Source organism: Roseomonas nitratireducens (genome assembly GCF_017813355.1).
GTDB lineage: Bacteria > Pseudomonadota > Alphaproteobacteria > Acetobacterales > Acetobacteraceae > Neoroseomonas > Neoroseomonas nitratireducens.
Window position 1 is genome coordinate 1 of the sequence record NZ_JAGIYZ010000024.1, and the last position, 53,768, is coordinate 53,768.

Annotated in this window: 60 protein-coding genes and 1 tRNA gene (1 of these 61 running past the window's edge); 14 read left to right on the top strand and 47 right to left on the bottom strand. The window is 72.3% G+C overall.

Translation table 11 applies throughout. The features are described from left to right. The 21 genes from J5Y09_RS19815 to rplU form a co-directional block, all read right to left on the bottom strand. The coding region (locus J5Y09_RS19815; protein ID WP_209353571.1) for a hypothetical protein at positions 1-186 on the bottom strand (186 nt) is incomplete at its 3' end. A 22-nt stretch (positions 187-208) separates the two neighbouring features. Continuing rightward, positions 209-1,603: a S41 family peptidase gene (locus J5Y09_RS19820; RefSeq protein WP_209353572.1), complete on the bottom strand. Its 1,395-nt coding sequence runs from the start codon at positions 1,601-1,603 to the stop codon at positions 209-211. A 121-nt stretch (positions 1,604-1,724) separates the two neighbouring features. Continuing rightward, a complete protein-coding gene (locus J5Y09_RS19825) occupies positions 1,725-2,948 on the bottom strand; it encodes a murein hydrolase activator EnvC family protein (RefSeq protein ID WP_209353573.1) in 1,224 nt (407 codons plus the stop codon). 118 nt (positions 2,949-3,066) lie between these two features. Then, positions 3,067-4,035, bottom strand: coding sequence for a Bug family tripartite tricarboxylate transporter substrate binding protein (locus J5Y09_RS19830; protein ID WP_209353574.1), 969 nt, complete (start codon positions 4,033-4,035; stop codon positions 3,067-3,069). A 35-nt stretch (positions 4,036-4,070) separates the two neighbouring features. After that, positions 4,071-5,627, bottom strand: a complete 1,557-nt coding sequence (gene gpmI, locus J5Y09_RS19835) for a 2,3-bisphosphoglycerate-independent phosphoglycerate mutase (RefSeq protein WP_209353575.1) — start codon at positions 5,625-5,627, stop codon at positions 4,071-4,073. Between the two features lie 29 nt (positions 5,628-5,656). Beyond that, positions 5,657-6,523, bottom strand: a complete 867-nt coding sequence (locus J5Y09_RS19840; protein WP_245217267.1) for an ion transporter — start codon at positions 6,521-6,523, stop codon at positions 5,657-5,659. A gap of 63 nt (positions 6,524-6,586) precedes the next feature. Then, positions 6,587-7,264, bottom strand: a complete 678-nt coding sequence (locus J5Y09_RS19845) for an NnrU family protein (protein ID WP_209353577.1) — start codon at positions 7,262-7,264, stop codon at positions 6,587-6,589. A 13-nt stretch (positions 7,265-7,277) separates the two neighbouring features. Next, positions 7,278-7,727 carry a 23S rRNA (pseudouridine(1915)-N(3))-methyltransferase RlmH gene (locus tag J5Y09_RS19850; protein ID WP_342451516.1) on the bottom strand — a complete coding sequence of 150 codons (450 nt, stop codon included), beginning with the start codon at positions 7,725-7,727 and terminating at the stop codon, positions 7,278-7,280. Between the two features lies 1 nt (position 7,728). Further along, positions 7,729-8,760: a ribosome silencing factor gene (rsfS, locus tag J5Y09_RS24820; RefSeq protein WP_342451512.1), complete on the bottom strand. Its 1,032-nt coding sequence runs from the start codon at positions 8,758-8,760 to the stop codon at positions 7,729-7,731. After that, entirely contained in the window at positions 8,667-9,293 is a 627-nt protein-coding gene (locus J5Y09_RS19860) for a nicotinate-nucleotide adenylyltransferase (protein WP_209353580.1), read from the bottom strand. Before J5Y09_RS19860 ends, rsfS begins: the two co-directional genes overlap by 94 nt. After that, positions 9,290-10,141, bottom strand: coding sequence for a 2-keto-4-pentenoate hydratase (locus J5Y09_RS19865; protein WP_209353581.1), 852 nt, complete (start codon positions 10,139-10,141; stop codon positions 9,290-9,292). Before J5Y09_RS19865 ends, J5Y09_RS19860 begins: the two co-directional genes overlap by 4 nt. Before the next feature lie 94 nt (positions 10,142-10,235). Then, complete coding sequence (locus J5Y09_RS19870; RefSeq protein ID WP_209353582.1) at positions 10,236-10,979, bottom strand: hypothetical protein; 744 nt, start codon at positions 10,977-10,979, stop codon at positions 10,236-10,238. Then, entirely contained in the window at positions 10,976-12,241 is a 1,266-nt protein-coding gene (locus J5Y09_RS19875; RefSeq protein WP_209353583.1) for a glutamate-5-semialdehyde dehydrogenase, read from the bottom strand. Before J5Y09_RS19875 ends, J5Y09_RS19870 begins: the two co-directional genes overlap by 4 nt. 71 nt (positions 12,242-12,312) lie before the next feature. After that, a complete protein-coding gene (locus J5Y09_RS19880) occupies positions 12,313-13,794 on the bottom strand; it encodes an ABC transporter substrate-binding protein (RefSeq protein WP_209353585.1) in 1,482 nt (493 codons plus the stop codon). Between the two features lie 65 nt (positions 13,795-13,859). After that, on the bottom strand, positions 13,860-14,837 hold the full coding sequence (locus J5Y09_RS19885; RefSeq protein ID WP_209353586.1) for a Bug family tripartite tricarboxylate transporter substrate binding protein: 978 nt from the start codon (positions 14,835-14,837) through the stop codon (positions 13,860-13,862). A 117-nt stretch (positions 14,838-14,954) separates the two neighbouring features. Continuing rightward, the gene (gene proB / locus J5Y09_RS19890; protein WP_209353587.1) at positions 14,955-16,091 is read right to left on the bottom strand and encodes a glutamate 5-kinase; all 1,137 of its coding nucleotides are present in this window, start codon (positions 16,089-16,091) and stop codon (positions 14,955-14,957) included. Positions 16,092-16,183: 92 nt separating this feature from the next. Further along, the gene (locus tag J5Y09_RS19895) at positions 16,184-17,386 is read right to left on the bottom strand and encodes a DUF1501 domain-containing protein (protein WP_209353589.1); all 1,203 of its coding nucleotides are present in this window, start codon (positions 17,384-17,386) and stop codon (positions 16,184-16,186) included. Beyond that, entirely contained in the window at positions 17,383-18,924 is a 1,542-nt protein-coding gene (locus J5Y09_RS19900) for a DUF1800 family protein (RefSeq protein WP_209353591.1), read from the bottom strand. The genes J5Y09_RS19895 and J5Y09_RS19900 overlap by 4 nt, the downstream gene beginning before the upstream one ends. Before the next feature lie 63 nt (positions 18,925-18,987). Next, a complete protein-coding gene (obgE, locus tag J5Y09_RS19905) occupies positions 18,988-19,992 on the bottom strand; it encodes a GTPase ObgE (protein WP_209353593.1) in 1,005 nt (334 codons plus the stop codon). A 67-nt stretch (positions 19,993-20,059) separates the two neighbouring features. Then, positions 20,060-20,329: a 50S ribosomal protein L27 gene (gene rpmA / locus J5Y09_RS19910; RefSeq protein WP_209353595.1), complete on the bottom strand. Its 270-nt coding sequence runs from the start codon at positions 20,327-20,329 to the stop codon at positions 20,060-20,062. A 12-nt stretch (positions 20,330-20,341) separates the two neighbouring features. Beyond that, complete coding sequence (rplU, locus tag J5Y09_RS19915) at positions 20,342-20,659, bottom strand: 50S ribosomal protein L21 (RefSeq protein ID WP_209353596.1); 318 nt, start codon at positions 20,657-20,659, stop codon at positions 20,342-20,344. Positions 20,660-21,014: 355 nt separating this feature from the next. Here rplU and J5Y09_RS19920 point away from each other — a divergent pair. Then, positions 21,015-21,104: transfer RNA gene (locus J5Y09_RS19920), tRNA-Ser, on the top strand. A 157-nt stretch (positions 21,105-21,261) separates the two neighbouring features. On the opposite strand, the gene J5Y09_RS19925 is transcribed toward J5Y09_RS19920, so the two are convergent. From J5Y09_RS19925 to J5Y09_RS19980, 12 genes are all read right to left on the bottom strand, one after another. Then, complete coding sequence (locus tag J5Y09_RS19925; RefSeq protein WP_209353598.1) at positions 21,262-21,534, bottom strand: hypothetical protein; 273 nt, start codon at positions 21,532-21,534, stop codon at positions 21,262-21,264. A 386-nt stretch (positions 21,535-21,920) separates the two neighbouring features. Beyond that, positions 21,921-22,169: a hypothetical protein gene (locus J5Y09_RS19930; RefSeq protein ID WP_209353599.1), complete on the bottom strand. Its 249-nt coding sequence runs from the start codon at positions 22,167-22,169 to the stop codon at positions 21,921-21,923. Positions 22,170-22,234: 65 nt separating this feature from the next. After that, positions 22,235-22,603, bottom strand: coding sequence for a hypothetical protein (locus J5Y09_RS19935; RefSeq protein ID WP_209353601.1), 369 nt, complete (start codon positions 22,601-22,603; stop codon positions 22,235-22,237). 160 nt (positions 22,604-22,763) lie between these two features. Continuing rightward, positions 22,764-23,084, bottom strand: coding sequence for a hypothetical protein (locus J5Y09_RS19940; RefSeq protein ID WP_209353603.1), 321 nt, complete (start codon positions 23,082-23,084; stop codon positions 22,764-22,766). Continuing rightward, entirely contained in the window at positions 23,081-23,482 is a 402-nt protein-coding gene (locus J5Y09_RS19945) for a hypothetical protein (protein WP_209353604.1), read from the bottom strand. The genes J5Y09_RS19940 and J5Y09_RS19945 overlap by 4 nt, the downstream gene beginning before the upstream one ends. A 532-nt stretch (positions 23,483-24,014) precedes the next feature. Next, positions 24,015-26,498: a DUF927 domain-containing protein gene (locus J5Y09_RS19950; protein WP_209353606.1), complete on the bottom strand. Its 2,484-nt coding sequence runs from the start codon at positions 26,496-26,498 to the stop codon at positions 24,015-24,017. Then, positions 26,495-26,800: a hypothetical protein gene (locus tag J5Y09_RS19955; protein WP_209353607.1), complete on the bottom strand. Its 306-nt coding sequence runs from the start codon at positions 26,798-26,800 to the stop codon at positions 26,495-26,497. The genes J5Y09_RS19950 and J5Y09_RS19955 overlap by 4 nt, the downstream gene beginning before the upstream one ends. Beyond that, positions 26,797-27,147 carry a hypothetical protein gene (locus J5Y09_RS19960; RefSeq protein WP_209353609.1) on the bottom strand — a complete coding sequence of 117 codons (351 nt, stop codon included), beginning with the start codon at positions 27,145-27,147 and terminating at the stop codon, positions 26,797-26,799. Before J5Y09_RS19960 ends, J5Y09_RS19955 begins: the two co-directional genes overlap by 4 nt. A gap of 107 nt (positions 27,148-27,254) precedes the next feature. Beyond that, complete coding sequence (locus J5Y09_RS19965) at positions 27,255-27,776, bottom strand: hypothetical protein (RefSeq protein WP_209353611.1); 522 nt, start codon at positions 27,774-27,776, stop codon at positions 27,255-27,257. Next, positions 27,773-27,937, bottom strand: coding sequence for a hypothetical protein (locus J5Y09_RS19970; protein ID WP_209353613.1), 165 nt, complete (start codon positions 27,935-27,937; stop codon positions 27,773-27,775). The genes J5Y09_RS19965 and J5Y09_RS19970 overlap by 4 nt, the downstream gene beginning before the upstream one ends. Positions 27,938-28,176: 239 nt before the next feature. Next, positions 28,177-28,413 carry a helix-turn-helix transcriptional regulator gene (locus J5Y09_RS19975; RefSeq protein WP_209353614.1) on the bottom strand — a complete coding sequence of 79 codons (237 nt, stop codon included), beginning with the start codon at positions 28,411-28,413 and terminating at the stop codon, positions 28,177-28,179. 94 nt (positions 28,414-28,507) lie between these two features. Beyond that, positions 28,508-28,930 carry a hypothetical protein gene (locus J5Y09_RS19980; RefSeq protein WP_209353616.1) on the bottom strand — a complete coding sequence of 141 codons (423 nt, stop codon included), beginning with the start codon at positions 28,928-28,930 and terminating at the stop codon, positions 28,508-28,510. 893 nt (positions 28,931-29,823) lie between these two features. Here J5Y09_RS19980 and J5Y09_RS19985 point away from each other — a divergent pair. Then, on the top strand, positions 29,824-31,416 hold the full coding sequence (locus tag J5Y09_RS19985) for a hypothetical protein (RefSeq protein WP_209353617.1): 1,593 nt from the start codon (positions 29,824-29,826) through the stop codon (positions 31,414-31,416). 386 nt (positions 31,417-31,802) lie between these two features. Here J5Y09_RS19985 and J5Y09_RS19990 read toward each other — a convergent pair whose 3' ends face one another. Next, a complete protein-coding gene (locus J5Y09_RS19990) occupies positions 31,803-33,116 on the bottom strand; it encodes a tyrosine-type recombinase/integrase (protein WP_209353618.1) in 1,314 nt (437 codons plus the stop codon). Positions 33,117-34,112: 996 nt separating this feature from the next. On the opposite strand from J5Y09_RS19990, the gene J5Y09_RS19995 reads away from it, so the two are divergent. Continuing rightward, complete coding sequence (locus tag J5Y09_RS19995) at positions 34,113-34,463, top strand: DUF6968 family protein (RefSeq protein ID WP_209353619.1); 351 nt, start codon at positions 34,113-34,115, stop codon at positions 34,461-34,463. A gap of 449 nt (positions 34,464-34,912) precedes the next feature. Continuing rightward, the gene (locus J5Y09_RS24865; RefSeq protein WP_408904072.1) at positions 34,913-35,122 is read left to right on the top strand and encodes a DUF1289 domain-containing protein; all 210 of its coding nucleotides are present in this window, start codon (positions 34,913-34,915) and stop codon (positions 35,120-35,122) included. Positions 35,123-35,207: 85 nt separating this feature from the next. On the opposite strand, the gene J5Y09_RS20005 is transcribed toward J5Y09_RS24865, so the two are convergent. Then, on the bottom strand, positions 35,208-35,624 hold the full coding sequence (locus tag J5Y09_RS20005; RefSeq protein WP_209353622.1) for a winged helix-turn-helix transcriptional regulator: 417 nt from the start codon (positions 35,622-35,624) through the stop codon (positions 35,208-35,210). 109 nt (positions 35,625-35,733) lie between these two features. Here J5Y09_RS20005 and J5Y09_RS20010 point away from each other — a divergent pair, with 109 nt between their 5' ends. The 3 genes from J5Y09_RS20010 (at position 35,734) to J5Y09_RS20020 (ending at position 38,756) form a co-directional block, all read left to right on the top strand. After that, the gene (locus J5Y09_RS20010; protein ID WP_209353623.1) at positions 35,734-36,573 is read left to right on the top strand and encodes an NmrA family NAD(P)-binding protein; all 840 of its coding nucleotides are present in this window, start codon (positions 35,734-35,736) and stop codon (positions 36,571-36,573) included. Between the two features lie 141 nt (positions 36,574-36,714). After that, positions 36,715-37,842: a histone deacetylase family protein gene (locus J5Y09_RS20015; RefSeq protein ID WP_209353625.1), complete on the top strand. Its 1,128-nt coding sequence runs from the start codon at positions 36,715-36,717 to the stop codon at positions 37,840-37,842. Continuing rightward, positions 37,839-38,756 carry an aminotransferase class IV gene (locus J5Y09_RS20020; RefSeq protein ID WP_209353627.1) on the top strand — a complete coding sequence of 306 codons (918 nt, stop codon included), beginning with the start codon at positions 37,839-37,841 and terminating at the stop codon, positions 38,754-38,756. The genes J5Y09_RS20015 and J5Y09_RS20020 overlap by 4 nt, the downstream gene beginning before the upstream one ends. A 16-nt stretch (positions 38,757-38,772) precedes the next feature. Here the strand turns inward: J5Y09_RS20020 and J5Y09_RS20025 are convergent, their stop codons facing one another. From J5Y09_RS20025 to J5Y09_RS20055, 7 genes are all read right to left on the bottom strand, one after another. Continuing rightward, positions 38,773-39,561 (bottom strand): ABC transporter ATP-binding protein, encoded by a 789-nt coding sequence (locus J5Y09_RS20025; protein ID WP_342451513.1) that lies wholly within the window; start codon positions 39,559-39,561, stop codon positions 38,773-38,775. Then, positions 39,558-40,571, bottom strand: a complete 1,014-nt coding sequence (locus J5Y09_RS20030; RefSeq protein ID WP_209353628.1) for a FecCD family ABC transporter permease — start codon at positions 40,569-40,571, stop codon at positions 39,558-39,560. The genes J5Y09_RS20025 and J5Y09_RS20030 overlap by 4 nt, the downstream gene beginning before the upstream one ends. A gap of 55 nt (positions 40,572-40,626) precedes the next feature. Further along, a complete protein-coding gene (locus J5Y09_RS20035; protein ID WP_209353630.1) occupies positions 40,627-41,679 on the bottom strand; it encodes an ABC transporter substrate-binding protein in 1,053 nt (350 codons plus the stop codon). A gap of 26 nt (positions 41,680-41,705) precedes the next feature. Next, positions 41,706-42,509, bottom strand: coding sequence for a molybdate ABC transporter substrate-binding protein (locus J5Y09_RS20040; protein WP_342451514.1), 804 nt, complete (start codon positions 42,507-42,509; stop codon positions 41,706-41,708). Next, on the bottom strand, positions 42,506-43,345 hold the full coding sequence (locus J5Y09_RS20045; protein ID WP_432761241.1) for an ABC transporter substrate-binding protein: 840 nt from the start codon (positions 43,343-43,345) through the stop codon (positions 42,506-42,508). The genes J5Y09_RS20040 and J5Y09_RS20045 overlap by 4 nt, the downstream gene beginning before the upstream one ends. 28 nt (positions 43,346-43,373) lie before the next feature. Beyond that, positions 43,374-44,090, bottom strand: coding sequence for an ATP-binding cassette domain-containing protein (locus tag J5Y09_RS20050; protein ID WP_209353631.1), 717 nt, complete (start codon positions 44,088-44,090; stop codon positions 43,374-43,376). Between the two features lie 135 nt (positions 44,091-44,225). Continuing rightward, the gene (locus J5Y09_RS20055) at positions 44,226-44,930 is read right to left on the bottom strand and encodes an ABC transporter permease (RefSeq protein WP_342451515.1); all 705 of its coding nucleotides are present in this window, start codon (positions 44,928-44,930) and stop codon (positions 44,226-44,228) included. A 101-nt stretch (positions 44,931-45,031) separates the two neighbouring features. On the opposite strand from J5Y09_RS20055, the gene J5Y09_RS20060 reads away from it, so the two are divergent. Both J5Y09_RS20060 and J5Y09_RS20065 read left to right on the top strand, forming a co-directional pair. Continuing rightward, positions 45,032-45,913 (top strand): substrate-binding domain-containing protein, encoded by an 882-nt coding sequence (locus J5Y09_RS20060; RefSeq protein WP_209353633.1) that lies wholly within the window; start codon positions 45,032-45,034, stop codon positions 45,911-45,913. A 61-nt stretch (positions 45,914-45,974) separates the two neighbouring features. After that, positions 45,975-46,964 carry a Bug family tripartite tricarboxylate transporter substrate binding protein gene (locus tag J5Y09_RS20065; RefSeq protein ID WP_245217268.1) on the top strand — a complete coding sequence of 330 codons (990 nt, stop codon included), beginning with the start codon at positions 45,975-45,977 and terminating at the stop codon, positions 46,962-46,964. A gap of 158 nt (positions 46,965-47,122) precedes the next feature. Here J5Y09_RS20065 and J5Y09_RS20070 read toward each other — a convergent pair whose 3' ends face one another. After that, positions 47,123-48,001, bottom strand: coding sequence for a polysaccharide deacetylase family protein (locus J5Y09_RS20070; RefSeq protein WP_209353634.1), 879 nt, complete (start codon positions 47,999-48,001; stop codon positions 47,123-47,125). 167 nt (positions 48,002-48,168) lie between these two features. Between J5Y09_RS20070 and J5Y09_RS20075 the strand changes: the two genes are divergently transcribed. Beyond that, a complete protein-coding gene (locus J5Y09_RS20075; protein WP_209353635.1) occupies positions 48,169-49,506 on the top strand; it encodes a mechanosensitive ion channel family protein in 1,338 nt (445 codons plus the stop codon). A 36-nt stretch (positions 49,507-49,542) separates the two neighbouring features. Here the strand turns inward: J5Y09_RS20075 and J5Y09_RS20080 are convergent, their stop codons facing one another. Genes J5Y09_RS20080 through J5Y09_RS20095 form a run of 4 tightly spaced genes read right to left on the bottom strand, consistent with a single transcriptional unit; the run spans position 49,543 to position 51,011 of the window. Beyond that, positions 49,543-49,902, bottom strand: coding sequence for a DUF2155 domain-containing protein (locus J5Y09_RS20080; protein WP_209353636.1), 360 nt, complete (start codon positions 49,900-49,902; stop codon positions 49,543-49,545). Next, on the bottom strand, positions 49,899-50,111 hold the full coding sequence (locus J5Y09_RS20085) for a hypothetical protein (protein ID WP_209353637.1): 213 nt from the start codon (positions 50,109-50,111) through the stop codon (positions 49,899-49,901). Before J5Y09_RS20085 ends, J5Y09_RS20080 begins: the two co-directional genes overlap by 4 nt. Then, positions 50,108-50,632, bottom strand: coding sequence for an outer membrane lipid asymmetry maintenance protein MlaD (gene mlaD / locus J5Y09_RS20090; protein WP_209353638.1), 525 nt, complete (start codon positions 50,630-50,632; stop codon positions 50,108-50,110). Before mlaD ends, J5Y09_RS20085 begins: the two co-directional genes overlap by 4 nt. 19 nt (positions 50,633-50,651) lie before the next feature. Beyond that, on the bottom strand, positions 50,652-51,011 hold the full coding sequence (locus J5Y09_RS20095) for an NADH-ubiquinone oxidoreductase subunit NDUFA12 family protein (RefSeq protein ID WP_209353639.1): 360 nt from the start codon (positions 51,009-51,011) through the stop codon (positions 50,652-50,654). A gap of 153 nt (positions 51,012-51,164) precedes the next feature. Between J5Y09_RS20095 and J5Y09_RS20100 the strand changes: the two genes are divergently transcribed. The 4 genes from J5Y09_RS20100 to J5Y09_RS20115 all read left to right on the top strand — a co-directional run. After that, on the top strand, positions 51,165-52,670 hold the full coding sequence (locus J5Y09_RS20100; protein WP_209353640.1) for a TSCPD domain-containing protein: 1,506 nt from the start codon (positions 51,165-51,167) through the stop codon (positions 52,668-52,670). 72 nt (positions 52,671-52,742) lie between these two features. Continuing rightward, positions 52,743-53,207, top strand: coding sequence for a RidA family protein (locus J5Y09_RS20105; protein WP_209353641.1), 465 nt, complete (start codon positions 52,743-52,745; stop codon positions 53,205-53,207). Positions 53,208-53,478: 271 nt separating this feature from the next. Next, positions 53,479-53,688, top strand: a complete 210-nt coding sequence (locus J5Y09_RS20110; RefSeq protein WP_209353642.1) for a hypothetical protein — start codon at positions 53,479-53,481, stop codon at positions 53,686-53,688. A 66-nt stretch (positions 53,689-53,754) separates the two neighbouring features. Next, positions 53,755-53,768, top strand: the 5' end (the start) of a protein-coding gene (locus J5Y09_RS20115; RefSeq protein WP_209353643.1) for a GNAT family N-acetyltransferase. Its footprint extends 1,150 nt past the window's final position; the window shows 14 of its 1,164 coding nt (coding positions 1-14); its start codon is at positions 53,755-53,757; the stop codon falls past the right edge of the window.

Genomic DNA, 53,768 nt, shown 5'->3' on the forward strand with positions numbered 1-53,768 from the left:
GGGCTCGGCGGCTGGCGCGGCTGGCGCGGCCGCGACCGGACCGGGGGCCGGTCCGGGTGGCGCCGCGGCGCTCGCCGCGGGCGCGTCCGGCGGGCCGAGGCTGTTCAGCCAGGCCGCGCCGACCCCGGCGCCGCCGAGCACGACGGCCCAGAACAGGCCAAGCGCCCGCCAGCCGGGGATGCGCATGGCGCCTTCCCCCCGGGGCGGCTCAGCGCGCGGCGCGGCGCTGCGGGTTCGGCGCCGCCGCGATGCCGCGCAGCAGGCCCAGCGCCTGTTGCAACTGGTGGTCGGTTTCCGGCCGGGCGGGGTCGAAGGCGGGCGCGCCTTCGGCCGGCTGACGCTGCACGCGCTCGGCCACGCCGGCCGGCAGGTTCAGCGGCGGGGGCGGCGGCGCCGCGGCCTGGGGCTGCTGCTGCTGGCCGCCGCCCTCGTTGCGGAGCGCGCGGCGCAGGTCGGCTTCGCGTTCCCGGCGCGCGGCGGTGGTGGCCTGCGGGTCTTCCCGCGTCGCCAGCACCTCGATGTCGGGCTCGATGCCGGTCGCCTGGATCGAGCGGCCGGACGGCGTGTAGTAGCGCGCCGTGGTCAGCCGGATGGCGCCGTTGCCCGGGATGGGCATGACGGTCTGGACGCTGCCCTTGCCGAAGGACTTCACGCCCATGACGATGGCGCGGCGGTGGTCCTGCAGCGCGCCGGCCACGATCTCGCTGGCCGAGGCCGAGCCCGCGTTGATCAGCACGACCATCGGCAGGCCCTGCGCGATGTCGCCGCCGCGCGCGTTCCAGCGCTGCGCGTCTTCCTGCCGGCGGGCGCGGGTGCTGACGATCTCCCCCTGGTCGAGGAAGTCGTCCGAGATCTGCACCGCCTGGTCGAGCAGCCCGCCCGGATTGTTGCGCAGGTCGAGCACGAGGCCGCGCAGGTTGTTGCCCGCCTGGCTGCGGATCTGTTGCATGGCGCGCCGCAGCCCGGCTTCCGTCTGCTCGTTGAAGGAGGTCAGGCGGATATAGCCGATGTCCCCGCCCTCGACGCGGAAGCGCACCACCTGCGGGCGGATCACGTCGCGGGTGATGGAAAGCTCGATCGGGCGTTCCGCGCCTTCGCGGCGGATGGTGATGCGGATCGCGGTGCCGCGTTCCCCGCGCATCTGCTCGACCGCTTCCTGCAGGCTCAGCCCCTGCACGGAATTGCCGTTGAGATGCGTGATCAGGTCGCCCGGACGGACGCCGGCGCGCGCGGCGGGCGTCTCGTCGATCGGGCTGATGACCTTGATGTAGCCGCCTTCCTGCGTGACCTCGATGCCGAGGCCGCCGAACTCGCCGCGCGTCTGCACCTGCATGTCGCGGTACATGCGCGGGTTCATGTAGGAGGAATGCGGGTCGAGCCCGGTCAGCATGCCCTGGATCGCGTTCTCGATCGCGTCGCGGTCGTTGACCGGCTCCACATACTCGGCACGGATTCGCTCGAAGACGTCGCCGAACAGGTTGAGCAGCCGGTATGTCTCCGCCCGGCCGCCATCCTGCGCCCAGGCGGCGACCATCGGGCCCACCACGACACCTGCCGCGAAGGCCGCGCCAACGGCCGCGAACGTCCCGCTCCTGCGCCGCATTCCACTTCCTTCCATTCGTTCCGTCTCGGTCCGCCCGGGGCGCTCGCCCCAGGCGCGAATTCACATCCTACAGCGCAACGCGGCCCGAGGTGCACCCCCGAAACCGCGCCGAAACTTGCGGTTACCCGGCGCCGGCACGACCGCCGGCCAGCCAGGGCCGCGGATCCAGCGGCTGCCCGTCCCGCCGCAGCTCCAGGTAGAGCCGCGCGCGGCCGCCTTCCCCCTCCGCCATCACGCCGACCGGTTCCCCGGCCAGCAGCCGGGCCCCGGCCGCGGTGTCGAGCCGCCCGAAGCCTGAAAGGACGACATGGTGCCCATCCGCGCATTCCACAATCAACAACAGGCCATAACTTCGGAAAGGACCGCTGAACACGGCCCGGCCGGGGCAGGGGCTGACCACCCGCGCGCCGGCGGGGGCGGCGATGGTCTGCCCCCGCGCCGGCCCGGCCTCCGCCGCCTCCCCATAGGCGCGGACGACCCGGCCGGCGACGGGCTGGGCGCGCGCCCCGGCCCCCGGCGCGGCGGCCAGCGTGGCCGGGCGTTCGGGCGCCTCCGGCGGTTCGGGCAGCGGCCGGCCGGCGCGGCGGGCGGCGCGCTCGGCCCGGGCGCGGGCGGCGGACTCGGCCCTTTCGCGCGCCGCTTCCTCGGCCGCGGCCCGGGCGCGGTCGCGCTCGATCCGGGCGAGCATTTCGGCCAGGTCCGCCGCGCGGGCCAGCGCCTCCTGCGCGCGGCGCCCGGCCTCGCGCTCGGCCTGCCGGGCCTCGGCCTCCCGCATCCGGGCCGCGGCGATCTCGGAATCGAGCGCGCGGGCGGTGCGCATCGCCTCCTCCCGCGCCGCGGTCACCATCGCGGCCTCGGCCGCGGCGACGCGGGCGCGGCGGGAGGCTTCCTCCCCTGCCGCGCGCAGCGCCTCGACCTCCCGCTGCACCTGCCGGGCGACGCCCTGCAGCACCATCACTCCGCGCAGCGCTTCCTCCGGCGGCACGGGCACGGCGAGCAGGGTTTCGGCGGGCCACAGGGCAAGACGGCGGATCACCGGCATCAGCGGCGCCAGCGCCGCGGCGCGGCGCTCCGTCTCCTGCCGAGCGGCGATGGCGGCGAGCGTCGCGGCGCGCTCGCGCTCCTGCGCCTCATCCAGGATCGCCTCGGCGCGCTGCACGCGCTCGGCCATGGCGATGCGCTGGCGGGCGAGGCCGCGTTCCTCCTCCGCCGCTTCCCGCGCCAGGCGCGCGGCCTCGGCGGCGGCGGCGCGCTCGGCCTCGGCGGCGCGGCGCGCATCCTGGATCGCGTCCTGGGAGGGCTGGGCGCGGACAGGGCCGATCGGCAAGGCCAGCGGCGCGAGCAAGGCCAGGGCGCCGAGGCACCCCCGCGCCCCGCGACGCCGCCGCTCCGTCCGCTGCCCCGGCCCTGACCTCATTTCCCGGCGCTTACCATCCCCGCCGGAGTCCGAGCCATTGCGCCGGCTACTGCACGCGGATGTTGCGCGCCCTGATCATGTCCCGCCACTTGGCGTTCTCGGCGGCGAAATAGGCCGGCCAGGCCTCGGGCGCGGTCACCGTGGGCACCACGGCCAGGGTGGCCAGGCGCTGGCGCGTCTCGGCCGCTTCCATCGCCGCCTTCGCCGCCTGGTGGGCGCGCTGGACGATCTCCGCCGGCAGGCCGGCCGGGGCCTGCAGGGCGATGTGTTCCTCGACGATCACGCCGGGGAAGCCCTGTTCGGCGAAGGTCGGGATCTCGGGCGCGAGCGGGCTGCGCTGCGGGCTGGCGACGCCGAGCGCGCGGAAGGCGCCCGACTGGATGTGCGGCAGGATGCCGGAGGCGGCCTGGAAGACCATCGGCGTCTCGTTCGCCAGCACCGCCTGCACCGCCGGGGCGCCGCCGCGATAGCCGATATCGGGGATCTCGAGCCGCGCTTCCTGCAGGAACAACTCGGTCGCGAGATGCGTCGAGGACCCCGCGCCGGAATTCGCATAGGTGATCCGGTGCCCTGGCCGCCGCGCCAGTTCGACGAACTCGGCCAGGGTGCGCGCCGGGAAATCCTTGTTCACCACCATGATGATCGGCATGGCGGCGAGCAGCCCGATGCCCATCAGGTCGCGCTCGTTGTCGTAGGGCAACTGGTACAGCCAGGGCGCCATCGCGTAGGTCGAGACGGTGCTGACGAGCAGCGTCGTGCCATCCGGCCGCGCGCGCGCGACGGAATTGAAGCCGATCGTGCCGTTCGCCCCGGTGCGGTTGTCCACCACGAAGGACCGGCCCGTGTCCTGCGTCAGGCGCTGGGCGAGGATGCGCGCGACCGCGTCGGTCGACCCGCCCGCCGCCCAGGGGACGACGAGGGTGACGGGGCGCGACGGCCAGGATTCCTGCGCCCGCGCGGCGGCGGGCAGGCCCATCGCGCCGGCGAGCGCGAACGTGGTGCGGCGTGTGATCATCTTTGTTGTGTCCTCCCTCGGTCGATCCGGTCGCGTCAGTCCGCCGCGGCGGCGCGCGGCGGGCGCAGCAGCGAATGTCCCGTCATCGCCGCCGGCTGGTCCACGCCCATCAGCGCGAGCAGCGTCGGCGCGATGTCGGCCAGCCGGCCATCGGCAAGGCCCACGCCGTCCGGCCCGCCCATCAGGATGGCGGGGACGGGGTTCGTGGTGTGCGCGGTGTGCGGGCCGCCGGTGGCGGGGTCGCGCATCAGCTCGGCATTGCCGTGGTCGGCCGTGACGAACAGCGCGCCGCCCGCCGCGCGCACCGCCTGCGCGATGCGGCCGAGCCCGGCATCCACCGCCTCGACCGCCCGGGTCGCCGCGGCCAGGCTGCCGGTGTGGCCGACCATGTCGGCATTGGCGAAGTTCAGCACGATCAGGTCGTAGGTGCCGGTCCCGATCGCGGCGAGCGCCTTGTCCGTCAGTTCCGGCGCCGACATCTCCGGCTGCAGGTCGTAGGTCGCGACCTTGGGGGAGGGGACGAGGATGCGGTCCTCGACCGCGAAGGGCGTCTCCTCCCCGCCATTCAGGAAGTAGGTGACGTGCGGGTACTTCTCCGTCTCCGCCATGCGGAGCTGGCGCAGCCCGGCCTTCGCGACCACCTCGCCGAGGATGTCGTCCATCGATTGCGGGGCGAACAACGTGGACAGGTGGGCGTTCAGCGCCTCGCTGTATTCCGTCATGCCGGCGGCGGCGGCGAAGCGGATCGTCCGCCCGCGGTCGAAGCCGGAAAAACCGGGGTCGAGGAAGGCGGCGAGCGTCTGCCGCACGCGGTCGGCGCGGAAGTTGAAGGACAGGATCGCGTCGCCGTCGCGCATGCCGGCGTAGTCGCCGATGACGGTCGCGGGGATGAACTCGTCCGTCTTGCCCGCCGCATGCGCCGCGGCGATGGCGGCCTGCGCATCCGTCGCGCGCGCGCCGTCGCCGTCCGCCATGGCGGCGTAGGCCGCCCGCACGCGCTCCCAGCGATTGTCGCGGTCCATCGCGAAGTAGCGGCCGATCACGGTCGCGATGCGCACGCCGGGCAGCCCGGCGATGCCGGCCTCGAAGCGGGCGAGGAAGTCGGGCGCCGCCTTGGGCGCGGTGTCGCGGCCATCGGTGAAGGCATGGATCGCGACCGGAACGCCTTCCGCGGACAGGATGCGCGCGAGCGCCTCCGCGTGGTCCTGGTGCGAATGCACCCCGCCGGGCGACAGCAGCCCCATCAGGTGGCAGGTGCCGCCCGAGGCCTTGAGCGCCGCGACCAGCCCCGTCAGCGCCGGCAGGCGCGCGATCGAGCCATCGGCCACCGCGGCGCCGATGCGCGGCAGGTCCTGCATGACGACGCGGCCCGCGCCGATGTTGAGGTGCCCGACCTCGGAATTGCCCATCTGGCCCTCCGGCAGGCCGACATCGGCGCCGGAGGTCTTCAGGAAGGCATGCGGGCAGCCCGCCCAGAGCGCGTCGAAGGCGGGCGTGCTGGCCTGGCGCACGGCATTGTCCGCCGTCTCCTCCCGCCAGCCCCAGCCGTCGAGGATGACGAGCATGACGGGGCGGGGGCGGGTGGCGGGCATGGCGATGTCCTGGGCGGGGGCGCGGGGCATTAGACCCGGCTCCGCTCCTCCCGCAAGGCCGCGACCTCGGCGCGCAGCGCGCGGATCTCGGCCAGCAGCGCGACCTGGTCGGCATGCGCGGAGGATGCGGCGGCATCCGACGCCGCCTGCGCCGCGGCGGCGTCGGCGCTGACGCGCTGCTCGCGCAACGTCTGGATGCTCTCGACGATCACGCCGATGAACAGGTTCAGCACGACGAAGGTGGCGACGACCGAGAAGGGGATGAAGAACAGCCAGGCGAGCGGCTGCTTTTCCATCGCCTGGCGGACGATGTTGCCGAAATCGTCCATGGCCATGAGCTGGAACAGGGTGAACAGCGCGGTGCCGAGGTCGCCGAACTGCTCCTCCATCCCCGTACCGAACAGCTTCACCGCCATGACGGCGAAGACGTAGAAGATCAGCAGCATCAGCAGCACGATCGATCCCATGCCGGGCAGGGCGGCGAGCATCGCCTCCACCACGTTGCGCAGGGATGGCACGACGGAGACGAGGCGCAGCACGCGCAGGACGCGCAGCGCCCGCAGCACCGCGAGCGGCCCGGAATCCGGCGCCCAGGAGATGCCGACCACCACCAGGTCGAAGATCCCCCAGGGGTCGCGGAAGAAGCGCCCGCGGAAGGCATAGATGCGCAGCGCCAGCTCGGCGGTGAAGATCCACAGCAGCGTGGCGTCCACCACGTGCAGCACGTCGCCCCAGGCGGCCATGATGCTGTCGGAGGTCTCGAGCCCCAGCGTCACGGCGTTGAACAGGATCAGCGCGATGACCGCGCGCTGGAACGGGGCGGAGACGACGAGGCGCGCGGCGCGCGCGCGCGGCGTGTCGGCCGTATCGGCGGCCGTGAGGGCTTCCTGCATCATGCTGTCCCGCTGTTCCCCTGGGTGGAGGGGAGATAGGGGCGGCGGGCCCCGCGCCGCAATCCCTCAGCCGAGGATCAGCGCCGGCACCCCGAAGACATGCCGGTGGGCATGCAGGAACCCCGCCCAGAGCACGAGGCCGGCGAGCGGCGCGAGCCAGCCGATCTCCCCGAGGTCCAGCCGGTTCCGCCCGGCCAGGATCGCGCCCCCCGGCAGGATCGAGGACGCGGCGGCGAAGCCGGCCCAGGCTTCCCCGTGCCGCCGCGCCATCTTGGCGTCGATCGACGGCATGCCCGCGAGCGCGGTGACGAGGAAGGCGCCGAAGAAGACCAGCGCCGCGCTGTCCCCGTTCCCCAGCATGTGCAGCCCCGACCAGATGGCGAAGGACCACAGCATCGGGTGGCGCGTGACGCGCTGGATGCCGCGCGGCCCCTTGGCCAGCAGCCCGGCGCCGCCCATCGCCGTCGGGTTGCCGATCAGCGAGCAGGCAAACAGCAGGAAGGCCGGCAGCATCAGGATGGCGATGATCCAGCGCGCCCAGGCGGGTGCGAACCACAGCGGTGTCGTCTCCGCCCCCTGCCAGGCCTGCGCCAGCAGCGCGATCGAGGCCACGGAGGCGACCGAGAAGCCGATGGTGAAGCCTGTCTCCCCCAGCCGCGCGACCGCGGCATCCCGCAGCCGCGTGCCGGAGACGCCGACATGGACGAAGACCCAGAGGATGGCGGCGAGGGTGAGCAGGATCATGGGCGGCACTCTCTCACGGCCGCCAGGCGCGGTGGTAGGGGTGGCCGGCGCGGATCGCCTGGGCGCGGTAGAGCTGTTCGGCGAGCATGCCGCGCACCAGGAAATGCGGCCAGGTCATCGGGCCGAGCGCGATGACGTGCCGCGCGCGCGTCGTCACCGAAGGGTCTAGCCCCTCGGCGCCGCCGATCAGGAAGAAGGGCTGCTTGCCCGCCTCCTCCGCGCGGGCGATCAGCCGGGCGAAGGCCTCGCTGTCCGGCGCCTCGCCGCCGAGGTCGAGGGCGATGGCGACGGCGTCCTCGGGCAGGGTGGCGAGCAGGCCGGCGGCTTCGCGGCGGCGGACCTCGGCGGCGGATCCGCGCGCCTCGGGGATTTCCGTCACCTCGGGCGGCGGGCGCAGCCGGGCGGCGTAATGCGCGTAGAGCGCCGCCTCCGGCCCCGCCTTCATGCGCCCGACGGCGAGGATCCTAGCCGGGCGCGGCGTCGGAGGCCCCCGGGCTTTCCGGGCCCCACATGCGCTCGATCCGGTACAGCTCGCGCGCCTCGGGCCGGAACAGGTGGATCACCAGGTCGCCGGCATCGATCAGCACCCAGTCGGGGGAGGCCTGGATCGAGTCCCGCCGCAGCTGCAGCCCGGCCTTGCCGAGCGCCTCGTCCAGATGCGTCGCCATGGCCTGCAGCTGCCGCTCGACCATGCCTGTCGCGATGATCAGCCGGTCGGCGTAGTCGGCGCGGCCGGTGACATCGAGCAGGACGATGTTCTCCGCCTTGTCGTCCTCGAGGCTCTTCATCGCCGCCTCGACGAGCAGGGTGAGGCGGTCGGGGGTGAGCTTCTCCCGCTTGCGGGACCGGGCGGGGCGGGGCGCGGCGGGGGCTTCGGCCTTGGGCGCCTTGGCCTTGGCAGCGGGCTTGCCCGTCGCGGCCTTGGCCGGCTTCGCCTTCGGCGCCACGGCCTTCGTCGTGGCGGGCGCGGCCTTCGCCTTGGCGGCGGCGGGCGCGCGCGCGGGCGCCTTCGCGGCCTTTGGTGTCGCCGCGGCGGCCTTCGGCTTGGCAGCGGTGGCCTTCGGCTTCGCGGCGGCCGTCGGCGCCTTGGCGGCCTTCGGCTTGGCGGCGGCCGGCTTCGCGGTGGCCTTGGCTGGCGCGGGCTTTGCCGCGGGCTTTGCCTTCGCCTTCGCGGGCGCCGCCTTCGTGGCGGCGCTGGCCGTCGCGCGCTTCGGCGCCTTGGCCGGCGCGGCCTTCGCCTTGCCGGCCTTGGCGGCCGTGGCCTTGCGCGCCGGCTCCTCGGCCGCCTTGGCCTTCGCCTTCGTCGTCGCGGCCTTCGTCGTCGCGGCCTTCGCCTTGGCAGGCGCTGCCTTCGCCGGCGCCTTGGCGGCCGGCTTCGTCTCGCTGGTCTTCGGCGTGCGGGCTATGGCCCCCTCCTCTCGCCCGTGTCGCTTCCTGCCCGGGCCGCGCGGATGGCGGTGGCGGAGGCGGCGTGCTCTCGCGCCGGAACCAAGCACCAAGCCGCGTGCGGCGCAAACCTTTCCGCCAGGAGCGCACCCGGCGCGCGGCGATGCCGGCGCAGCGCCGCGGCCGCCTGCCCCGCCAGGGCGCGGCGCGTGAAGCCCGGCCGCGGCAGCACCGCGAGCGTCGTGCCGCGCGCGATCCGGCGCCAGCCCTTCCAGCGCGGCAGCTGGCAGAGATTGTCGGCGCCGATGACGAAGACGAAGCGCGCGCGGCGGAACCGCCGGCGCAGCAGCCGCAGCGTGTCCGCCGTGTAGCGCGTGCCGAGCGAACGCTCGATGTCGGTGGCGATGATGCGCCCCCCTTCCTCGAGCCGCCGTGCCGAGGCAAGGCGTTCGCCCAGCGGCGCCATGCCCGCCACCGGCTTCAGCGGATTGCCGGGCGAGACCATCAGCCAGAGCTGGTCGAGCCGCAGCGCGCGCAGCGCCATGCGCGCGACATGCAGGTGCCCCGCATGGGCCGGGTTGAAGGACCCGCCGAGCAGCCCGATGCGGCGCGCGCGGGAATCGCCGAAGCGGCCCGGCCTCACCGCGTGCGGACGCTCACGCTGACCGTCGTGGGCGCAAGCCCTTCATAGCGCACGGTGTAGGTGCGCCCCGCTTCCAGCGGCAAGGTCGGCGAATAGCCGGCGACCGAGACGACCTGCCCCGCTTCCAGCCGCATCCCGTCGCGCGCCAGGTCCTCGACCAGGAAGGCGATGACGTTGAGCGGATGGCCGAGCGCGGCGGTGCCCTGCGCGCGCGCGCGTTCCTGCCCGCGGTCGTCCACCATCGTCACCGTCATGGCCGCGAGCCGATCGGCGAAGGCTTGCGTCGGCTCGACCGGAATGGGCGTGCCCATCACGCCGAGCCGGGCGCCGACATTGATGGCGAGCAGGTTCGGCCCGGTGAAGCCGCCGGTCAGCGTCAGGTCCGGCAGTTCGATGAAGGGAATCACGGCATCGAGGTGCCGCAGGATCGCGACATGGTCGCGCCCGGCTGTGTTGATGCCCGCGTCGCGCACGCGCAGCAGCAGGTCGCTTTCGATGACCGGCACGGCGCCGAACCGGGCAGGCACCTCGGCGCCGTCGCGCAGGCTGATGCTGCTTTCGAACAGCATGCCGCGCAGCGGCTGGTTCACGCCGAAGCGCTGCTGCACCGGCGCGCTGGTCAGCCCCACCTTCCAGCCGACGAGCGAGCCCCAGGAGGGCACCAGCGCCGCGACCAGCCGTTCCTGGGCGCAATGCCCTTCTTCGAGCGTCCGCAGGCCGGCGAAGGGCGGAGAGGGCCTGTTGGCCATCAGCGCCTCGGCAATGCGGTCCATCGCCGCCTGGTCCGGGCAGGCGGATTGCGCGGCGAGTGGCAGGGCGACCAGGACGGCGGTGAGCAGTGCGCGCATGATTGGTTCCTCCGGAGCCCGCGATGCTACCGGCCCGCCGGGCCGCGGCGGAAGGGCCTCGTTCCAAGCGCGCAAGCGAATGACGCGGCGCGCTTCAGCGGAACTGCACCGCGACGACGCCCAGCCCCCGAATGTCGAGCCGCCAGGACTCGCCCGGCCGCGGGGCGACCGGCGCGGCGGGACCGAGCAGCGCGACGAGATCCCCCGGGCGTAGCGGCTGGCCGGCGGCGGCGCGCGCGCGGGAAAAATCCGCGAGCAGCGCGGCGGGCGACGCGGCAAGGCCGAGCACGGCCGCCATCACGCCGCCATCGGCCATCAGCGTCGCCATCGGCGCCTCGGCCGCGTCCATCGCGGCCTCCGCCCCCATCACGCCGAGCCGCAGGCCGAGATTGCCGGCGATGCGCGCCGGCCGCCCGGCGCCCTGCACGGCGGCCAGGTCGAGCAGCGCGAGATAGGGCGCCGCGGCGGTCGCGCGCCCATCCTCGCCGATCCGCAGCAGCAGGCCGGGCGCGACCGCCGGGCGGACGGCGAAGGCCGCCTCGATCGTGGCACCCGACATGGCGCGAAGGTTGGCGTGGAACAGCGCGCCGGCGATCGTCGGCAGGGCATCGGCCGCCAGCGCGTGGCCGGACACGTCGCCCCAGGGCTGCGCCAGCGTCGCGACGAGCCGCCCCTGCGCGCAGAGCGCCTCGGTCTCCGTCATCGCGGGGAAGGGCGCGGGCAGCCGGCGTTCCAGCAGCGCCTGGGCGAAGCGCGCGACATCGGCCATCTCCGCGCAGGCGGCGTGCGCCGGCGTGGCGGCCAGCGTCGCGAGCAGCGCGGCGGCGGCGCGCCTCACGGCCGCGTCTGGCCGGTCCCGATCACCTGGTAGCGGAAGGTGCAGAGCTGCTCGAGCCCGACCGGCCCGCGCGCATGCATCCGCCCGGTGGCGATCCCGATCTCCGCCCCGAAGCCGAACTCGAACCCGTCGCAGAACTGGGTGGAGGCGTTCCACATGCCGACGGCCGAGCCGAGCCCGTCGAGGAAGGCCCGCGCCGCGGCTTCGTCCTGCGTGACGATCGCCTCGGTGTGCTCGGACCCGAAGCGCGCGATGTGGGCGAGCGCGTCCTCGACGCCGTCCACCACCTTCACCGACAGCATGGCGTCGAGCCATTCGGTGGCGAAGTCGTGTTCCGTCGCGGCGGGCAGGTCGGGGCAGATGGCGCGCGCGCGGTCCTCGGCGCGGAAGGCGCAGCCCAGCGCGGCGAGGTCGGCGACCAGCAGCGGCAGCAGCGAAGGCGCGATGGCGGCGTCGATCAGCAGCGTCTCCGTCGCGCCGCAGATGCCCGTGCGGCGCATCTTGGCGTTCGCCAGGATCGACCGCGCCATGGCGGGATCGGCCGCCGCGTGGATGTAGGTGTGGCAGAGCCCCTCGGCATGGGCGAGGACGGGCACGCGCGCCTCCTCCATCACCCGCGTCACCAGGCCCTTGCCGCCGCGCGGGACGATCAGGTCGATCAGGCCAGATGCGCGCAGCATAGCGCCGACGAAGGCCCGGTCCTGGGTGGGGGCGAGTTGCACCGCATCCTCGGGCAGCTTCGCCACGCGCAGGCCATGGCGCAGGCACTCGGCGATGGCGGCGGCGGAGCGCGCGCTTTCCGACCCGCCGCGCAGCAGCACGGCCGATCCGGCCTTGAGGCAGAGCGCGCCGGCATCGGCCGTCACGTTCGGGCGGCTTTCGAAGATCATGCCGATGACGCCGAGCGGCTGCGCGACGCGGCGGATGACGAGCCCGTTCGGCCGCGTCCATTCCGCCAGCACGCGCCCGACCGGGTCGGGAAGGGCCGCCACCTGCTCGAGGCCGGCGGCGATGGCCTCGATCCGCGCGGGCGTCAGCGTCGCGCGGTCGCGATAGGCGGGCGTGAGGTCGGGCGCGGCCTCGAGATCCGCCGCATTGGCGACGAGCAGCGCCGGCGCGGTTTCCCGCAGGCGCGCGGCGGCGGCGGCGAGCGCCGCGTCCTTGGCCGCCGATGGCGCGCGCGCGAGCGTCGCGGCGGCCGCGCGGGCGGCGCGGGCGGCGGTGTCGAGCAGGCGGGCGGCATCCTGGGGAATGGCGTTCACGGCGGTCTCTCCTGCCCCCTGCCTTAGGCCAGAAGGGGGGCGGAGGGAAAGCGCGGCCGTCGCGTGGCGGCTCAGCGCCCCGGGCGCAGCCCGCCGAAGCGGATGATGCCGTCCGGGCTCGGCTGGAAGCCCTGCACCCCGGCGCGCAGCGCCCAGAACCAGCGATGGTGGTACAGGATCAGGTGCGGCCGGTCGGCCATCCAGCGATCCGCCGCCAGGCCGTATTGCGCGCGCCGCGTCGCGGTGTCCGTGCTGCGGCGTGCGGCGGCGAGGGCGGCATCGACCTCGGCGCTGGCATACTTGCCCCAGTTGAGGAAACCGTCCGAGGCGAGCCAGATCGCGATGTTGCCGTCCGGGTCCGGGCGGCCGGACCAGATGACGATGGCCGCGTCGTAGTCCCCGCGCTGGGTGGCGGCGACCATGGTGCTGGATTCCAGCGTCTCGATGCGGATGTCGAAGCCGCCCTCGGCCGCCATGGCCTGCACGATCTGCGCGACCTGCGAATCCACCGGCGTGTTCGCGACCTTCAGCGTGAAGGCGAAGCGGTCATGCCCGGCTTCGCGCAGCAGGGCGCGGGCGCGCGCCGGGTCGCGCGGCGGCGGCGCGCGCTCGGCGAAATGATAGGGCGTGCCGGGGGCCTCCGGCTGGTTCGAGGGCACGAACAGCCCTTCCAGCGCCACCTGGTTGATGATGGCGCGGTCGATGCTCCGCTCCAGCGCCTCCCGCACCCGCGGATCGCGCAGCGCGCCCGTCGCGGTGTTGATCGCCATGGTCTGGTAGGCGATGGCGGTCGCCTCGACCACCTGCAGCCGCCGGTCGCGCCGCGCCTCCGCCACGTCGGACGGCGACAGGCGCTCGATGATGTCGAGCTGCCCGGCGCGCAGGTTCAGCAGCCGAACCGTGCCGTCGGGGATGGGCAGGAAGACGAGCCGCTCGGCATGGATGTTCCCGGCGTTCCAATGGCCGGGGAAGCGCTCCATCTCGATGCGGTCCTGCGGCACGCGGCGCGTCAGGCGGAAGGGGCCGGAGCAGACGGGCTCGTCGCGGATGCGCTCGCCCAGCCGCGCGAGTGCCGTGGGCGACATGATCATGCCCGCGCGGTCCGACAGCACCGAAAGCAGCGGCGCGAAGGGTTCCGACAGGCGGATCACGACGGTGTCGGGGGCCGGCGCCTCCACCGCGCTGACCGGGCGCAGTTCCCCGCGGCGGCGGGATTCGCGCGCGCTGCGGTAGCGTTCGAGGTTGATCCGCACCGCCTCCGCATCGAGCGGCGTGCCGTCGTGGAAGCGCGCATCGGTACGCAGCGTGAGCGTCAGCGAAAGCCCATCCGCCGCCCATTGCCAGCGCGTGGCGAGTTCCGGCCGGAAGGACAGGTCCGGCCCGACATCGACGAGCTTGTCGCAGAGCGCGGAGAAGACGACGCGCTCGACGAAGGATCCGCTCATGGCGGGGTCGAGCACGTTCGGATCGGCGCCGATGCCGATGCGCAGCGTCTGCGCGCCGGCCGGCGCGGCGAGGACGGCCGAGAGCAGCAGGGCGGCGATGCGGCGCATGGGTCGCTTCCTTGGCGGGAGCGCCGATGCTGGGCCGCGCGCCGCGGCCGCGCAAGCCGCGCGGGCTATTCGATGCGGATGCCGCTTTCGCGGATGATGGGCGTCCACTTCACCCGCTCCTCCTCCCACGCCGCGGCCAGCTGGGCTGGGGTGCTGTGGCGTGGTTCGAGCCCGTTGCGGTTGAGCGTGGCGGTGACCTCGGGGTCGGCGAGTGCGACGCGCATCGCGGCGTTGATGCGCGCGACCGCCGCGTCCGGCGTCCCGCGCGGCGCCAGCACGGCGTACCAGGAGGGCACGTCGAAGCCGGGCACGCCTGTCTCGGCGACCGTGGGGATGTCGGGCATGAGGCGGGAGCGCGTGAGGTGCGGGATGGCGAGCGCGCGCACCTTGCCTTCGCGCACCTGGGTGAGGACGGAGGCGGCGGTCGCGAAGGAGAAGTCGACCCGACCCGCGAGCAGGTCCGTGACCACCAGCCCGCCGCCGCGGTAATGCACCGCCGTCGTCTCGACCCCCGCCATGCGGTCGAACAGCAGCCCCGCCAGGTGCGGCCCGCCGGCGATGCCGCTGGTGCCGTAGGACAGGCGCCCCGGCGCCGCCTTCGCCGCGGCGACGAGGTCCGCCGTGCTGCGCCAGGGCCGGTCCTGCGGGATGACGAGGATGTTGAACAGGTCGACCGCGATCGAGATCGGCGCGAGGTCGCGCAGCGGATCGACCGGCAGGCGCATCACCATCGGGCTGACCACCAGCGCACCGAGCGTCGCGAGCAGCAGCGTGTGCCCGTCCGCCGGGCTGCGCGCCACCACTTCCGTCGCGATGTTGCTGCCGGCGCCGGGGCGGTTCTCCACGATCACCGGCTGGCCCAGCACTTCCCCCATCTTGGGCGCGATGGCGCGGGCGGAGATGTCGGTCGCGCCGCCGGGCGTGAAGCCGACGACGAGGCGCAGCGGTCGCGTCGGGAAGCCTTCCTGCGCCAGCGCCGGGGCGGCGAGCGGCAGGGTGGCGGCGGCGAGCAGGGCACGGCGGCGGAACGTGTGCTGTGTCATGGCGCGTCTTCCCGGTGTCGTTGGTCTTGGCCGCGGTTCTGGCACGGGCGGGCGGCGGGAAGAAGGGGCCGCATCGGGGTGCAGCTCTGGGCCGCGGACGGACGCCCCCCCGCGCGGTCAGCCCGGCGCCAGCAGCACCAGGTCGTCGCGGTGGATGATCTCGTCCCGCCCGCGCCAGCCCAGGATGGCCTCGAGTTCTTCCGAGCGGTGGCCGGCGATCTGCCGCGCGGCGTCGGCGTCGTAGGCGGACAGGCCGCGGGCGACCTCGCGCCCGGATTCGTCCTGCACGCTGAGCGGATCGCCGCGCCCGAAATCCCCTTCCACCGCGCGCACGCCGGCGGGCAGCAGCGACGACCCGCGCAGCAGCGCCCGCGCCGCGCCGGCATCGACCCGCAGCACGCCCAGCGGTGCGAGGCTGCCCGCGATCCAGCGCTTGCGCGCCGTGCGGCCTTCCGGCGCGGCGAGGAACCAGGTGCAGCGCGCGCCTTCGAGCATCGCGGCGAGCGGATTGTCCCGCTTGCCGAGCGCGATCGCCATGGCGCAGCCCGCGCCGGTGGCGATGCGCGCGGCGATCAGCTTGGTGCGCATGCCGCCCGAGGAATAGCCGGGCGGCGGTTCGCCCCCCATGGCCATGATCTCGTCCGTGATGCGCTCGACCGCCGGCAGGTGCGCCGCGGCCGGATCCTTGCGCGGATCGGCGGTGTACAGGCCGTCGATGTCCGAGAGCAGCACGAGCGCATCCGCCCCGATCATCTCGGCGACGCGCGCGGCGAGGCGGTCATTGTCGCCGAAGCGGATCTCGGCGGTCGCGACCGTGTCGTTCTCGTTGATGACCGGCACGCAGCCCAGGCCGAGCAGCGTGCTGATCGTCGCGCGCGCATTGAGGTAGCGGCGCCGGTCCTCGGAATCCTCGAGCGTGAGCAGCAGCTGCGCCGCGTTCATGCCATGCGCGGCGAGCGCTTCCTGCCAGGCGCCGGCGAGACGGATCTGCCCGACGGCGGCCGCCGCCTGCTTTTCCTCCAGCCGCAGGGCGCGGCGCGTCAGGCCGAGCGCGCGGCGGGCCAGCGCGATCGCGCCGGAGGAGACGAGCACGACCTCGGCGCCTGCCGCGCGCAGCGCCGCGACATCCGCCGCGACCGAGGCGAGCCAGGCCGTGCGCGGCGCCGCGGTGTCCGCATCCACCACCAGGGCGGAACCGATCTTGACGACGATGCGCTTCGCGCCGGCGAGGGTGGGGGCGGCAGGGTCTGACATGGCGGCGGGGCAATAGCATGGGGGCGGGGCGGCGTTGAGGGTCGCGCGACGCGGCCCGGCCCCGCGCTGCGCGGGTGCCGGCACGCCGCCCGCTACACCACGCTCCGCCCCGCGAGATCTTCCATTACTCGCCGGAACACCGCGCGGTAATCCTCGGCGACCGCGAGGTCGACGCCATCCTCCAGCGCATCCCGCGACAGCCCCGGCCAGGCGCCGAAATGCCCGCCGAGCGCGCCGCCGCGCCCGAAGGCCATGACCGTGCCGGCGCGGCCATGGTCGGTGCCGCCGCTGCCGTTCGCGCGCAGGCGGCGGCCGAACTCGCTCGCCACCAGCACGCACCAGCGGCGCGGCAGGCCGGCGAGGTCGGCATCGAGGGCGGCCAGGCCGCGCGAGAGCGTGCGCACCAGGCCCGGCAGGCGCCAGCCCTGGCCCTCATGCGTGTCCCAGCCGCCGAGGTCGACCTGCGCGGCGACGAGGCCGGGATGGCTCTTCGCCGCCTGCGCGACCGTCGCCAGCGCGGCGCCGAAGCCGCCCACGCCGGCATAGTCGGCGCCGTTGGCCGGGCGATAGGGCGTGATCCGTCCTTCGCCATCGCGCGGCAGCAGCGCGTCCAGCGCGCGCATGTCGCCGATCGCCGCGCGCGCGGCGCGGGAGACGGCGTCCTGCCCTTCGGCGTGCAGCGCCTCGATCGCCAGTGCGCCGATCCGCCCGCCGGGCAAGGCGAGCCCGCCGGACAGGGCGGGGAGGGACAGCGCGCGTGCCGCGCCTGCCAGTTCGGGCGGCAGGCCGCCCTGGCCCGCCAGGGCGAAGGGGCCGGCCAGCACATCCTGCCCGAGCGCTGCCGCCCAGGCGCCGAGCCAGCCGCCGCCGCGCGCCTCCCGCGACCGCCCGCGCCCTGTCGCCATGAGGGACTGCGCCTCGAAATGGCTGCGCGTCGGTTCCGGCAGCCCGGCAGCGGGCCAGAGCGCGAGGCGGCGGTCGCGCCAGATCTCGGCCAGCCCCGTCGCCTCGCGATGCAGGCGGAAATCGATGCCGCGATGCGCGTCCAGCCGGTGGCCGGCCTGCGCGCCGTCCGCCGCCGTGCGCAGCTCCGCCGCGCGCATCTCGACGAAGGCGGCGTCGTCGGCGGGGGAGAGGAAATGCAGCGAATCCATGCCGCCGCGCAGGAACACCAGGACCATCAGCGGCGCGTGCGCCGTGGCGGGCCCGGCGAAGGCGAGGCCGCGCAGCCCCGGCAGCAGGGCGGCGCCGAGCCCGGCGCGGATCAGCTCGCGGCGGCCGAGGCGGGCGATCATGTGCGCTGGAACCCCGGGGCGAGCAGCAGGAGGCCGGCGAGCAGCGAGACCTCCTGCGGGTTGCGGGGGATTTCCGGTCGCCGGTCGGCGGCCCAGGCGCGGCCGATCGCGCCGATCGCGGCCTCGCTCGCCGGACCGAGCAGCGGCGCGGCCAGGCTGCGCGCCGCGCGCAGCGCCGGCTGGCCGACCAGCGCGGCCGCGAGCGGCGACGCGCCGGTGCGCCACCAATCCTGCGCGAGGCCGAGCAGCAGCGCCCAGCGCGCGCGCAGCGCCCCGGCGCCGAGATAGGGGGCGGCATCGACCGGCTGGCCGTCCGGCGCGGGCCAGGCGAACAGCGCCTGCCCGGCGCGGCCCATCTCGTCGATGAACTGCTGCTTCGGCGTGAGCGGGATGGCGAGGCCGCGCGCGGCGGCGGCCACCGCATCGAGCGGGCGGCGCATGCGCCCCTGCGCCGCATCGGTCGCCTCGGGCCCGTCGAGCAGGGCCGCGACGCTGCGCGCGATCTGGTCCGGCGCCTCCCGGTGCCGGAGGAAGGCGGCCTCGGCACGCGCGATGGCGGCCGGCGGCGGCGCTTCCCCCACCAGGAAGCGGGCGAGCTTCGTCGCGACGTGGCGCGCGGTGGCGGGATGCGCGGCGCAGGCGGCGAGCACCGCGCGCCCATGCGCCATCGCCGGCGCGAAGGGCGGCAGTTCCTGCGCGAGCACGCGCTTCTGGTAGCCGTCGTGCCAGCGCTCGACATAGGCGAAGGCGCCGGAGGGCGGCAGGAGCTGCGCGGCGTCCACGCGCTGGCCGGCGGCGAGCGTCCAGCCGGTGAAGGCGCGCGCCGCTTCCCAGACATCGCCGTCATGGTAGCCGGCGGGGCGGCCTTCCGCCGCGCCCGGCACGTCGCGCCAGGCGCGCGCCTGCGGGTGGTAGGCCGCGGCGCCGAGCGTGTGCAGCTCCATCAGCTCGCGGGCAAAATTCTCGTTCGGCGCGCCGGCGCGGGAGGAGCGGTTGTTGAGGTAGACGAGCATGGCCGGGCTCGTCGCCATCGCCTCGAGCAGTTCGGAAAAGTTGCCGAGCGCGTGCCGGCGGATGCGGGCGTCGTGGTCGGGCAGGCAGACCGAGACCTGGATGGAGGCCTGCGCCGCGACCGAGAAATGGTCGTGCCAGAACTCGACGAGCCTTTCGCGCAGCTGGTCCCGTGCGAGCACCTTGCGCGCGATCGTCGCGGCGATGAGGTCGAGCCGCGGGCGGTCGCGTTCCTGCCACGGGATCGGGCGGCGGTTGTCGCCAAGCGCCCAGCGCTGCGCCTGGGTCATCGCGAGGCTGGCGAGCGGGCGTTCCTCCTCGACGAACTGCTCGCCCGGGCCGGCCGCGTAGCGGATCGGCAGCGTCATGCGCGCGAGATGGGCGTCGAGCGCTGCATCATTGGCCGGTGTCGCGAGCTGCGCCTCGACCCACTCACGCCGGGACATGCGCGCGACCGCCGCGGCCTCCTCGGCCCGCGGGCCATAGGCGGCGCGGTTCAGGAGGCGGCGGGCCGCGTCCTCACCCATCGGGCCGGTCGACATGCGCAACGATATAGCGCGCCGGCCGGGCCGCGCGCCACGGTCGCGTGCTCAGTCCCCGCGACGATGCGCGGCGATGGTGTCGGCCAGCGCGCGCAGCACGCCCGGCACGCCATCCCCCGTCGCGCCGCTGATCAGCATCACGGGGCGGCCGCAGGCGCGTTCCAGCGCCTTGACGCGGGAGGCGCGGGCCTGCGCCGTCATCGCATCCGCCTTGTTGAGCGCGACGATCTCAGGCTTGTCGACCAGCCCGTGCCCATAGCCCTCGAGCTCGCCGCGGATGGTCCGGTAGGCGCCGGCGGGGTCGGCCTGCGTGCCGTCGATCAGGTGCAGCAGGACGGCGCAGCGTTCGACATGGCCGAGGAAGCGGTCGCCCAGGCCGGCGCCTTCGTGCGCGCCTTCGATCAGCCCGGGGATGTCGGCGAGGACGAATTCCTCGGTCGCGTTCAGCCGGACCACGCCGAGTTGCGGATGGAGCGTGGTGAAGGGGTAGTCGGCGATCTTGGGCTTCGCGGCGGAGACGGCGGCGAGGAAGGTGGACTTGCCGGCATTGGGCAGCCCGACCAGGCCGGCATCGGCGATGAGCTTCAGCCGCAGCCAGAGCCAGCGTTCCTCCCCCGGCCATCCCTTGTCGGCACGGCGCGGGGCGCGGTTGGTGCTGGTCTTGTAGTTAGCGTTGCCGAAGCCGCCATCGCCGCCCCTGGCGATGATCACGCGCTTGCCCGGCGCGTCGAGGTCGGCGAGCAGCGTCTCCCGGTCCTCGGCCAGGATCTGGGTGCCGACGGGGACCTTCAGCACGACGTCGTCGGAACCCGCGCCGGTGCGGTCAGCGCCCGCGCCGTTGCCGCCCTTGCGCGCCTTGAAGTGCTGCGCGTAGCGGAAGTCGATCAGGGTGTTGAGGCCTTCGACGGCTTCCGCGACGACGTCGCCGCCCTTGCCGCCATTGCCGCCGTCCGGGCCGCCGAACTCGATGAACTTCTCGCGCCGGAAGGCGACGACGCCGTCGCCGCCATCGCCCGCCTTCACGTAGACCTTGGCCTCGTCGAGGAACTTCATCTTGGGGTCCTGAAACGCGAACGGGGGCCTTGCGGCCCCCGCTGCAACGACGCCATGGGGGCGTCGGTTACTCGGCGGCCAGCGCCTCGGGCTCCACGGTCACGTGGACGCGGCCCTCGGCCTTGCGGATGAACTTGACGCGGCCGGACACGGACGCGTGCAGGCTGTGCTGCCGGCCGGCATAGACATTGGTGCCCGGGATCATCTTCGTGCCGCGCTGGGTCACGATGATGGAGCCGGCGGCGACCGTCTGCCCGCCGAACAGCTTCACGCCGAGACGCTTGCCTGCGGAGTCGCGGCCGTTGCGGGACGAGCCGCCTGCCTTCTTGTGCGCCATGGATGGTGCTCCTTACGCCGCGGTGATGGCGGCGATCTTCAGCACCGTCTGGTGCTGGCGGTGGCCGTTCTTGCGCCGGCTGTTCTGGCGGCGGCGCTTCTTGAAGATGAGGACCTTGTCGCCGCGAGTCTGGTCGACGACCGTCGCGGTCACGGAGGCGCCCGGCACGGTCGGCGCGCCGACGGCGAGGCCGGCCTCGCTGCCCAGCAGGAGCACGTCGTGGAAGGTCACGGTCGAGCCGGGCTCGGCCTCAAGCTTTTCGACGATCAGCAGGGCGTCGGGGGTGACGCGGTACTGCTTGCCGCCGGTGCGGATCACTGCATAGGTCATTGGGTCGCCCCGGAACTCGTGTGTCAGTCGGCCTGGATGACGGCGGTTTGGCGGGTTCTGGGCCCGAAAACGACCGCCGGCGGCACACGGGTGCCGCCGTTGGGAGCGGGGCGTATAGCGCCGGGGCGGGCCGGGCGTCAACGGTCGAGGTCAGCGTCGCGGCGTGCCGCCGTCGTTGCTGCCCGGCCGGGGCATGCCGGGGCGTGGATCGCGGCCCTGCCGGCGCCAGTTGGGTCGGCGCCGGGCGCGATTCCGGCAGATGCCTCAGTGGTGGGCGTTGCGCGGCGGCGGGCGGGTGGGTATATCGCCGCCTCCCCATCGACCGGGGCGCGCCTGGCGAAGGCTAGGCGCATGCGGAGAGGTGCCGGAGCGGTCGAACGGGTCGGTCTCGAAAACCGAAGTACGGGCAACTGTACCGTGGGTTCGAATCCCACCCTCTCCGCCAGTCTTTTCCGCTACAGCATTGTAATTTCAGAAAATTTTCAGCGGCGCCATAGTCTAACCCCCATCCCTACCCCCATCGAAGCATTGGGTGGGGCAGCATCGGGATAGATGGTCCTGCATCATCTGCACCCGGAACCGGCATGACGAGGTTCAACACATCACGGCGCTTGCCCCATTTGGCGCGCTACCCACCGCCGCGCCGGCCCGTGCATCCAGTCCGGGTGAACGCGGCATAGCGTCGCAATGATCTTGTTCGGGGTCGTCGCGGCGGTTTCCGGGTCGCCCCCGGCGGCGAGATAGGCGTCCCGGATGCGGTGCCAGCCGGCGGGTTCTAGCGTGCCCTCTGCGCCGTTCTGCCGGTATGCCTGCCCGACCGCGACAACGAGCGCGCGCGGCCAGGTGTCGAGGGTGTGGAAGGTGCGGGCGTTCATGTAGCCGAGCGTAACGCAATCCCGCCTTCGACCGTCGGGCTCTGGCGAACGCCAGCGGTTCGCAACCTGCCTGCTTTGACCCAGCGCAAATTAGAATCATTTCACTTGATTAATTGCCCTAATCGGTTCGTAAGCGTCCGGCTATGGAGCGATTGCTAACCTATCGGATGAGCGAAGACCGCGTGCACTTCGCCTATGGCGATAGGCGGGCATATGTCCCGCGTGGACAATGGCCAGCACGCTGGTTTCTCGGTGACTTCCACCCCGACCTTGAGTGCGCAATCCGTGATTGGTTCGACGCTACGGACGCGGGGCGGCCCGACGAGCTCGACGTTGATGACGTGATCGAGCGCCTCCTGCGTATGTGACAGGACAGCGCTTCCGCGTCAGGTCGAGGCGGTGCTCGCCAAGTAACCGCACTGCACATCCCCCAGCGTGACGAGCCACGCTTCGAGGATCGCGGCGTGCAGTTCGAGACGGTCGAGGTCCACGCGCATAGCGGCGGCAACCTTTTCGCCGCTCTCCGCGATGACCGCCGGCAACTCCTCCCGCAAGAAGGCCACGCGCGCCTTGGAGCGCCGCAGTTCATCGCACCAAGCCTTGACCGCCGCTGGGCTCAATCCGTTCGTGTCCATCGCGCTCTCCCGTTCGCTTCCGGTCCGATCCGATGGCGGGTTATCGCGATAACGTGTCGAATTGGCTAACTCGTTTCGGGCTCGCGGGAATGTGAAGCGCAGGCTTTGAATTGCTGCGCGCCGATTGCATCGCGCCTTTCCGTCGCGTGGCTGGTCGGCAGAACCACCAGTTCTGACTCTCGCCGCCAATAGGGTCGGCGTGGCCCGCCGAGCATCCAATCGGGAAACATGCGCAGGAAGATGGTAATTATAGCTTTGGGCTGCGTTTCTGCATTTTCTGGCGAGCCGCCGGCATTCAGATACGCATTACGAATACGCTCTTCTGCAATATTATCAGATATGCCATCCATAAGACTCTGTCGATATGCGTCCGCGACACTGATCGCGAGGGAAAGCGAGATAGATTTTGAATCGCATAGCGTCTTATTGTTCATCCCCGTCAGATACACGACGGTTCGAGTTACATTTTTGATTCACCGCAAGATGCATTCCTCTGCCCGTTGACGGCAAAGTCCGAACATCGAGAACCACAGCCCGGATCTCAGTTTCAGGTGCAAAAACCTTTGCATCGCTCGGCGAGTGCGCTGGACACGCTCACGGCCGTATTGCTGCCCGCGCCTGCGGATCGGCCAGCACCGCCGCGACGACGAGGTCGCGCAGCCCGTCGCGCGCTTCGTCCGGCAGCATAACGCCATCCCCCACGCCATCCGGCCCGCGCGGCGGCCTTACCTCAAGCCGCCCGCCGCGCAGCCGCGCCACCGTCAGGATCAGCCGCACGCCGCCCGGCCCCTCGGCCTCGGCATAGACCAGCGGCACGCGCCGCGCTTCTGTCGGCAGCCAGGTCCGCAGGATTGACCAGCCGCAGCCCTCGCGCGCGGGCGCCTCTGCGCGCGTAATTCCTTCGGTTCCGATCATGGCGCTCCGCCTCCGTTCTCCCGCTGCCAAAGCCTATCAAGCCATCCGATTTCCTCGGCCGAGAGGATCAGGCGCTCCGCCTTCAACAGCCGCGCGCGCAGCGATTCGATGCGAGCGCGCTCGGCAGGCGTCACGCCAGGGCGCCAGGCGAGGAAGCCCATTTGCTTGCGCGCCGTCCTCGGCGCGAGCGTCGCGAAGGTGAAGGCCGGCGCCGCGCGCTGGCGCAATGCGGCTTCCACCACGGCGCCAAAGGCCGGCCAATCCATCCCGGCCGCTTCCAGCGTTCGGCCGATGGCGCGCGCTGCGGCGACGGCCTCGCCATCAACCGGGCTGCCCAACAGCGCCACCGCCTTTCCGATGCGGCGAGCCTGCCCCGCGTTCATCGGCTCTCCGCTCATGTCTCGATAGCCTCAACCGGCAGCCCCGGTGGCGCCGGGTGACAGGTCTGGCAGTCCGGTTGCTCATCAGTTCCCGCGCGTCGCCACCACCGCCGGCCGGCGCAGGTTGGACAGGCGCCCCGCTGCCGGCGCGCCGCCGCAAAGGCGCGGCCACGCTCGGCGCCGTAGTCCATCGCGTGCCACGCCACCGCCGGCCGCGGCGGGTTCGGCAGGGGCCTGGGCGGCGCGGGTGGCGGCGGCGGGGCAGGAACAGCCGCAGCGGCTTCCAGCCTCGCCAGCGCCGCCGCGCGTTCGGCCTCCGTCAGCCCCCATGCGTCCGGGGCCTCGGGTGGCCTGTGGTGTCGCCGCGCAATGCAATCTTGCTCGATTTCCGGTGCAACGGTGGCAACGCTGGCAACAACCGCGGTTTCCCGAGCCTTTGCAGGCGTTGCCACCGCGTTTCCCGTGGTGGCAACGGTGGCAACGGTCGCAGCGGCGATCCGGGCGGCACGGGCTGCGCGCCAGCCTGCCAGCGGATCGGGGCGCGCCGCGGTCATTCCTCTGCCTCGGCGTCGGCCTTGCTCGCGCCGGATAGGATGCTGTCCCGCACCACATAGACGCGGAAGGGCTTCGGCTCTCCGACGCGCTCCATGCGGCTATGGCGCTCCGCAGTCTCGCTCTGCGGCACGAGAAAGCCCGCCACCCGCAACGCACGCGCCGCGGCCTCCGGGTCCATGCCGGCGACAACCTCGCGCTTCCACGTGTCGAGCTGGATCAGGTAGCGCCAGCCGTCCGCGTCGCGCTTGCGCCAACCAGCCCGGTTAATGACGGGGCGGGCTTCGTCGGTCGTCTCGGTCTCGCCCACTACCTGAAAGCGCGCGCTGCCGTGCGCCGCCACGAAGGCGCGCACCGCGGCCACCGCCGCGGCATCCTCGGCCGCGCCGTCACCAGCGGCCCGGTTGCGTCGCCATGCCATGAAGCAAGCCGCCGCGGCCCGCTCGGCTTCGCCCGGCTGCCACGGCAGCACGCCAAGCCCGGCGGCGAGTTCACCGGCAGCGGCGACAAGCCCGAACCGTGCAACGGCGCGGCGAACCTGGCCGGCGGCATCAGGCGGAACGTGCGCGGCAATAAAGGCGTCCACCACCTCGCGGGCCTGCGCTGCTATCCCCTCAGGATCGGCGGCCAGGATTTCGAGCCATGCTCGGCCTGCGGTGCCGTAGTAGCGCCCGGCTGCGGCCTTGATGGCATCTGCTAGCGCCGCGGCGGTCGCGTGGTCGTGCAGCGTCTCGAAAAGCCCATGGGCGCCCGTATCGGCCGGCACGTCCAGCACGCGCACTTCCTGGCCGGCTCGCACCCGCTTAGGCCCGCCGCGCGCCTCGGCCAGCCTATCGGCAAGCCCTTCCTCGCCAGTCGATAGGAACAGCACGCGCCATTCCGCGATGCGGCGGGCGCTGCCGTCGCGGGTGGCGCGGCCCTTGCCGGCACCATTGGCCAACGCATAGGCGCAGGCGGCCACCGTCTCGGCGGGCGCCTCGCCCATTTCATCCAAGGCTAGAAGCAGGTCGCAATGCGCGGCGGCCACCGCCTCTAGAGCGTTGTCGGTGGTGCGCCAGGATCGCACCCATCCGCGCAAGCCGCCGCCGCCCCAAACGCTGCCGGCGGCGAGCAACGCGGTCGATTTGCCGACAGATGACGGCCCGCGCAGATGGAAGCCGCCGCCCTCGCCATTCACCAGCGCCAGCAACGGCGCGGCCAGCGCGGTGCAGATGGCGAAGGCTAGTCGAGTGTTTCCCACCGCCAGCGCGGCCACGTCGCGTTGCCAGTCGGCAAGACTGCCAGCCTGCACCAGCGGCGGCAGCGCATCCGGCCGCTCGGTTTGGAGCATCACGCGGCCCGCGTCGGCGCTACCTAGTGCGCCGTCCGGCAGCACGAAGCAGCGCGCGCCGGGTGTCCCGTGCCAGCCAAGCCGCGCCACTACCCGCACGCGGCCGGGCGGATCGGCGCGTGTCAGATACTCTGCCAGCCGTTCGCGGGCCTTCCTGCCCGGCGCGAGGAACAAACCCGCGTCCAACAGATGCGCGCGAACCTCGGTTCCGTCGCCGGCCAGCATTGCGCGCGGCATCGCCCATTGATGGCGCCGCCCGTCGCCGTCCTTCCATTCGAGTAAGGCGCCCCAAGCCCGGCCTGCGCCGTCATTCGTCGCGGCCACCACGCGCAACGGTCCGCAAACCTGCGCGGGCTGCGCGTCGTCATCGCCCGGCGGCACGAAGAAAAGCCCATCGGGCGTCAGCCGAAAGCCCGGCGGCAATGCGGCAGCGGCGGCGGCTTCCTCAGTCGCAGCGCGCTCGGCCTCAGCGAGCATCGCGCGCAACGCATCCGCCGTGACGCCATCGGGCAGCGCGTCGGCAACATCCCATTTGTCCGGCCATCCGGCGGGGATCTTCACCACCGCCACGGAAGCCGCCCCGGTAGCGCCCAGGGCCTTCACCACGTCCGCGGCAGCGTCGGCGCCGGGCTTGTCGTTATCCGGCCATACGGCCACCGCACGGCCCGCAAGCGGCTTCCAGTCGGCACGCTCCACCGCTTGGGCGCCTCCCTGCCAGGTGGCCACGCAATGCGACGGGAACAGCACCGCGGCGGCCTCCGCGGCCTTTTCGCCTTCCACTACCAGCACGGGCGCGGCCGGCCGGGCGGCGAGGTCGGGCAGGCGGTAAAGCGCGGAAGGCGACGGCGGCCCCTGCCAATGCCAGCCGCGCCGGCCGTCCTTCGTGCCGTAGCTGTAGGGCACGATTTCCTTGCGCCGCCCCGGCGGGTTGAACCTTGCCACCATGAAAAGGGGGCGGCCCTCTGCGTCTCGGTAAATCCACGTCGCGGCGGGCGTGCCGCGCGCGGGATGGCGTGGCACGGCCGGCGGTTCCTCGGGCGCCGGGAGTTCGGGCTTCCAGTCCGGCGCTTTCGTCGCGCCTTCGCTGCCTGCGGTGGTGGAGCGCTGCGGCCCGGACGGCAGCGGCGCGAACATATCGGCGGCGTCGTTCATCGGCCGGCCTCCGTTTCGATGCTTTCAAGCCACCGCTCGGCGGCGGCGGCGTCATGGCGAGAGACGAACAGCGCGACGGTTCCGCCCATTTCGAGCGCTGTCCGCGCGATGGTCGCGAAGTCGGCTGCGGCGTTCGGTGGGGGCGGAAATGGCAGCATCGCGCCGCGCGGCGGCGGCATGGTGTCGAGGTCCGACAGCAGCGGCGCACGGCCGATAGCGGCGGCCACGGCCACCACGCGCGGCTTATGCGGGCGCGGCTCGGGCAGCACTTCCACCCGGATTTGCAGGGGGGCGCCGCTCATTGGCTGGCCTCCGCCCCAAGCATCCGCGCGAGATGCCGCGCCGCATCGGCCTGCGGCACGCGGGCGACGGCAGCGGCGAGGCTCACGAAGTCCCCGCCCTTGTCGCCTGTCGCGTTGTCGATCCAGGCGCCCGCGCGGTCGCCTTCCAGCCGCACGCGCAGGGATTTGCCGGCAGCGCCGGACAGGTCGCCCGCCGCCCATTCCTTCCCGTGGCGCGCACCACCGGGCAGCAGCCTGCGGCACACGTCCTCGGCTCGGGCGCGGGCCGCTCGATTGATCGCGGCGAAGTCCGGCGCCGGCTCGGCCTCTGCGATGCGTCGCACCGCCGCGGCCTGGCGGGCTGTCATCCCGCCCCATGGCGCTCGCCTCGCCACGTCCTGAAGGAAGGCGCGCGCCTTTGGGGACAGGTCTTGCCGGGCGAGCGCCGCTCGCAGCGTCGCCATGGGATCGCCGCTCATGGCGCATCCCCCCTGCACCAAGACGGCGGGACGGGATGCGGCGGCAGGTCTTCCGGAACCTGGATCAGCAGCACGCCAAGCGGCGGAAGCCCCTCGCTCGCGCGGCGATCCCGCTCGCGCTCCGCAAGGTCCATCCATGCGGGCTCCGCTGCGGTCGTTGTTTCGATCAGCAGCACCCGCCGGAAGATTTGCGCGGCAGCCACTACCCATTCGTAGTGCCGCAGTTCCCCGCCGGCCGCGTGGATCATCACCCGCGGCGCCCAGGGGAAAAGCCTGCCCGCATCGGGGAAGTCCGCCGGTCCGCTTGAGATGCCGGCATCGTCGCCCACGACAATAACGGTGGGCGCCTTGCTCCATAGCGCCTCGCGCGGCAGGCGGCTTCGCGGAAGCAGTTCGACCAGGGCGAGGTCGCCCGCCAAGACGGCGCGATAGAGCGCGTTGCGGAAGCCATAGCCTGCGGCTTCCTGCCAGCCGATGACGGCGCTTATCCGGGCGCGGTCGGATATCGCCCCGATCATTGCCGGGCCTCCGCGCGCTCGGGTGTCGGCGCCGCGCGCAAGGCGCGCAGGGCGTCCGCTTCCACGATTTCGGCGGCACCGTGATCGCCGCGAAGGCGCAGGGATGCGGCCTCACTCAGCAGCGCGCGCAGCGGCGCGGTGCAGGTGGTTGAAGGTTCCATGTCTCGGCTCTTTCAGCCCGGCCGGGACGCTCGCGGAAACCGCAGCAAACGCTAGCGAGGGATGGCGCTTTGCCCTATATCGGGCGTGCCAGTAATCGCGCTCTTGTTCCCTCGCCCGGCTGCGCTCCATCGAGCGCGCCGGGCGTTTCATTAGGTGGTGGCGAAGCGCGCCAGCCCGACCAGCAACAGCAGGGCAAGCAGCGCGAGGGATGGGGCGGCGAGGCTCAGGGCGGCGCGCATCAGGCTGCCACCCCAAGCGCGGCGCGCAGTTCCGACAGGCGCCAGCGCGGCGACTTGGCGCCAATGTAAATTGGCGGCGGGAAGCGCCCTTCCTTCACGCGAAGCCAAAATGTGCTGACGCCAATTCGCGCGACCGCCGCGCCTTCCGCGGCGGTCAATAGCGCGGCGTCTGCCGCGAATGAAGGCGCAGGCGGAAGGGGCTTGCGGCGGCGAGGTTCGGAAAGATCAGAAGGCATTTGGCCGTCTCCCTATGGGGGTGAACGGCGCTGGATTATTCACATGGACGAGCGCGAAGCCACACCACCAAATCAGCGATTTATGTCGGCGACGTCAGCGTCCCGAGAAATAACGCTTCGCTCTATCGTAGGCCTTCTCAGCCGCGTCATGGCTCAAATTATAGTCCGCCGCTATCTCGTCGATTGCCTGTGTGCGCGGTGTGCGTGGGCCCAGGAAGAAATAGCGGTGCCAGATTTCTTCTTGTCGTGAGCGGTTGGGGCTTCGCCCGCGCGGTCGCTTGAACGGGGTGCGGATCAAGTCCGCCAGTTCGGCGTGATGCTCGGGGCGTAAATGGCGAGCGTGGAAAACAAGAGCAGCAAGCGCGCCCGAAAACTGTTCTGGTGTCTCGGCGTAGAGGTGCAGCGCATCCCACAATGAATCGAGATAATTCGAGCCCCACTCGCCAAGGTCCGGCGGTGATACCTCAGGGGGCGCGCTGCCTCCATCGGTGGGGGCGGGCTTTTCTTCGTCCGACATTCAGCGCCTCCGATGCGCTCTCCGAAAGGAAGGCGGCGGGGCTGCGCGGTTCGGAGTTCCGCGCGGGCTGGCCGGCCCTTGCCCCGCCGATAGTCAGACTAGCGAGACGCGGGCGCGTCACGCCACCGCATCGGCCCCGCGGCGCGCGTGGCGCTTTTCTCGCCAGGAATTGATGGCTACGCGCGCCAATTGCCGGGCGGCATCCTCAGCGCATGTGGGATCGGGCTTCGCGCGCTCGGCTCGAAAAAACGGCCGGATCAGGGCGCTCTTGCCGTCTGTCGCGTCGCGGACTCCACCGAGGCAACCTTATATCAGCCGCCGCCTAACTGTTTCTGCCAAAGTAGTGTTGGCAAAGGGCAGTAGCTTCCTCGGCGAGTGCGGCATACCTGGGCGGGTGTCGTAGATCGCAAAACAACCTAACAGCCATATTGTCGCGGCGCGCGTTGTTTGGGCTTACGCCGCCGGGCATGATACCACAGATCTCTACTCAGTATTCGGGGTGCGGAATATAATGATTAATATATCCAATGCATTTCCGAAAAGAGTGTTTCCGTTCATCTTGATGTTCTTAACTAGACTTTGGCGGTACAGTCACTTGTAGATACGAAAAGGGCGTGCGAACGGGGTGGTTCTGCACGGGAGCGCCCGCACGACGGAGGCGGTCCGTCGCGACAAAGTGCACTCAAGCGGACCTTCGGGGCCTGGCACGGCGCCTCGGCATTAGCCGCGAGAGCAGCGCGAACTTGTCTGCAGTCTGCTGCAGGGGGAGGCGAAGCCATGCGTATCGGAATCGCGCTCGGGGCCCTGCAAGCCGTCATGGTGCACTGGTGCGCCGACAATCCCTCGCTGGTCCGGGGCGGGAGGGTGCTGCGGTGTGAAGGGGTCAATGCACGGTGGACGGCGTGATCGCGCGAGGCGTTCCTGTGCATCGCCAGTATGTAGTTCCGGTCGCGCTATTCATCCTTGTCTGCATGTCCTGCGTACCGCTCTTCGTGGCACCGGTACCGCCGCTGGTGGACTACCCTAACCACTTGGCACGCCTTTGGCTTATCGCGGGAGGCGCTGCCGAACCCCCGCTCAATGCATTCTACGTTGTGGATTGGGCACGCGCTTCGACGAACATCGGCGTGGACTTGCTTGCCCTCGTGCTCGCACCGACCATTGGTGTTGAGGCTGTGGGTCGGTTGGCCGTGGCGTTCGCGCTGCTCATGCCCATCGCGGGCGCGCTTGCTCTCGGGCGCATCGTGGCGGGAGCGTGGCATTTGGGGCTACTCCCGATCCCGGTGTTAGCCTGGAACATCAATTTCGCCGCCGGCTTCCTCAACCAGCAAATAGCCATCGGTGCTGCCTTGCTGACTGCGGCTGCGCTGGCAGCCACACAACCACGGCTGCTCGTGCGTACAGTCGTAGTAACGGTGGCGGGGGCGGCCATCTTTGTCATTCATTTAGCGGGCGCAGCCGCCCTTGCCGGACTCGCCGGTGCGCTCGCCTTTGGCGAGCGGTATCCAACGTGTCGCCTGTCGTGGCTGCGTGCCTTGAGGCGCGCATGTCTTGGCGCTGCGCCTATCGTGCTCGCGGTCGCCGCTCTCATGCATATCGCCGAAAGCCCGCCCGGCGTCGCCGGTGAGGGGACAACTAATTTCGTCTTTTGGACTTGGCAGGCTAAGGCCAAGGTCCTCGTGCCGCTGCTCCCATTCCTTGTCTACGCTGTCGCCGAAGGCGTGGCGCTCGCGCTGGTTCTTGTCTTGCTCGCGACGGCAATGGCGCGCGCAGGTCGGCTTGTGCAACATGCGGGGCTTGCGCTCCTGGCCGGTGTACTCATCGTCGCCGCGGTGATCCTCCCATCAAGCATTGGCGATACGACGCAGATCGAGTTTCGTTGCGCGTGGCTCAGCCTAATTTGCCTGCTCGCGGCTCTGCGGCCAGGCCCGTGGCCCATGTCGCGCGCGATCGCCGGCGCTGCGGCGATGCTCGTCGCTGTTGGGACTGCGAAGGCCGTGTGGAAAGCCGACATTTGGCGGCGCGGCGCGGCTGAGATTGCCGCCGTAGATCGTGCCGTTTCCCGCCTGCCGGTGGGCAGCATCCTGCTACCTGTTAGTGCCGGAGCGGAGGGCAATAAGGATCGGCCACGCGGCATGCGCCTTGCCATTGACTGGCCTCTGCATATGCATCTGGGCCATCGTGCTGTGAACCTGCGTGGAGCATTCGTGCCCGGCCTGTTCAGCACTGCTGGCAAGCAGCCTGTGCGCGTCTTGGAACCCTGGCGGGCCTGGTCGGTAGCCTTTGATCAACCGCCGTCGGTGACAGAACTTCGCGCCGCCCGCGACGGCCGCGATTGGCGTGGCGTGTTCACACACCTGCTGCTTCTGGATGCGGATGGGGTGCCGACTAATGCCCTTCCCGAAGGCCTTGAGGCGCTTGCTGATGAGGGGTTCGCGCGGCTGTATCGGGTCATCGCGCCGCTTGAGCTTCGACCAATCCGATAGCGCCACATGATGCGATGCGGACGTTTGCGGCAGCGGGAGCGAAAAAGATGTTGCCGGATGGCGCGCATGGAGGTGGGCGGGCTGAAGCCAATCACTCGTGAAACCCGCAACAGCCGTGATGAGGATCCGAGATAGAACGCAGCCTCCGGATTGCTGCCAAATTTGTTCGAGCCGCCGCCCGATGCTTTCACCACCGGGACGGGGCGCCCTCATTGCCGCGGAAGCCGCCGCGGCTCGGATGCTTGGCGTTGCCACCGTTGCCACCAGTGACAACGCTACTGGCAACGCTTGAAAGCCCCGGATTTCTGCGGTTGTTGCCACCGTTGCCACCGTTGCCACCGTTGCCGGTGAAAACGGCATGGGATGCAATGCGCGCGGCCATGGCGTCAGCCGTTGCCCGTCGCCCGCTTGGCGCGAGCAGCGGCGAGGCTGGCAGGGGCGGCGGGTGTCTTGGCGCAATGCTCACCCCACGCGTCCATCATTGGCCGGCGCTGTTCAAGCATGTCCTCGCGCGCATAGGCGGCGCGCACCTTGTCCTTATCAGCATGGGCTAGCGCCAGTTCGGAAAGCGGGTCGGGATAGCCGGCCGCGAGGCTCCATCCCTTGAAGGTCGCGCGGAAGCCATGCGGCACCACCGGGCGGCCTTCAATGTCCCGCCAGCGCGGCGGCTCATGCTCGGCCAGCCCGTCACACGCCATGCCGCGCACCAACATGGACAGCGCCATATCTGACAGCGGGCGGCCTGCACGGGCGCCGGGGAATACAAGGTCGCTCGGCTTCTTCGCCAGCGGGCGCACCGCCTCCAACAGCGCCAACGCGGCAGGGGCAAGCGGTGTGCGGTGGGGCTTCTTCGTTTTCATATTCGCAGCCGGTGCCGTCCACACCTTCGCGGCGAGGTCTATCTCGCGCCATTGCATCAGGCGCACCGCGCCCGTGCGGCTGCCCGTCAGGATAGCGAAGCGCAGCGCCCTCGCGGCCATTCCGTCCCGCTCGGCAAGCGCAGCCATGAAGGCGCCCATTTGCTGCCAGGGAAGGGAAGGGTGGTGCGCCACCGGGCGCACCTTTCGGGGCGAGGGCAGCGTTGCGGAAAGATGCCCCTTCCACCGGGCCGGATTTGCGAGCGTATCGGAGCGCCATCCCTTCACGCGGGCATCGTCTAGCACCGCCTCAATACGCTGGCGCAGCCGCGAAGCCGTCTCGGGAGTGCGGTCCCAAATCGGGCGCAGCACCGCCAGCACGTCATCCGTTCCGATAGCTGCCACCGCCTTCTTTCCGATGGTCGGGAAGGCATGTTGTTCCAGCGTGGCGAGCCATTGCGCGGCGTGCTTCGCGCTGCGCCAGCCGGCGCGCTTCGTCTCTACCAGGGCGCGGGCGGCGGCTTCGAAGGTGCGCGCGGTGGCCTCTGCCGTGTCGCGCTTCGTCTTTTCGCGCTGCGCCTCACGCTCCGCGATGGGGTCGCGGCCTTCGTCCAACATTGCGCGGGCAGCCGCAGCACGCTTGCGGGCCTCGGCCAGCGGCACGCCGGCCGGCGGTTCCCCCACGGGGCCTAAGCCCATCTCGCGGGGCTTGCCGTGCAGGGTGTAGCGGAACAGCCAGGACTTCGAACCGCCGGCCGCAACCTGCAAATAGAGGTTGCCACCATCCGGGAAACGCACGGGCCGCTTGCCCTTCGCAGGATCGTGGCGAAGCGCCTTCACCATGACGGCGGTTAGGTTCCCAATCGCCCTACCCATTCCTGAACCTCACCGCTCTACCCCCATTCATACCCCCGCGAAGGACGGGGGTAGGATTAAATCGGGCTAGACGGGTGTAGATTATTGGTTCGTCAGAATGCAATGTAAAAGGCGGGATACAGGACGGTCCTAGACAGGCTTAGTCTTGAATATGGCAGACACCCTCTCCGCCAGTTTCGCTCTGGTTCGCACCGCTACGCTGCTTTTCGCTCTGGCTCGCGCAGCCTCGCGGCGAAGCCGAGCAGGAACCTACGCAAAGCCATCCAACTGAGCGCCCTTCCTTCGCTCATAAGGGCCACAGTGGTTAGTTTCCTCATGACGACTACCCTGGGCAGCCCCAACCGGCAGTGATTGTGTTTGGGCTGTCCACCTTGGCCTTGTCCGGCAAGCGCTGGGGGGAGGCTGTAGCCTTTGCTCAGGCGCAATGTTCTAATTTCGTTCTTGAAAATTTTCCTATATTGATGCATGTTTTGTCTTCGAACACGGAGGCCTCTCATGGGCGGGCTGTCATCTGCTGCAATTCCAGACCGCGCGGCAGCTATCGAAAGCTCCCCAGCGCTCGCCAGAAGACCACTTCTCGGTACCCACCCACCCGCACGCAGCGCGTCGACACCTCCTGGCATCGGGAGCGAGGCCGGTATTGTAAATGTGCGGAGCTACGTCAGAACGGTAGAGGGCAAACCCGTAACCGTCTCTGCCCACACGCGCGCTGATCCCGCGGGCGGGGACAACGAAGATCCCAGTCCTGCCATCGTCGAGGGTAGCGAGGTGGAGCGCTCCATAGCCATCGCTGACGCAAGAAGCGCTGCCTGCGACGCCCAACTTGTGCGTGATCAGATGGTTTGCCGTACCTTGCCCTCGCCAGCCGTGAGGCGATCCTGCTGGGCCAGTGCCATGGAACGCTATGCGCAATGTGGACGCGGTTCATACATTCCACCGCTCATGATCGGGAGGTAGTTCAAGATGTCCAATATTCCAAGTGACGCGCCCATCGACGTCATCGCCTCCCGGGTCATGGAAGTCGATGGCAAGCCACAATTCCATGTCAGGATTGGCCGTCCGACACTTGCGCCCGAAGGCGACTGCTGGTTCTGCGCCTACGAGATCGTAGGTCCTCTGACGAACCGAAAAGGGCAGTTTGGCGGTGAGGATGCCATGCAGGCGCTGGTGAACGCGCTGTACTGCGCTTCTGTTGACGTCGAGATTTGCGCGGAGAACGCGCAAGGGAGGCTGTCCTGGCTGGGCGACGCGGAGGATTTCGGCTTGCCCTCGCCACCGATGCGCTCCGCGCGTGAGGTCAGCGGGCGGAAGTGATCCATCGCTGTCTGTCGGGCCGCCCATGCATCAAACAGCGGCCCGGTAGGTTTGCAGAGACCGTTGATCTCCGGCTCATCTCGCCCCGCCAGATTTCCGCCGCCCCGCCCGAACACGCCGCACCAGGCCCTTGGCGCCGCCAACCTCGATCGCGCCGGCATTGCCGCGCCTTTGGAACGTGCCTCCACCGGAAACCGAAGCATCCGGCGGGCTGTTGCCGCGAAGCCCTTCCTCTCCCCCATCCTGCAGGCCATCGGTCGACCCGGATCGTCCGGCCTGCACCTGACGAGCGGTTTGGCGCGCGACGCCGACCGCAGCATGCGGGGGCGGGCCAGTACGCGGAGTGGCACCTGTTCCCGGCACCCCGACTGGCCAGCCTCGATGACGGCGCCGGGGCGGGGCGCGCCTGTGGCGCTGGGTGTCGCGAAAGGCCAATGTGCCGGAACGTCATGACACCAAGCGATGAACGGCAGGCCGGGGGCAGAAGCGTCGCGTCGCCCTGCCGCGGCACCTGCAGTTACGACGCCGCGGCCGGGCTGTGCCGCGATTGCGGCAGGCTGGCCCATGAGATCGGGGAATGGCCGTCCGCGACGGCAGAGCGGCGCCGGGAGATCAGCGCCGCCGCCGCCCTGCGCCTCGCGCCCGGCGGAGGCCCGTAGCGCGCTGGCATGTGGCTGGCCGCGCGTGCGTTTCTGGCGCGGCGGCTCCGCGACGCGATGCCCGCGCCAGGGACGCGTCCGGCAATCATCGCGCGCCGGCGGCGTCGTAGCGGCGCTGCGCTTCCATCACCGCCTCGATGTGCTGCTCCGCCCAGCGTGCGATCTCGGCGATGCGCGCGGCCAGCGTCTCGCCGAGCGGGGTGATCGAGTACTCGACCGTGACGGGCACCGTCGCGAAGGCGCGGCGATGCAGCAGTCCGTCGCGCTCCAGCTTCTTCAGCGTCTGCGACAGCACCTTCTGCGAGACGCCCTGGATGTCGCGTCGCAGCTGGTTGAAGCGCATCGGCCGCAGCGCGAGCCGGCCGAGGATGAGCACCACCCATTTGTCGGCGAGGCGATCGAGCACGAGGCGCGTCGGACAGGCCTCGCAGTAGACGTCGTAGGGAGGCACGACGGGTGGCGATGCGGGGGTGGTTTCCTCCGGGTGACCTGGTGACGTCATGGTGCCTTCTTCACAGCGATCCGCCGGCTTTCTATCTGCTTCCCCATCGTAATCAGGTTTCCGAAAGATACCAAGTTCCTCGGAGACCCATCGCGCGGAGCAGCATGCCATGGCCGGCAAGATCCTCGTCCTCGGTGCCACGGGCACCGTCGGCACCCCCCTCGTCGCAAACCTCCTCGCCGCCGGGGAGGCGGTGAAGGCGGCGACCCGCAACGCCACCCCCGTCGCGGGGGCCGAGGCAGTGCGCTTCGACCTCGCCGACGCCGCCACGCACGGGCCCGCCTTCGAGGGCGTGGACCGCGCCTTCATCCTGCTGCCGGCCGGACATCTCGACATCGAGCGCCTGCTCGGCACGGTGACCGCGGCGGCCGCCGCGCGGCGCGTGAAGGTGGTGCTGATGTCGGTCTTCGGCGTCGATGCCGACGACAGCATCCCCTATCGCCGCGCCGAGATCGCGCTGGAGCGGAGCGGCACGCCGCACGTGATCCTCCGGCCCAACTGGTTCGCCGACAATTTCCACAGCTTCTGGCTTGCCGGCATCCGGCAGGGCGTCATCGCCGTGCCCGCCGCCGAGGGCCGCACCAGCTTCATCGACGTGCGCGACATCGCGGCGAGCGCGGCCGCGGCGCTACGCAGCGACCGCTTCGACGGCCGCGCCTTCAACCTGACCGGGCCGGCGGCGCTCGGCTACGCGGATGCGGCCGCGATCCTGTCGCAGGCGTCGGGGCGGCCCATCCGGTACCTGCCGGTGGACGACGCGTCCTTCATCGCGACGCTGACCGGCGCCGGCGTGCCGGTGGACTATGCGGGCTTCCTCGCCTCGATCTTCCATCCGGTCCGCGAAGGATGGACGGCCGGCGTGACCGGCGATGTGGAGGCGCTGACCGGCGTCGCGCCGCGCAGCCTCGCCGCCTATGCCGCGGACAACGCCGCGCGCTTCCGCGCCTGACGCGCGTGCCCCTCGCGTGCTCCGTCGGCCATGCGGCCGGGAGCCGCGAGGGGGAGTCGGGCCATGTCTCCACGCCGGCGCCGGTCGCGCGCGCCGAGCGCTCGCACCCCATGCGACAGCAGCGCTGGGTTGCCGAAACCGATGAGCGCCATCGCGCCGCCCATCCGGCGTTGCCTCGCCTTGGGAACCAGCCTCTACTGGGCCCCAGAGCATCCGGCGGGCGTTGTCGTGAAGGTCTTCTTCTCCCCCCATCATGCCGGGCATCGGCCGGCCCAGACCTTCCGGCATGGCCGCGTCGTCGCGAACCGGGACCTGCCGGCGCGGGCCGACAACATCCTCGCCGCGCTGCGCGCCGACGGGCACGCGCTGCTGAATGCTGCCCCGCACGGGCCGAAGCCTGTCGCCGCCATCCACACGCCGGAGTATCTCGACTTCCTCCAGCATGCCTGGGGCGAGTGGCGGAAGATCGAAGGCGCGTCGGAGGATGTCTTCCCCTACATCTTCCCCGTGCGCGGCATGGACAACGCCTATCCGTCCTCGATCGTCGGCCGCGCCGGCTACCACATGCATGATTGCTGGGCCCCGATCGGCGAACATACCTGGGCGGTCGCGATCGAGTCCGCGAACCTCGCCGTTGAGGCCGCGTCGCATGTCCTGCGGGGCGAGGCGGCCGCCTACGCGCTCTGCCGCCCATCCGGCCACCACGCCTTCGCCGACATGGGCGGCGGCAACTGTTTCCTGAACAACGCGGCCATCGCGGCGCAGCACCTGCGCCAGGGCTTCGGCCGCGTCGCGCTGATCGACATCGACGTGCACCACGGCAACGGATCGCAGGGCATCTTCTACTGCCGCGACGACGTGTTCTTCGCCTCGCTCCATCGCGACCCGATCGACTACCACCCCTATTTCGCCGGCCACGCGCATGAACGGGGCGAGGGGCGGGGCCTCGGCTTCAACCTGAACCTGCCGCTGCCGAAGGGCGCGGGCGACGACGCCTTCCTCGCCGCGCTCGAGGCCGCCTGCGCGCGCATCCAGGCCTTCCAGGCGGAGGCGCTGGTCGTCTCCCTCGGCGTCGATGCGCATGAAGACGACCCGACCGAGGGGCTCAAGGTCACCTTCGACGGCTTCCGCCGGATCGGCGCCAGGCTCGCGGCGCTGCGCCTGCCCACCGCGCTGGTGCAGGAAGGCGGCTACAACATGGACACCATCGCGCGCTGCGTCGCCGGCGCGCTGGCGGGCTTCGAGGGACGGGAGACTCAGGCTGCATGAACGCGATCGACGAAATGGCCGCGGCCCAGGGGGTCGCCTACATGGACGGCCGGTTCATGCCGCTCGCCGAGGCCACCATCCCCATCCTCGACCGCGGCTTCCTGCGCTCCGACGTGACCTACGACGCGCTGCACGTCTGGAAGGGCCGCTTCTTCCGCATGCAGGACCATATCGAGCGGTTCCGCGCCTCCATCGCCGGGCTGCGCATGTCTCTGCCGCACACCGACGACGAACTGCGCGACATCCTGATGGAATGCGTCCGCCGCACCGGCTACCGCGACGCCTTCGTCATGGTGATGTGCTCCCGCGGCGTGCAGCCGCCCGGCACGCGCGACCCGCGGCTCTGCCGCAACCGGCTGTATGCCTATGTCACGCCCTTCCTGTGGATCGCGAACGAGGACCAGCGGCGGGACGGCTGGAAGCTGGTCCTGGCGAAGACGCAGCGCATCCCGTCGGAGGCGCTCGACCAGCGGATCAAGAACTTCCACTGGCTCGACCTGACCATGAGCCTGTTCGAGGCCTACGACCAGGATGCGCACACCACCGTGCTGCCGCTGGCCGACGGCACGATCACCGAGGGGCCGGGCTACAACGTCTTCATCGTGAAGGACGGCGCGCTGGCCTCCCCCGACCGCGGCATGTTCGAGGGCATCACGCGCCGCACCGTCGCCGAGATCGCCGCCGACCTGCAGATGCGCTGCGAGTTCCGCCCCGTGCGCGTCGAGGAGCTGGACACGGCGGACGAGATCTTTTCCAGCACCACCGCGGGCGGCATCACGCCGATCACCTCCTACAACGGCAGGCCGATCGGCGATGGCAGGCCGGGCCCGGTCACGCGGCGCATCCTCGACCTCTACTGGCAGCGGCACGAGGACGCGGCCTTCACGACGCCGGTCGTCTACGACGATCCCTGAGGCGGCGCGCGGCGGGTCAGGTCACCACCGGCGCGCAGACCAGCCGCGTGCCGCCGGGCACCGGCACCTCCGCCACCACCGCCTCCACCCCATAGGCGGCGCGCAGCCGGTCGGGCGTGACGAGCACCGCCGGCGCCATCGGCCCTTCCAGCCGCCCGCCATGCAGCAGCATCGCGGCATCGGCCACCAGCAGCGCGTGGTCGGGGTGGTGTGTCGTCATCAGCACCGCGAGGCCGTCGCGCGTGGCGAGCGCCCGCACCTGGCGCAGCACCAGCGCCTGGTTGCCGAAGTCGAGGCTCGCGGTAGGCTCGTCCATCACGAGGCAGCGCGCCTCCTGCGCCAATGCGCGCGCGATCAGCACCAATTGCCGCTCGCCGCCCGACAATTCCGTCACCGGCCGGTCCGCCAGATGCGCGATGCCGAGCCGGTCGAGCGCCGCTTCCGCCGCCGCGCGGTCGCGCGCGCCGGGGCCGGCCAGCAGCGGCAGGCGCGCCGCCCGGCCCATCGCCACCACCTCCCGCGCCGGATAGGCGAAGCCGCCGGGCGAGGCCTGCGGCACATAGGCGAGCAGGCGCGCCACCTCCCGCCGTGCCAGTCGCGCGACGGGCGTGCCGGACAGGCGCACCTCCCCCGCCAATGGCGCGATCAGGCCGAGCAGCGTGCGCAGCAGCGTCGTCTTGCCGCCGCCGTTGGGGCCGAGCAGCGCCAGCACGCGCCCTTCCTCCAGCGCGAAGCCGATGTCGCGCGCCACGACGCGCCGGCCATGGCCGACGGCGAGCGCCTCGGCCTGCAGCAGCGCGGTCACGCCCCGCCCCCGCTGCGCGCCCGCGCCAGCAGCCACAGGAACAGCGGCGTGCCGAGCACCGCGGTCAGCACGCCGAGCGGAAGTTCCGTGCGCCCCGCCATGCGCGCAAGCGTGTCGACGGCCAGCAGGAAGGCCGCGCCGAGCAGCATGGACAGCGGGATCAGCCGCCGCAGGTCGGGCCCGCCGAGCAGCCGCGCCATGTGCGGCACGACCAGCCCGACCCAGCCCACCGCGCCGGCCAGCGCCGTGACGGCGGCGGTGGCGAGCGTCGCGCCCGCGACCGCTGCGGCGCGCAGCCGCCCGGTCTCGACGCCCAGCGCGCGGGCCTCGTCCTCCCCCAGCGTCAGCAGGTTCAGCCGCCAGCGCAGCAGCAGCAGCACCAGCAGCCCCGCGAGCGCGGCGGGTGCCGCCGCCAGCATGTCCCCGCGCGTCGCGGCGGACAGCGTGCCGAGCAGCCAGAAGGTGATCGCCGGCAGTTGGTTGTAGGGATCGGCCAGCACCTTCAGCAGGCTGATCGCCGCCCCCATCAGCGCGCCGAGCGCGATGCCTGCCAGGATCAGCACCAGCAGCGGGTCGCCCTGGCCGCGCACCGCCGCGGCGATCGCCGCCACCGCGGCCACGGCGGCGATCCCGCCCGCGAAGGCCATGCCCTGCACGAGCACGACCGGCAGGCCCAGGAAAATGCCGAGCACCGCGCCGAGCGAAGCCCCCGCGCTGACACCAAGCAGGTCGGGGGAGGCGAGCGGGTTGCGGAACATCCCCTGGAACGCCGCGCCCGCGGCGGCGAGCGAGGCGCCCACCAGCATCGCGGCCGCGACGCGCGGCGCGCGGATGTTCCAGAACACCGTCGCCGCCACGTCGTCCCGTGCGCCGAGCAGGATCGACGGCAGGTCGCCAGGCGCGATCGGGAAGCGCCCGACGGCGAGCGCGCCCGCCATGGCCGCGAGCAGCGCTGCGACCGCCAGCGTCCAGGCCAGCGGCCCGCGCCAGGGGCTGTCCGCCCGGCTCATCGACGATAGCCCGCCGCGCCGCCGGGCGCCGGGTGCCATCGCGTGGCGCGGCGCATCACGCGCCGGGCAGCGCCGGGCCAAGCAGCGCCGCGACCTGCGCGGCGTCCGGCCGGCGATGGAAGAACAGCGCGTGGAAATCGGCGACGGCTTCCGCCAGCCCGTCCCGCGGCCGCAGCCCGAACAGCACCGGCAGCCACATCAGCCCGAGCAGCCGGTTCACCGAGGGCGGGAAGTCCACCCAGCCGAAGGGCAGGCCCGGGGCAAGCACCAGCCGTCCCCGCCGCGCCGCCGGCAGCGCCTGCCAGAGCGGATCGGCCTTCGCATGTGCCGGGAAGCCCGGATGGATGGCGACCACCCAGTCGGGATTCCAGGCGAGCACCTGTTCCATCGAGACCTGCACCAGGCTGCCCGCGCCGAGTGCCGAGGCGGCGACGTTCTCCGCGCCCGCGAATTCGATGATCTCGGTGTTGATCGACCCGGCCACGCCGGTCTCGAGCCCGCGCGGCCCGCGCACGTACAGCACCCGCGGCCGGCCGCGCGCGCGCAGCGCCTCGGCCGCCGAGACCGCGTCGGCGAGGATGCGCTCGGCCGCCGCGGCGCGCGTCGCGGCAGCCTCCCGCCGGTCGAGGATCTCGCCGAGCAGGCGATAGGTCTCCGGGATGCGCGGCAGCGCGCCGTCGAGCAGCAGCGTCGGCAGGCCGGTCTGCTGCTGCACGCGGCCCGCGAGGTCGACGAAGACCGGCCGGGTCGAGCCGTAGTCGAGCACCAGGTCCGGCCGCTGCGCGAGCACGGCTTCGACATTCGCGCTGTTGTCGCGCCCCGTCAGCCGGCCGATCTGCGGCAGGGCGGCGGACTCGCGCGTCAGGAAGGCGGCCTCGGCCGGGCTGGGCGGCCGGGCGGGCCAGCCGGCCAGAAGGTCCGGCGCCAGGCTGTAGAGCAGGATCGCCGCCGGCGGCCCGGCGGGAAAGACGCGCGCGATGCGGTCCGGCACGCCGATGCGCCGGCCGGTCGCATCCGCGACCAGCCTCTCGGCCCGCGCCGGGGCGGCGGCGAGCGCGCCGGCGCCGGCAAGCACTGCACGGCGCGAAGGGAAGGGGGCATCGGCCATCGCGGTGGATGTGGGCCTGGCCCGCGTCAGGGGGAAGGCGCGGACAGGCCCGGCGCGACGAAGCCGTGCCGGTCTAGGATCGCCTGGCCCTCGGGCGAGAGCAGGAAGAAGGCGAAGCGCGCCGCCTCCGGCCGATCGCCCAGCACGACCAGCCCGTAATCGGCGCCGACGGCGAGTTCCTCCGGCAGCGGCACCTGCCGCAGCGCCGGGTTCGCCGCCCGCGCCAGCACGGCGTTGGTGCAGTAGGTGAGGAAGAGGTCGGCACCGCCCTCCCGCTCGAACTGCCAGGCATAGAGGTCGCGCCCGGCCGGCGGGCGCGCGCTGTCCGGCCCGCCGGTCAGCGTCAGCGCCTTGGCCTCGAGCGCGGCGCGCGCGCCGGGGCGAGACGCGTCGGCGCGGGCGAAGGCGGCGAAGGCGTAGTCGCCCGCCGGATCGGCGCGTGGCGTGGAAGCGCCGAGGCGCACCGCCGGGTCGAGCATGCGGTCGAGCAGCGTCGCGCTCGTCACCGCGAGCCCAGGCCGCGCGATGGCGCAGAGCCCGTTGCGGGCGAAGAGCACCGTCGGCCGCCCGCGTTCCCGCCCCACCGCCTGGGGATGCTCCATGTTGGCGGAGGCGAAGGCCTCGAAGGGCTCGCCCGCCGCGATGCGCTGGCGGAGCAGGCCCGAGGGCGCGTAGGTCTGCGCCACCGGCGCGCCGCCCTGCGACGCGGCGAAGGCCGTCGCGACCTCGGCCAGCGCGGCGCGCAGCGAGCCCGCGGCGGCGAGGTGCACCGGCTCGGCCGCGGCGGGCATTGCGATCAGCAGCGCGGCGAGGAGCGCCGCCGCCCTCACGAGACCGGCTCGGGCTGCGTCGCGTTCGGGAAGAACAACTGCTCCCCGCCCACCTTGTAGGACGCGATCGCCGCCTGCCCGGCGGGGGAGAGGATCCAGTCGATGAAGCGCTGCCCGTCGGCCGCCTTCACATGCGCATGGCGCTGCGGGTTCACGAGCATGACGCCGTACTGGTTGAACAGCCGCGCGTCGCCCTCGACGAGGACGCGCAGGTCCTGCCGGTTGCGGAAGGCGAGCCAGGTGCCGCGGTCGGCGAGGATGTAGCCGCCCTGCGCCGCGGCCGTGTTCAGCGCCGGGCCCATGCCCTGGCCGATCTCGCGGTACCACTGCCCGCGCCCCTGCGCCGGGTCGGTGTTCGCCTGCTGCCACAGGCGCAGTTCCGCCGCATGCGTGCCGGACCGGTCGCCGCGGGAGACGAAGGGCGCGCGGGCGCCGGCGATGCGGCGCAACGCTTCCGTCGTGTCGGTCAGCCCGGCGATGCGCGCCGGGTCGGCGGCGGGGCCGATGACGACGAAGTCGTTGTACATCACGTGGCGGCGCTCCAGGCCGAAGCCTTCGCGCACGAAGCGCTCCTCCGCCGCGCGGTCATGCACGAAGACCACGTCCGCATCGCCGCGACGGCCGACATCGAGCGCCTGGCCGGTGCCGAGTGCGACGACGCGCACGGCGATCCCGCTGTCCCGCGTGAAGATCGGCAGGATGTGGCCGAACAGGCCGGATTGCTCGGTGCTGGTCGTGCTGGCGACAGTGATGCTGCGGTCCTGCGCCGCGGCGCCGCCGGTGGCGGCGAGGGCGAGGGCGGCGGCAAGCAGGCCGCGACGGAGGATCTTCGTCACGTGGTTTCTCCCTTTGGATGCTGGCCGTTCACCAGAGGAGGTCGCCGCGCAGGAAGGCGTCGGCCTCGGCCGTGGTGGGCGCGAAGAAGAACTGGTCGGCCGGCGTCTGCTCGAGCAGCCGGCCGCGATGAAGGAACAGGACCTCGCCGGCGAGGCGCTTCGCCTGGGCGAGGTCGTGCGTCGTCATGACGATCTTGGTGCCTCGCGCGGCAAGCGTGGCGACGATCTGCTCGACCGCGCGCGTCGCCGCGGGGTCGAGGCTGGCGCAGGGTTCGTCGAGAAACAGCAGCTCCGGGTTCAGCGCCGCGGCGCGGGCCAGCGCGAGCCGCTGCTGCTCGCCCCCCGACAGCCGCCGCGCCGGCCGGTCGGCGAGATCCGCGAGGCCCACCATCTCGAGCGCGGCGCGGGCGCGCGGCTCGCGCTCGGCCGACGGCACGCCGGCGAGCCGCAGCGGATAGAGCGCATTCGCCATGACGCTGCGGCGGAGCAGAACCGGGCGCTGGAACACCATGGACTGGCGCCGCGCCGCGTCCGGGCCGGCATGCGCGACGCGGCCCTGCGTCGGCGCGAGCAGCCCGTGCAGCAGGCGCAGCAGCACGGATTTTCCTGCACCGTTCGGGCCGATGATCATGCTCGGCCTGCCGGCCGCGATCGTCAGGTTCACATCCGAGAGGATCGCCTGCCCGCCGGCGGCGAAGCCGAGCCCCTCGGCAATCAGCGGCAGCATGGTGTCGGGCGCGCGCATCACGCCCCCGATGGCCGGAGCGGCGCGCAAGGCGCGCTGCGGAGGGCTGAATCGGTGGCGTTCACGACAGCGCCCCCGATGGCCGGAGCGGCGCGCAAGGCGCGCTGCGGAGGGCTGAATCGGCGGCGCCGGCCATCACGCCCCCGCCCGCTGCGCGACCTGCCGCGTCGCCTGCGCGGCGGCGTTCAGCAGCAGCACGATCGCCATCAGCACCATCCCCAGCGCGAGCGCGAGCGGCAGGTTTCCCGCGCTGGTCTCGAGCGCGATCGCCGTCGTCATCACCCGCGTGAAGCCGTCGATGTTGCCGCCGACGATCATCACCGCGCCGACCTCGGCACTCGCGCGCCCGAAGCCCGCGAGCAGCACGGTCAGCAGCGCGAAGCGCCCGTCCCACAGCAGCGTCGGCACGGCGCGCAGCCGCCCCGCGCCGAAGGAGCGGAGTTGCTCGGCATATTCCTCCCACAGCCCTTCCAGCACCTCGCGCGACAGCGCGGCGAGGATCGGCGCGATCAGCACCGCCTGCGCGATGATCATCGCCGTCGGCGTGAACAGCAGCCCGAGCGGGCCGAGCGGGCCCGAGCGCGACAGCAGCAGGTAGATCAGCAGCCCCGCGACGACCGGCGGCAGGCCCATCAGCGCGTTCAGCACGGACAGCACCAGCCCCCGCCCCGGGAAGCGCGCCACGGCGAGCAGCGCGCCGAGCGGCAGCCCGACCAGCGCGGCGATGAGCAGCGCCGTCAGGCTCACCCGCAGCGAGAGCAGCACGATGCGCGCCAGCGCCGGGTCGGCGGTGACGACGAGGTCGATCGCGGTGGCGGCGGCGGTGCCGATGTCGTTCACGGGCGCTTCCAGGGTCGGGCGGAACCTGCGGATGGCAAATGCCGACGTCAACGGTCGGATATCTTGACGGGATGCTGTCATTTGCCGGAATTTGCCGGTTGATGCCTGATGTCCTGACGCTGAAGGAAGCCGCCGCCTTCCTCCGCCTGTCCGAACGCGCGCTGTACGACCTCGCGCGCGGGCGGCGCGTGCCGGCGGCGCAGCTCGGCGGCAAATGGGTCTTTCCCCGCCGGCGCCTGGAATCCTGGCTCGACGCGCAGGCCGAACCGGAGCCCGGGATCCTCCCGGCCCCCCCGCCGCCCATCATCGCCGGCAGCCACGATCCGCTGCTCGACTGGGCGGTGCGGCAATCGGGCTGCGGCCTCGCGCTGCGCAGCGGCGGCAGTCTCGATGGCCTCGCCGCGCTGGCCGAGGGCACGGCCGCGATCGCCGCGAGCCACCTGCTCGACCCCGACAGCGGCGAGTTCAACCTGCCGGCGCTGCGCGAACACCTGCCGCGCCGTGCCTGGGTCGGCATCCTCTGGGCCTGGCGGGAGCAGGGGCTGATCGTGCCGCCTGGAAATCCGCGCGGCCTGTCCGGCGTGGCGGACCTTGCCGCGCCGGGCATCCGCGTCATCGGCCGCCAGCCGCGCGCGGGCAGCCATGTGCTGCTGCTGCACCTGCTCGCCGAGGCGGGCATCCGGCTCGAGGCGATCGGCTTCCTGCCTGCCCCGGCCCTGGCGCATGACGAGCTCGCCGCCGCGGTCGCCGAGGGCCGCGCCGATGCCGGCTTCGGCATAAGGGCGGAAGCCGCCGCGCGGGGCCTCGGCTTCGTGCCGCTGTTCCGCGAACGCTTCGACCTGGTGATGGAGCAGCGCCGCTTCTTCGAACCCCCGATGCAGGCGCTGCTCGCCTTTGCCCGGCGGCCCGCCTTCGCCGACCGCGCCGCGCGCCTGGGCGGCTATGGGGTGGAGGAGACGGGCGGCGTCGCCTTCGTCGCCTGAAGCCCTCCACAGGCCCCCGCCGGCGCGGTAAGCCTGCCGGATCAACGGGAGACGAGACAGGATGACGACCTTGATGCCGCGCCGCCGCGCGCTTCTCGCCGCCGCCGGCGCCGCGGCCCTGCCGCTGCCCGCCCTGGCCCAGGCGCCGTGGCCGAACCGGCCGATCCGCGCCATCATCTCCTTCCCGCCGGGCGGGGCGATCGACACCGTCACGCGCCTGATCGGTCCGATCATGGCCGAGCAGCTCGGCCAGCCGATCGTCGGCGAGAACCGGCCGGGGGCGACCGGCACCATCGCCGCCGCGGCGGTCGCGCAGGCGCAGCCGGATGGCTACACCTTCCTCTTCGACGCCTCCTCGCACGCCGCGGCGCCGCATCTCGTGCGCAACCTGTCGTTCAACTACGAGACCGCCTTCGCGCCGGTGACGCAGCTGACGACGGTGCCGCTCATCCTCGTCGCGCATCCTTCCGTGCCGGCGAACAACATCCAGGAATTCCTCGCCCTCGGCCGGGCGCGCGCGCAGGCGGGCAATCCGCTCGTCTACGCCTCCTCCGGCAACGGCTCAGCGGCGCATTACTCGGCGGTGCTGTTCCTCCAGCAGGCGGGGTTCGAGGCGACGCACGTGCCCTTCCGCGGCGGCGGGCCCGCGGTGCAGGCGCTGCTCGCCGGCACCACGCAGTTCCACTTCGGCACCACCGCCTCCTCCACCGCGCTTGCGCAGGACGGGCGGCTCAAGGCCTTCGCCGTGACGACGAAGGAACGCATCCCGCAGCTGCCGAACGTGCCGACGCTGCAGGAAGCGGGCCTGACCGGGTATGAGTGGATCGAATGGGGCGGCATCTTCGCCCCCGCGGCGACGCCGGCGCCGATCGTCGAGCGCATGAACGCCGCCGCGCGGCATGCGCTGGGCCAGCAGACGGTGAAGGATCGCCTCGCGCAGATCGGCATGCTGCCGGTGGGCAGCAGCCCGTCCGTCTTCGCGGCCTATGTGCGCGAGCAGCAGGCGCTGGTCGGGCGGCTGACGCGGGAAGCGAACATCACGCTGGATTAGCTTGCCTCAATCGCCGGCGCCCGCATGCGCGGGCTTGGCTTGCGCGCCGTGCGCTGGCCCGCCGGGCACGGCTGGCGGTCTGGGCGCGGTCGCGCTTTGCGCTCCCGGATCGAGGCAGGGCCTCGATCCGCTTTATGGTGCCTCAGGCGCCGGTGCGGTCAGGGCGCGGGATGCAGCGCGGCGAACCAATCGCCGATCTCGCTCGAGGTCGCGAAGGCGACCTCCTCGTGCCGCGCGAGTTCTTCCATCGCCGCGGAAAAACTCTCCATCCGGTGCGCGACGCCGATCACATGCGGATGCAGCGCGATCGTCATCACCCGCGTGCGGTCGAAGCCGCCGCGCGCATAGAAGGCCATCGTGTCGCGGATGCGCGCGGCAAGCGCGTCGGACGCCTGGTTCGCCACCACATAGACCGGCACGTCGTTCAACTCGACCGTGTAGGGCAGGGACAGCATCGGCCCCGCCCCGGTGCGCATCCACACGGGCGTGTCGTCCACCAGCCAGTCATGCAGGAAGTCGACGCCGTGGCGCTTCAGCACCTCCGGCGTGTCGGCCTTTTCCGACAGCCCCGGCCCGAGCCAGGCGCGCACGGGCTGGCCCGAGAAGCCGCGCATGATGGACAGGCTCTCGCGCACCCAGGCCTCGTCCTCCTCCACCGTGGCGAGCGCCTTCTGATACAGCCCGTGGCCGACGAACTCCCACCCTGCCGTCAGCATCACCTCGGCCAGGCGCGGGTAGTGGGTGCAGATCTGCGCGTTGGACAGGTTCGACGCGCGGATATCGAGCGCGGCGCAAAGGTCGACCAGCCGCTGCATCCCGACGCGCAGCCCGTATTCCACCCAGGTGAAGTTGGGCACGTCCGGCACGGCGCGGATGCCGTGCGGCGGCGGCAGGATGGCGCGCGGCATGGGCTGGTCGAAGGGCCAGTACTCCACGTTCACCGCGACGTTGACGATGACGCGCTTGCCGCGGAAGCGCGGCAGCGGCGGCGCGTCGCCCTCCAGCCGGAACGGGATGCGCGGATTGGGCTCGGCCATGGGGATCTCCGGCGGGCTGCTGCGGTCCTGTCGGCAGGCATGGCCGGTTTCCGCCCGCGCGTCGAGACACCGCCGCTTCCGTCGCGGCCACGCCAGCCGCTACCATGGACCGCCGGGCCACAAGGCACCGATTGGGGGAAGCGCTGACCGCCGCATCGTTCCGCCGCATGATCCTGCCGGCCGTCGCCGCGGGCGCCGCGCTCGCGGCGCACCTGCTGCTGCCGGACGCAGGGCTCGCCGGCACCCTGCGCCTGGCCGCCGGAACCGCCTTCTGGTTTGCCCTCGCCTGGGCCGCCGCGCGACTCGCGGCCATCCTGCTGGCCGCGCATCCGAAGCTGCTGTCGGACCTGATCGGCACGGCGATGTTCGTCGCCGCCCTGCTGTTCGTGACGCAGTTCGTGTTCGAACTGCCCGCGACGGGGCTCATCGCCACCTCCTCCGTCCTCATCGCCGTGCTCGGCTTCGCGCTGCGCAACACGCTGGGCGACATCTTCTCGGGCATCGCGCTCGGCATCGAGGCGCCCTACGCGATCGGCGACTGGATCGAGGCGACGGAAGGCTGCGCCGGCCGCGTCACCGAGATCTCCTGGCGCACGACGAAGCTGGTCACGCGCGACGGCGTCACGCTGGTGGTCCCGAACAGCCTGATCGCCGGGCACCGCATCGCAGTCTATGGCAGCGGCATCGCCGGGCGCTTCCGCACCCAGGTGAACGTGCCGGTGGACACCTCGCTGCCGGCCGACCGCGCCCGCCGCCTGCTGCTGGCCGCGGCGATGGAGGCCGGGCGCGACCTGCCGGACTTCGCCCCGGATGTCGTGCTGGTCGATCTCTCGCAGGGCATGGCGCTCTATGCCGTGCGCTTCCACGTGCCGGACTACGGCGCGGAGATGCGCTGGAAGGACGCGGTGGCGGGCGCCGCGCAGCGCGCGCTGCAGCGTGCCGGCCTCGAACTCGCCCGGCCGGGGCGGGAGGTTGCGCCCGGCCGCCCCTGGCAGCCGCCCGAGCCGTCCCGGCCCGCGACGCTGCTCGGCGCGACGGAACTGTTCCGCCCCTTCACCGCCGACGAACGCGCCACCCTGGGCGACGCCATGGCCGAGCACGCGCTCGCCCCCGGCGCGACCATCGTGCGGCAGGGGGAGGAAGGCGCCTCGCTCTACCTGCTCGCCGAAGGCGTGCTCGAGGTGCTGATCGCGCGGCCCGGCGGCGGGGAACGGCGCGTCGACCGGCTGTTCCCCGGCGCCGTCTTCGGGGAGATGTCGCTGCTCACCGGCCAGCCGCGCAGCGCGACCGTGCGCGCGGAGACGGAGGCGCTGGTCTTCGAACTGGGGCGGGAGGCGCTCGACCCGCTGCTGCGCGCGCGCCCCGACCTTGTGGAGGGGCTGACGGCGATCATGGCCGCGCGGCAGAGCCGCAACGCCGCCGGGCCCTCGCCGCAGGCCGCGGCCGCGATGCCTTCGCGCGAGGACATGCTGGCGCGGCTGAAATCCTTCTTCGGCCTGCGCTGAGCGACCCGAACGGGGCAGGCCGCGGGCGAAGCCGCCTCAGCGGCACTCCAGCACGCGGATGTCGTAGACCGGGTGCTCCAGCATGTTCACGCCCGGGGCATTGGCGAACATCCAGCCGCGGAAGGCGGGCGGGCTGCCCGGCGCCGCGCGGCTGTCGGTGATCTCCATGAAGGCCGCGGCGTCGGGCACTTCGTCCGGCGCGCGGCCCTGGCAGGCGCGCAGGTTGATGGTCAGGGACCCGAAGCTCGCCGCGCGGCCGACCGGCGCGTCGAGGATGCTGACGCGCGCCGTCACCTTGTCGAGCGCCTGCAGCCGCGCGCTGCGCATCGGCACCCATTCCTGCGCCGCGGCGGGCAGGGCGAGAAGCAGCAGGGCAGCCGCGGCGGCGATCCTCATGCCGGCTTCCGCGGGCTTTCGAGGCCCTCGACCAGCGCGCGCAGCATCTCCCGCATCGCGGCCTCGTCCACGCCCATCAGCACCGCGTCCTCGAAGGCGTCCTGCAGCGCCTGGCGCAGCTCGGCGTGGTTCTCGGCCAGCACCTTGAGCTTCTCGCGGCACGACACCGGCTTGCCGTCGGCGCCGGGCCAGACGGTCGGCGCGTTCATCGCGGCGCGGGCGCCGGGGGCGGCGCCGGGGTGGTCGCGGGCTGCTCGGCGCCGCCGCGCTGCTGGTTCATCTCGGTGACCGAGAAGATGAAGCGGCCGAGCAGGCTCTCGAGGCTGACCGCGCTCTGCGTGATCTCGATCTCCTGCCCGTCGCGCAGGATGCGCTCCGACCCGCCGGGCACGAGCGCCACGTATTTCCCGCCGAGCAGCCCCTCGCTCTGGATCTCGGCCGAGGTGTCGTGCGGCAGGCGCAGCCCGGCATCGACGCGCAGCGTCAGCACGGCGAGGAAGCTTTGCGGATCGATCCGCTGCGCCACCACCTGGCCGATCTTCACGCCGGCGAGCCGCACATCGGCCCCGGCCGCGAGCCCGTCGATCCGGTCGAAGCGCGCGGTCAGCGTAATCCCGGGACCGCCGGAGATGGACCGCCCGCTGGTGGTGACCGCGTAGAACAGGAACAGCCCGGCGACCGCCAGGATGACGGCGCCGGTCAGCAACTCGGCAAGGCTGCGCTTCTGCATCGGGGATGGATGTCGGGGCTCAGCGCCCCGGCGTCCAGGCCTCGTAGTCGCCGGCGGTGGTCGGGCGCTGCCCGGCCGCGGCATCGTGCCCGGGCGGGCGCCACGCCTCGGCCGTACCGGTCATGTTCGCGCGATGCTCCTTCTGCCAGGCGCGGCGGGGCGCGTCCTCCGGTAGCGGGGCGTCGGTGGTGTGGTGCAGCCAGCCCCACCATTCGGGCGGCACGGTGGAGGCCTCGGGCGTCCCGGCATAGGTCACGCGGCGCAGCGGGCGCCCATAGGCATCCTTGCGGGCCTTCGCGACCCAATAGGTGTTGCCGAAGCGGTCGCTGCCGACACGGCGGCTGGTCAGGCGGATGATGAGATCGTCCAGAAAGGCCATCGGCATCCTCGGGGAGAGCCCGGAATGCGTTAGATGCCACAGCGGCGCCGCCGGCGCAAAGCCGGGGCTATCCACAGGATATTGGGGTGAATCGCTGCCGGAGACACAAGATGCGGCTTTCGCGCCCCGCCTGGGCCGGCTAGCCTCCGGCTTATGGCTGGTCTCGCAGGCACTCTCTGGCAGTCCGTCGCGCTGCGCCGCACGCGCGCCGGCGCCGATCCCGACGCGCAACCGCGCCCCATCGCCCTTCCCGCCGCCTGGGAGGACGAGGAAGCGGCCGCGATCGCCGCCCTCGCGCCCGGCGCTGGCCCGGTCACCTTCCCGACCCTGGCGGAGGGCTGGATCCGCCGCGTCACCACGCGCGGCCGGCGCCTCGGCCTCATCGCGAGCCCCGAGGAAGCGGACGCGCTGGCCGAGGAGCTGCGCGCCCTGCTGCTCGCCCGCCGCGGCGCGCCCGGCGCCGAGGTGTGGCGCGACCGGCGGGAGGAAGCGCGCTTCGTGCTCAACCTGCCCGCCTTCCTCGACGCCGACGGGTCCTTCGACGCCGCCGGCTACGCGCATGCCGCCGCGCTCGGCGTGCGGGTGCTCGACATCCTCGGCCAGGGGCGGGCATCGCGCCTGCGCCTGGGCTTCGCCGACCTTGCCGGCCTGCTCGCCGCCTTCCGCCTGCCCTATGCGGGGGAGGAAGCGCGCGCCGTCGCCGCGGCCATCGCGGCGCTGACGCGCGGCGCGGCCGAGGCGGAATCCGGGCGGCTCGCCGAACGCCATGGCGCGCTGCACCCGGTCGCGCTGATCTGGCCCGAACCGCCCGCCGAGACGGCGATCCCCGGCCTGGCCGCGGCCGCGCGCGCCGCGCTCGACGAAGCCGCGGGCTCGCCCGGCCTGCGCCACCAGGGCTGCGTGGCGCTGGCGCCGGCCGATGCGGTGGAAGCGCTGCTCGGCGCCGAGACCGCCGGCCTTGCCCCGGCCGCGGGGCCCCTGCAGCCGGCCATCGACGAGGCCGGGCGCCACGTGCTGCGCCCGACGCGCGCCGCGCTGCGTGCGGGGGATGCCGCGCCGGGCCTGCTCGCCCCGCCGCCGCCGGCCGCCCGCGCGGCGATGGAAGCGGCGGCGATGCCCTTCCTGGATGCCGCGCCGCCGGCGCCGATCGCGCTGCCCGCCCCGCCGCAGGCCCCCCGCCGGGCCCAGCCGCGGCCCGTCGCCTCCGCGGCGTCCCGCACGTGGCGCGCCTCGGTCGCCGGGGCACGGGTGGCGCTGCGCGCCATCGAGGACGATCGCGGCCGGCTGCGGGAGATCGCCTTCAGCGCGCCGCGCGAAGGGGCGTCCGCAAGGGCGCTGCTGGAGGCGCTGGCCCAGGCCGTCTCGCTCGGCCTCGCGCACGGCGTTCCGCTCGACGGCTTCGTCGAGACCTATGCCTATGCCCCGGGCGCGGGCGGCGCGGTCGAGGGCGATCCGGCGATCCGCCGCGCGACCTCGGTGTTGGACTGGGCCTTCCGGCGGCTGGCGATGGAGTATCTCGGCCGCACCGACCTGCCCGACCCGGCGGAGGAGGAAGCCGATCCGCCGGTCGTGCAGGCCGCCCAGCCGCCGCTGCTGCCGCTCGACCTGCCGGCGCAGCCCTCGCCGCGGCGGGGCCGGTCGATGCGCCACGCCGCCTGACGGAGGGGGGGGCGACGCGCCCCCCGAAGCGCGGCACTCTCAGCCCTCCCGATCCGAGGAGGAGAGAGACCCATGGCCGGACGCATCGCCGCACGACTCGCGGAACTCGGCATCAGCCTGCCGCAGCCCGCGGCACCCATCGCCAACTACGTGCCCTTCTCGGTCACCGGGAAGCTGGTCGTCGTGTCGGGCCAGATCCCGCTGCGCGACGGGGCCATCGCCTATACCGGCAAGGTCGGCGTGGACCTGACGCCGGAGGCGGCGAAGGACGCCGCGGCGCTGTGCTTCGTGAACCTTCTGGCGCAGGTCCAGGCGGCGGCCGGGGATCTCGACCTGGTGAAGCGCGTGCTGCGACTCGGCGGCTTCATCGCCGCGCCGGCGTCCTTCACGCAGCATGCGGTGGTGATGAACGGGGCTTCGGACCTGGCTGTCGCGGTGTTCGGCGATGCCGGCCGGCATGCGCGGACGACGATCGGCGTGCCTTCACTTCCTGGTGACGCGGCGGTGGAGGTGGAGGGGATGTTCGAGCTCGCATGAGTATCATTGCGCGAGACGGAGCCTAAAAAATCGCGGCCGGCCCCGCCATGGTGGCGGGACACAACCGGAATATACCAACGGTAGTGTGTGGGATGCCCGCAACACTCAATTTTTGAGACTATTTAACGTATTGCAAACGTCACTCGCGGTGTGGTGAGGTGCATCCATCGGTTGCAGCGAGGACAAAATCATGTCGGACGTTCGCGGTTGGGATCATCGTGCGGTTGCAATTTCCGAGGCCTATAGCTCCGCCGCCGAGGGGCGGTGGACCATGGCCCTCGGCGTCATCGCCATGCTGCTCGGGCTTGCCGCCGCCACCGGCGGCGCCCTGATCGGCCTGGGCCAGACGTCCCGGCTCATCCCGCTGCCCGGCGGCCTGCCGGCCGCGGACCCGGAGACGGTCGCGATCGCCATGTTCGCCTGCGGGGCGATCACGATGCTGCTCGGCGTCATCAGCGTCTACAAGGCGCAGGACCACTGAACCGGCCGGGCGCCCAAACGGGCGCCCGCGCCTTGCCATGCCGGCGGGCGGCGCGACATTGGGGGCATGCCCGACGGTCC

Excerpts from the sequence above, each read along its gene's own strand:
- J5Y09_RS19940 (WP_209353603.1), bottom strand. The coding sequence starts at position 23,084 with ATGATCGGAACCGAAGGAATTACGCGCGCAGAGGCGCCCGCGCGCGAG.
- J5Y09_RS19995 (WP_209353619.1), top strand. The coding sequence starts at position 34,113 with ATGTCCAATATTCCAAGTGACGCGCCCATCGACGTCATCGCCTCCCGG.
- J5Y09_RS19945 (WP_209353604.1), bottom strand. The coding sequence starts at position 23,482 with ATGAGCGGAGAGCCGATGAACGCGGGGCAGGCTCGCCGCATCGGAAAG.
- J5Y09_RS20100 (WP_209353640.1), top strand. The coding sequence starts at position 51,165 with ATGGCTGGTCTCGCAGGCACTCTCTGGCAGTCCGTCGCGCTGCGCCGC.
- J5Y09_RS20035 (WP_209353630.1), bottom strand. The coding sequence starts at position 41,679 with ATGGCCGATGCCCCCTTCCCTTCGCGCCGTGCAGTGCTTGCCGGCGCC.
- obgE (WP_209353593.1), bottom strand. The coding sequence starts at position 19,992 with ATGAAGTTCCTCGACGAGGCCAAGGTCTACGTGAAGGCGGGCGATGGC.
- J5Y09_RS24865 (WP_408904072.1), top strand. The coding sequence starts at position 34,913 with ATGACACCAAGCGATGAACGGCAGGCCGGGGGCAGAAGCGTCGCGTCG.
- J5Y09_RS19965 (WP_209353611.1), bottom strand. The coding sequence starts at position 27,776 with ATGATCGGGGCGATATCCGACCGCGCCCGGATAAGCGCCGTCATCGGC.
- J5Y09_RS19935 (WP_209353601.1), bottom strand. The coding sequence starts at position 22,603 with ATGAACAATAAGACGCTATGCGATTCAAAATCTATCTCGCTTTCCCTC.
- rplU (WP_209353596.1), bottom strand. The coding sequence starts at position 20,659 with ATGACCTATGCAGTGATCCGCACCGGCGGCAAGCAGTACCGCGTCACC.
- J5Y09_RS19950 (WP_209353606.1), bottom strand. The coding sequence starts at position 26,498 with ATGAACGACGCCGCCGATATGTTCGCGCCGCTGCCGTCCGGGCCGCAG.
- J5Y09_RS19980 (WP_209353616.1), bottom strand. The coding sequence starts at position 28,930 with ATGTCGGACGAAGAAAAGCCCGCCCCCACCGATGGAGGCAGCGCGCCC.
- J5Y09_RS20075 (WP_209353635.1), top strand. The coding sequence starts at position 48,169 with ATGATCCTGCCGGCCGTCGCCGCGGGCGCCGCGCTCGCGGCGCACCTG.
- J5Y09_RS19990 (WP_209353618.1), bottom strand. The coding sequence starts at position 33,116 with ATGGTGAAGGCGCTTCGCCACGATCCTGCGAAGGGCAAGCGGCCCGTG.
- J5Y09_RS20005 (WP_209353622.1), bottom strand. The coding sequence starts at position 35,624 with ATGACGTCACCAGGTCACCCGGAGGAAACCACCCCCGCATCGCCACCC.
- J5Y09_RS19895 (WP_209353589.1), bottom strand. The coding sequence starts at position 17,386 with ATGATCGCCCGCCTCGGCCGCCGCGAGCTGATCCGCGCCGGGCTCGGC.
- J5Y09_RS20110 (WP_209353642.1), top strand. The coding sequence starts at position 53,479 with ATGGCCCTCGGCGTCATCGCCATGCTGCTCGGGCTTGCCGCCGCCACC.
- J5Y09_RS20050 (WP_209353631.1), bottom strand. The coding sequence starts at position 44,090 with ATGCGCGCGCCCGACACCATGCTGCCGCTGATTGCCGAGGGGCTCGGC.
- J5Y09_RS20065 (WP_245217268.1), top strand. The coding sequence starts at position 45,975 with ATGACGACCTTGATGCCGCGCCGCCGCGCGCTTCTCGCCGCCGCCGGC.
- mlaD (WP_209353638.1), bottom strand. The coding sequence starts at position 50,632 with ATGCAGAAGCGCAGCCTTGCCGAGTTGCTGACCGGCGCCGTCATCCTG.
- J5Y09_RS19925 (WP_209353598.1), bottom strand. The coding sequence starts at position 21,534 with ATGAACGCCCGCACCTTCCACACCCTCGACACCTGGCCGCGCGCGCTC.
- J5Y09_RS19975 (WP_209353614.1), bottom strand. The coding sequence starts at position 28,413 with ATGCCTTCTGATCTTTCCGAACCTCGCCGCCGCAAGCCCCTTCCGCCT.
- J5Y09_RS19880 (WP_209353585.1), bottom strand. The coding sequence starts at position 13,794 with ATGCGCCGCATCGCCGCCCTGCTGCTCTCGGCCGTCCTCGCCGCGCCG.
- J5Y09_RS20020 (WP_209353627.1), top strand. The coding sequence starts at position 37,839 with ATGAACGCGATCGACGAAATGGCCGCGGCCCAGGGGGTCGCCTACATG.
- J5Y09_RS20095 (WP_209353639.1), bottom strand. The coding sequence starts at position 51,011 with ATGGCCTTTCTGGACGATCTCATCATCCGCCTGACCAGCCGCCGTGTC.
- J5Y09_RS19970 (WP_209353613.1), bottom strand. The coding sequence starts at position 27,937 with ATGGAACCTTCAACCACCTGCACCGCGCCGCTGCGCGCGCTGCTGAGT.
- J5Y09_RS19960 (WP_209353609.1), bottom strand. The coding sequence starts at position 27,147 with ATGACAGCCCGCCAGGCCGCGGCGGTGCGACGCATCGCAGAGGCCGAG.
- proB (WP_209353587.1), bottom strand. The coding sequence starts at position 16,091 with ATGTCAGACCCTGCCGCCCCCACCCTCGCCGGCGCGAAGCGCATCGTC.
- J5Y09_RS19885 (WP_209353586.1), bottom strand. The coding sequence starts at position 14,837 with ATGACACAGCACACGTTCCGCCGCCGTGCCCTGCTCGCCGCCGCCACC.
- J5Y09_RS19840 (WP_245217267.1), bottom strand. The coding sequence starts at position 6,523 with ATGATGCAGGAAGCCCTCACGGCCGCCGATACGGCCGACACGCCGCGC.
- J5Y09_RS20080 (WP_209353636.1), bottom strand. The coding sequence starts at position 49,902 with ATGAGGATCGCCGCCGCGGCTGCCCTGCTGCTTCTCGCCCTGCCCGCC.
- J5Y09_RS20010 (WP_209353623.1), top strand. The coding sequence starts at position 35,734 with ATGGCCGGCAAGATCCTCGTCCTCGGTGCCACGGGCACCGTCGGCACC.
- J5Y09_RS20030 (WP_209353628.1), bottom strand. The coding sequence starts at position 40,571 with ATGAGCCGGGCGGACAGCCCCTGGCGCGGGCCGCTGGCCTGGACGCTG.
- J5Y09_RS19955 (WP_209353607.1), bottom strand. The coding sequence starts at position 26,800 with ATGAGCGGCGCCCCCCTGCAAATCCGGGTGGAAGTGCTGCCCGAGCCG.
- J5Y09_RS19830 (WP_209353574.1), bottom strand. The coding sequence starts at position 4,035 with ATGATCACACGCCGCACCACGTTCGCGCTCGCCGGCGCGATGGGCCTG.
- J5Y09_RS19820 (WP_209353572.1), bottom strand. The coding sequence starts at position 1,603 with ATGCGGCGCAGGAGCGGGACGTTCGCGGCCGTTGGCGCGGCCTTCGCG.
- J5Y09_RS19930 (WP_209353599.1), bottom strand. The coding sequence starts at position 22,169 with ATGGACACGAACGGATTGAGCCCAGCGGCGGTCAAGGCTTGGTGCGAT.
- J5Y09_RS20105 (WP_209353641.1), top strand. The coding sequence starts at position 52,743 with ATGGCCGGACGCATCGCCGCACGACTCGCGGAACTCGGCATCAGCCTG.
- J5Y09_RS20015 (WP_209353625.1), top strand. The coding sequence starts at position 36,715 with ATGAGCGCCATCGCGCCGCCCATCCGGCGTTGCCTCGCCTTGGGAACC.
- J5Y09_RS20085 (WP_209353637.1), bottom strand. The coding sequence starts at position 50,111 with ATGAACGCGCCGACCGTCTGGCCCGGCGCCGACGGCAAGCCGGTGTCG.
- J5Y09_RS19845 (WP_209353577.1), bottom strand. The coding sequence starts at position 7,264 with ATGATCCTGCTCACCCTCGCCGCCATCCTCTGGGTCTTCGTCCATGTC.
- J5Y09_RS20070 (WP_209353634.1), bottom strand. The coding sequence starts at position 48,001 with ATGGCCGAGCCCAATCCGCGCATCCCGTTCCGGCTGGAGGGCGACGCG.
- J5Y09_RS19900 (WP_209353591.1), bottom strand. The coding sequence starts at position 18,924 with ATGGGTGAGGACGCGGCCCGCCGCCTCCTGAACCGCGCCGCCTATGGC.
- J5Y09_RS20060 (WP_209353633.1), top strand. The coding sequence starts at position 45,032 with ATGCCTGATGTCCTGACGCTGAAGGAAGCCGCCGCCTTCCTCCGCCTG.
- gpmI (WP_209353575.1), bottom strand. The coding sequence starts at position 5,627 with ATGCCCGCCACCCGCCCCCGCCCCGTCATGCTCGTCATCCTCGACGGC.
- rpmA (WP_209353595.1), bottom strand. The coding sequence starts at position 20,329 with ATGGCGCACAAGAAGGCAGGCGGCTCGTCCCGCAACGGCCGCGACTCC.
- J5Y09_RS19865 (WP_209353581.1), bottom strand. The coding sequence starts at position 10,141 with ATGCGCGCACTGCTCACCGCCGTCCTGGTCGCCCTGCCACTCGCCGCG.